Annotated in this window: 47 protein-coding genes and 1 pseudogene (1 of these 48 running past the window's edge); 19 read left to right on the plus strand and 29 right to left on the minus strand. The window is 69.8% G+C overall.

Annotated elements, in window-relative coordinates; genetic code table 11:
- Positions 1-246: 246 nt before the first annotated feature.
- Positions 247-1,194 (plus strand): RNA polymerase subunit sigma-70, encoded by a 948-nt coding sequence (locus NM1_RS12500; protein ID WP_068018605.1) that lies wholly within the window; start codon positions 247-249, stop codon positions 1,192-1,194.
- Positions 1,195-1,390: 196 nt separating this feature from the next.
- Positions 1,391-2,857, plus strand: a complete 1,467-nt coding sequence (locus NM1_RS12505) for an MFS transporter (RefSeq protein ID WP_068018608.1) — start codon at positions 1,391-1,393, stop codon at positions 2,855-2,857.
- A 168-nt stretch (positions 2,858-3,025) separates the two neighbouring features.
- Here NM1_RS12505 and NM1_RS12510 read toward each other — a convergent pair whose 3' ends face one another.
- Positions 3,026-3,883: a LysR substrate-binding domain-containing protein gene (locus NM1_RS12510; protein ID WP_068018612.1), complete on the minus strand. Its 858-nt coding sequence runs from the start codon at positions 3,881-3,883 to the stop codon at positions 3,026-3,028.
- A gap of 71 nt (positions 3,884-3,954) precedes the next feature.
- Between NM1_RS12510 and NM1_RS12515 the strand changes: the two genes are divergently transcribed.
- Positions 3,955-4,968, plus strand: a complete 1,014-nt coding sequence (locus NM1_RS12515) for a bile acid:sodium symporter family protein (protein ID WP_068018614.1) — start codon at positions 3,955-3,957, stop codon at positions 4,966-4,968.
- A gap of 8 nt (positions 4,969-4,976) precedes the next feature.
- On the opposite strand, the gene NM1_RS12520 is transcribed toward NM1_RS12515, so the two are convergent.
- The 3 genes from NM1_RS12520 to NM1_RS12530 all read right to left on the minus strand — a co-directional run bounded on the left by NM1_RS12520 (position 4,977) and on the right by NM1_RS12530 (position 8,719).
- The gene (locus tag NM1_RS12520) at positions 4,977-5,423 is read right to left on the minus strand and encodes a hypothetical protein (RefSeq protein WP_068018723.1); all 447 of its coding nucleotides are present in this window, start codon (positions 5,421-5,423) and stop codon (positions 4,977-4,979) included.
- Between the two features lie 61 nt (positions 5,424-5,484).
- Entirely contained in the window at positions 5,485-7,419 is a 1,935-nt protein-coding gene (locus NM1_RS12525) for a CocE/NonD family hydrolase (RefSeq protein WP_246011280.1), read from the minus strand.
- A 52-nt stretch (positions 7,420-7,471) separates the two neighbouring features.
- On the minus strand, positions 7,472-8,719 hold the full coding sequence (locus NM1_RS12530) for a winged helix-turn-helix domain-containing protein (RefSeq protein WP_068018615.1): 1,248 nt from the start codon (positions 8,717-8,719) through the stop codon (positions 7,472-7,474).
- A 366-nt stretch (positions 8,720-9,085) separates the two neighbouring features.
- Here NM1_RS12530 and NM1_RS12535 point away from each other — a divergent pair, with 366 nt between their 5' ends.
- Genes NM1_RS12535 through NM1_RS12550 form a run of 4 tightly spaced genes read left to right on the plus strand, consistent with a single transcriptional unit; the run spans position 9,086 to position 13,181 of the window.
- Positions 9,086-10,069, plus strand: coding sequence for a ketoacyl-ACP synthase III family protein (locus tag NM1_RS12535; RefSeq protein ID WP_068018619.1), 984 nt, complete (start codon positions 9,086-9,088; stop codon positions 10,067-10,069).
- Positions 10,066-11,700, plus strand: coding sequence for an AMP-binding protein (locus tag NM1_RS12540; RefSeq protein WP_068018621.1), 1,635 nt, complete (start codon positions 10,066-10,068; stop codon positions 11,698-11,700). Before NM1_RS12535 ends, NM1_RS12540 begins: the two co-directional genes overlap by 4 nt.
- On the plus strand, positions 11,697-11,945 hold the full coding sequence (locus NM1_RS43020; protein ID WP_068018623.1) for an acyl carrier protein: 249 nt from the start codon (positions 11,697-11,699) through the stop codon (positions 11,943-11,945). The genes NM1_RS12540 and NM1_RS43020 overlap by 4 nt, the downstream gene beginning before the upstream one ends.
- Positions 11,946-11,960: 15 nt before the next feature.
- Entirely contained in the window at positions 11,961-13,181 is a 1,221-nt protein-coding gene (locus NM1_RS12550; protein WP_068018624.1) for a cytochrome P450, read from the plus strand.
- 41 nt (positions 13,182-13,222) lie between these two features.
- On the opposite strand, the gene NM1_RS12555 is transcribed toward NM1_RS12550, so the two are convergent.
- The 3 genes from NM1_RS12555 to NM1_RS12565 all read right to left on the minus strand — a co-directional run bounded on the left by NM1_RS12555 (position 13,223) and on the right by NM1_RS12565 (position 17,387).
- A complete protein-coding gene (locus NM1_RS12555; RefSeq protein ID WP_068018626.1) occupies positions 13,223-14,296 on the minus strand; it encodes a selina-4(15),7(11)-diene synthase in 1,074 nt (357 codons plus the stop codon).
- A 1-nt stretch (position 14,297) separates the two neighbouring features.
- Complete coding sequence (locus NM1_RS12560) at positions 14,298-15,818, minus strand: alpha/beta fold hydrolase (protein WP_068018629.1); 1,521 nt, start codon at positions 15,816-15,818, stop codon at positions 14,298-14,300.
- 192 nt (positions 15,819-16,010) lie between these two features.
- Entirely contained in the window at positions 16,011-17,387 is a 1,377-nt protein-coding gene (locus tag NM1_RS12565; RefSeq protein ID WP_084519513.1) for a helix-turn-helix domain-containing protein, read from the minus strand.
- Positions 17,388-17,569: 182 nt separating this feature from the next.
- Here NM1_RS12565 and NM1_RS12570 point away from each other — a divergent pair, with 182 nt between their 5' ends.
- Both NM1_RS12570 and NM1_RS12575 read left to right on the plus strand, forming a co-directional pair.
- A complete protein-coding gene (locus NM1_RS12570) occupies positions 17,570-19,237 on the plus strand; it encodes an FAD-binding dehydrogenase (protein ID WP_068018635.1) in 1,668 nt (555 codons plus the stop codon).
- Positions 19,234-19,938, plus strand: coding sequence for a haloacid dehalogenase type II (locus tag NM1_RS12575; protein ID WP_068018638.1), 705 nt, complete (start codon positions 19,234-19,236; stop codon positions 19,936-19,938). Before NM1_RS12570 ends, NM1_RS12575 begins: the two co-directional genes overlap by 4 nt.
- Positions 19,939-20,296: 358 nt before the next feature.
- Here the strand turns inward: NM1_RS12575 and NM1_RS12580 are convergent, their stop codons facing one another.
- The gene (locus NM1_RS12580) at positions 20,297-20,749 is read right to left on the minus strand and encodes an Hsp20/alpha crystallin family protein (RefSeq protein WP_068018728.1); all 453 of its coding nucleotides are present in this window, start codon (positions 20,747-20,749) and stop codon (positions 20,297-20,299) included.
- Between the two features lie 145 nt (positions 20,750-20,894).
- On the opposite strand from NM1_RS12580, the gene NM1_RS12585 reads away from it, so the two are divergent.
- Positions 20,895-21,257, plus strand: coding sequence for a MerR family transcriptional regulator (locus NM1_RS12585; protein WP_084519515.1), 363 nt, complete (start codon positions 20,895-20,897; stop codon positions 21,255-21,257).
- Between the two features lie 22 nt (positions 21,258-21,279).
- Here the strand turns inward: NM1_RS12585 and NM1_RS12590 are convergent, their stop codons facing one another.
- Positions 21,280-21,966 carry an HAD family hydrolase gene (locus tag NM1_RS12590; RefSeq protein ID WP_068018641.1) on the minus strand — a complete coding sequence of 229 codons (687 nt, stop codon included), beginning with the start codon at positions 21,964-21,966 and terminating at the stop codon, positions 21,280-21,282.
- A 77-nt stretch (positions 21,967-22,043) separates the two neighbouring features.
- Here NM1_RS12590 and NM1_RS12595 point away from each other — a divergent pair, with 77 nt between their 5' ends.
- Positions 22,044-22,844 (plus strand): ABC transporter ATP-binding protein, encoded by an 801-nt coding sequence (locus tag NM1_RS12595; protein WP_068018643.1) that lies wholly within the window; start codon positions 22,044-22,046, stop codon positions 22,842-22,844.
- A gap of 34 nt (positions 22,845-22,878) precedes the next feature.
- On the opposite strand, the gene NM1_RS12600 is transcribed toward NM1_RS12595, so the two are convergent.
- A complete protein-coding gene (locus NM1_RS12600) occupies positions 22,879-24,345 on the minus strand; it encodes an amino acid permease (RefSeq protein WP_068018645.1) in 1,467 nt (488 codons plus the stop codon).
- 224 nt (positions 24,346-24,569) lie between these two features.
- On the opposite strand from NM1_RS12600, the gene ggt reads away from it, so the two are divergent.
- On the plus strand, positions 24,570-26,507 hold the full coding sequence (gene ggt, locus NM1_RS12605; RefSeq protein WP_068018646.1) for a gamma-glutamyltransferase: 1,938 nt from the start codon (positions 24,570-24,572) through the stop codon (positions 26,505-26,507).
- A gap of 44 nt (positions 26,508-26,551) precedes the next feature.
- Here ggt and NM1_RS12610 read toward each other — a convergent pair whose 3' ends face one another.
- The 4 genes from NM1_RS12610 to NM1_RS12625 all read right to left on the minus strand — a co-directional run bounded on the left by NM1_RS12610 (position 26,552) and on the right by NM1_RS12625 (position 29,555).
- Positions 26,552-27,079 carry a PH domain-containing protein gene (locus tag NM1_RS12610; RefSeq protein ID WP_084519517.1) on the minus strand — a complete coding sequence of 176 codons (528 nt, stop codon included), beginning with the start codon at positions 27,077-27,079 and terminating at the stop codon, positions 26,552-26,554.
- 4 nt (positions 27,080-27,083) lie between these two features.
- Positions 27,084-27,569 (minus strand): 6,7-dimethyl-8-ribityllumazine synthase, encoded by a 486-nt coding sequence (gene ribH, locus NM1_RS12615; RefSeq protein WP_068018649.1) that lies wholly within the window; start codon positions 27,567-27,569, stop codon positions 27,084-27,086.
- 46 nt (positions 27,570-27,615) lie between these two features.
- Positions 27,616-28,866, minus strand: a complete 1,251-nt coding sequence (locus tag NM1_RS12620; protein WP_068018657.1) for a bifunctional 3,4-dihydroxy-2-butanone-4-phosphate synthase/GTP cyclohydrolase II — start codon at positions 28,864-28,866, stop codon at positions 27,616-27,618.
- Between the two features lie 80 nt (positions 28,867-28,946).
- On the minus strand, positions 28,947-29,555 hold the full coding sequence (locus NM1_RS12625) for a riboflavin synthase (protein WP_068018659.1): 609 nt from the start codon (positions 29,553-29,555) through the stop codon (positions 28,947-28,949).
- 707 nt (positions 29,556-30,262) lie between these two features.
- Here NM1_RS12625 and NM1_RS12630 point away from each other — a divergent pair.
- Positions 30,263-30,598 (plus strand): hypothetical protein, encoded by a 336-nt coding sequence (locus NM1_RS12630; RefSeq protein WP_246011271.1) that lies wholly within the window; start codon positions 30,263-30,265, stop codon positions 30,596-30,598.
- Positions 30,599-30,610: 12 nt separating this feature from the next.
- Here the strand turns inward: NM1_RS12630 and rpe are convergent, their stop codons facing one another.
- Positions 30,611-31,270, minus strand: a complete 660-nt coding sequence (rpe, locus tag NM1_RS12635) for a ribulose-phosphate 3-epimerase (protein ID WP_068018665.1) — start codon at positions 31,268-31,270, stop codon at positions 30,611-30,613.
- Positions 31,271-31,399: 129 nt separating this feature from the next.
- Between rpe and NM1_RS12640 the strand changes: the two genes are divergently transcribed.
- The 3 genes from NM1_RS12640 (at position 31,400) to NM1_RS12650 (ending at position 34,988) form a co-directional block, all read left to right on the plus strand.
- Positions 31,400-31,822 carry an ATP-binding protein gene (locus tag NM1_RS12640; protein WP_068018668.1) on the plus strand — a complete coding sequence of 141 codons (423 nt, stop codon included), beginning with the start codon at positions 31,400-31,402 and terminating at the stop codon, positions 31,820-31,822.
- A 194-nt stretch (positions 31,823-32,016) separates the two neighbouring features.
- Positions 32,017-32,793 carry a SigB/SigF/SigG family RNA polymerase sigma factor gene (locus NM1_RS12645; RefSeq protein ID WP_068018735.1) on the plus strand — a complete coding sequence of 259 codons (777 nt, stop codon included), beginning with the start codon at positions 32,017-32,019 and terminating at the stop codon, positions 32,791-32,793.
- A gap of 122 nt (positions 32,794-32,915) precedes the next feature.
- Positions 32,916-34,988 (plus strand): NAD(+) synthase, encoded by a 2,073-nt coding sequence (locus NM1_RS12650; protein WP_068018671.1) that lies wholly within the window; start codon positions 32,916-32,918, stop codon positions 34,986-34,988.
- A gap of 176 nt (positions 34,989-35,164) precedes the next feature.
- Here NM1_RS12650 and NM1_RS12655 read toward each other — a convergent pair whose 3' ends face one another.
- The 8 genes from NM1_RS12655 to NM1_RS12690 all read right to left on the minus strand — a co-directional run bounded on the left by NM1_RS12655 (position 35,165) and on the right by NM1_RS12690 (position 47,345).
- Positions 35,165-36,511, minus strand: a complete 1,347-nt coding sequence (locus NM1_RS12655; protein WP_068018675.1) for a M1 family metallopeptidase — start codon at positions 36,509-36,511, stop codon at positions 35,165-35,167.
- The gene (locus NM1_RS12660; protein WP_084519523.1) at positions 36,511-40,323 is read right to left on the minus strand and encodes a Pls/PosA family non-ribosomal peptide synthetase; all 3,813 of its coding nucleotides are present in this window, start codon (positions 40,321-40,323) and stop codon (positions 36,511-36,513) included. The genes NM1_RS12655 and NM1_RS12660 overlap by 1 nt, the downstream gene beginning before the upstream one ends.
- A gap of 453 nt (positions 40,324-40,776) precedes the next feature.
- Positions 40,777-42,087: an RsmB/NOP family class I SAM-dependent RNA methyltransferase gene (locus NM1_RS12665; RefSeq protein WP_068018679.1), complete on the minus strand. Its 1,311-nt coding sequence runs from the start codon at positions 42,085-42,087 to the stop codon at positions 40,777-40,779.
- 326 nt (positions 42,088-42,413) lie between these two features.
- Positions 42,414-43,337 carry a methionyl-tRNA formyltransferase gene (gene fmt, locus NM1_RS12670; protein WP_068018683.1) on the minus strand — a complete coding sequence of 308 codons (924 nt, stop codon included), beginning with the start codon at positions 43,335-43,337 and terminating at the stop codon, positions 42,414-42,416.
- Positions 43,337-43,927 (minus strand): peptide deformylase, encoded by a 591-nt coding sequence (gene def / locus NM1_RS12675; protein ID WP_068018686.1) that lies wholly within the window; start codon positions 43,925-43,927, stop codon positions 43,337-43,339. The genes fmt and def overlap by 1 nt, the downstream gene beginning before the upstream one ends.
- 77 nt (positions 43,928-44,004) lie before the next feature.
- Positions 44,005-44,988: an esterase/lipase family protein gene (locus NM1_RS12680; protein ID WP_068018689.1), complete on the minus strand. Its 984-nt coding sequence runs from the start codon at positions 44,986-44,988 to the stop codon at positions 44,005-44,007.
- A gap of 138 nt (positions 44,989-45,126) precedes the next feature.
- A complete protein-coding gene (locus NM1_RS12685) occupies positions 45,127-45,792 on the minus strand; it encodes a PadR family transcriptional regulator (protein ID WP_068018691.1) in 666 nt (221 codons plus the stop codon).
- Between the two features lie 125 nt (positions 45,793-45,917).
- Positions 45,918-47,345 carry a carotenoid oxygenase family protein gene (locus NM1_RS12690; RefSeq protein WP_068018694.1) on the minus strand — a complete coding sequence of 476 codons (1,428 nt, stop codon included), beginning with the start codon at positions 47,343-47,345 and terminating at the stop codon, positions 45,918-45,920.
- Between the two features lie 70 nt (positions 47,346-47,415).
- Here NM1_RS12690 and NM1_RS12695 point away from each other — a divergent pair, with 70 nt between their 5' ends.
- Positions 47,416-48,111: a TetR/AcrR family transcriptional regulator gene (locus NM1_RS12695; RefSeq protein ID WP_068018697.1), complete on the plus strand. Its 696-nt coding sequence runs from the start codon at positions 47,416-47,418 to the stop codon at positions 48,109-48,111.
- A gap of 48 nt (positions 48,112-48,159) precedes the next feature.
- On the opposite strand, the gene NM1_RS12700 is transcribed toward NM1_RS12695, so the two are convergent.
- On the minus strand, positions 48,160-48,837 hold the full coding sequence (locus NM1_RS12700) for a response regulator (protein ID WP_068018699.1): 678 nt from the start codon (positions 48,835-48,837) through the stop codon (positions 48,160-48,162).
- Positions 48,834-49,988 carry a sensor histidine kinase gene (locus NM1_RS12705; protein ID WP_068018701.1) on the minus strand — a complete coding sequence of 385 codons (1,155 nt, stop codon included), beginning with the start codon at positions 49,986-49,988 and terminating at the stop codon, positions 48,834-48,836. Before NM1_RS12705 ends, NM1_RS12700 begins: the two co-directional genes overlap by 4 nt.
- A gap of 165 nt (positions 49,989-50,153) precedes the next feature.
- Here NM1_RS12705 and NM1_RS12710 point away from each other — a divergent pair, with 165 nt between their 5' ends.
- Positions 50,154-50,837: a VC0807 family protein gene (locus NM1_RS12710; protein ID WP_068018704.1), complete on the plus strand. Its 684-nt coding sequence runs from the start codon at positions 50,154-50,156 to the stop codon at positions 50,835-50,837.
- Between the two features lie 30 nt (positions 50,838-50,867).
- The gene (locus NM1_RS12715) at positions 50,868-52,040 is read left to right on the plus strand and encodes an HNH endonuclease signature motif containing protein (RefSeq protein WP_068018706.1); all 1,173 of its coding nucleotides are present in this window, start codon (positions 50,868-50,870) and stop codon (positions 52,038-52,040) included.
- Positions 52,041-52,326: 286 nt separating this feature from the next.
- Here NM1_RS12715 and NM1_RS12720 read toward each other — a convergent pair whose 3' ends face one another.
- From NM1_RS12720 to coaBC, 4 genes and pseudogenes are all read right to left on the minus strand, one after another.
- Positions 52,327-52,764, minus strand: a complete 438-nt coding sequence (locus NM1_RS12720) for a DoxX family protein (protein WP_068018709.1) — start codon at positions 52,762-52,764, stop codon at positions 52,327-52,329.
- A gap of 152 nt (positions 52,765-52,916) precedes the next feature.
- Positions 52,917-55,493 carry a primosomal protein N' gene (locus tag NM1_RS43550; RefSeq protein ID WP_211339389.1) on the minus strand — a complete coding sequence of 859 codons (2,577 nt, stop codon included), beginning with the start codon at positions 55,491-55,493 and terminating at the stop codon, positions 52,917-52,919.
- A 79-nt stretch (positions 55,494-55,572) separates the two neighbouring features.
- Complete coding sequence (metK, locus tag NM1_RS12735) at positions 55,573-56,787, minus strand: methionine adenosyltransferase (protein WP_084519521.1); 1,215 nt, start codon at positions 56,785-56,787, stop codon at positions 55,573-55,575.
- Between the two features lie 268 nt (positions 56,788-57,055).
- Positions 57,056-57,671, minus strand: a pseudogene (gene coaBC / locus NM1_RS12740) (bifunctional phosphopantothenoylcysteine decarboxylase/phosphopantothenate--cysteine ligase CoaBC); its annotated part runs 611 nt beyond the window's last position; the annotation flags it as partial.

Genomic DNA, 57,671 nt, shown 5'->3' on the forward strand with positions numbered 1-57,671 from the left:
TTTGTAGACACCCGGTTCGACGGGGATGGTGCCCGGCGCCGGCCGGTACGTCGCTGGATCTGCCACGCGACAAGCCTATCGACCGGCCCCGACATCCCCGGGAAAGCCGGGCCCCGCCGTCCGCCGCGGTGGACAATCGGGGACGAGGTCGCCGCGCGGCGACGACTTTCGTCGGCCGCGACGGTCGTACATGTCGAAGGCGTTCCCTGTGACCGCACCGGCACGCGACCCTCGAGGAGCCACCGCATGAACCCGACCCTCGCCCACCCGGCACTGGAGCGCCGACTCGCCGAGCTGCGGCAGCCGCTGCTGGCCTACTGCTATCGCATGCTCGGCTCGGCGCTGGAGGCCGAGGACGCGGTGCAGGAGACCATGATGCGGGCGTGGCGGTCCGCGGGCCGCCTCGCGGAACCGGACGGACTGCGGCCGTGGATGTATCGCATCGCGACGAATGTCTGCATCGACGCGGCGTCCGACCGGAAGCGCCGGGCGCTGCCGATGGATCTGGTGGCCGCCGCCGACCCGCGTGCCGACCTGGGCGCGCCGCTGCCGGAATCGACCTGGGTGCAACCGTTTCCGACCTCCGGCGCCGGGAGCGACCCCTCCGAACGCGCCGTCACGCGCGAGTCGGTGCAGCTGGCGTTCGTCGCGGCCCTGCAGCACCTGCTGCCCCGGCAGCGGGCCGTGCTGATCCTGCGCGATGTGCTGTGCTGGCGGGCCGCCGAGGTCGCCGAGCTGCTCGACACCAGCGTCGACGCGGTCAACAGCATGCTGCGGCGGGCGCGGGCGGTACTCGCCCAGGCCCCCGCCGCATCGGAGGCCGCCGAGCCGATCGACACCGGGCTGCTCGAGCGCTACGTCTCCGCCTTCGAGCGCTTCGACGTCGACGGCATCGTCTCGCTGCTGCGCCACGATGCCGTGGTGGACATGCCGCCGGTGTCGTTCTGGCTGTCGGGCCGGGACGCGTTCCGCCACTGGCTGATCAACTCCGAGGTGGGCTCCCGCCGCAAGCGCCTGATCATGCTCGAGGCCAACGGCTGCCCCGCCGCCGCGGTGTACAAGGAGAACGACGGACGGTTCGAGGCCGTCGGCATCCAGGTGCTCGTGTGCTCGGGCGGAGAGATCGCGGAGTTGCACGTCTTCCTGCAGCCCGAGCTTTTCCGCGTCTTCGGCCTGCCCGACACCCTCGGCTGACACACGCAACAGCGGGTTCACGACGGGCGGACCCGGCACACGCCCTCTTCGCACCCCGTGCATGTTCGCGCACCCGCCGCCGCCGATGGAAGGCGTGCGGGAACGTGCGCGGGGTGCGGCGACCGCGATGCCCGGAGACGGCGGGAACGTGCGGGCCCCGCGACGAGTTTCCGACGCGCGACCGGTTGTGGGATGCATGGTCAACGAAACACTCTCGCCGACCGGGCAATCGCCTCGGCGAGCATTGAAACCCGGGGCGATTCTCGCGCTGATGTGCGGCGCCCAGTTCATCATCACCCTCGATATCGCGATCGTGAACGTCGCGCTGCCGTCGATCCAGGCCGATCTGGGCCTGGCACCCAACGATCTGCAGTGGGTCGTGATCACCTATGTCCTGATGCTCGGCGGTCTGCTGCTGCTCGGCGGGCGCGCGGGTGATCTCCTCGGGCGGCGCAGGATGCTGCTGCTCGGCCTGGCACTGTTCGCCGGGTCCTCGCTCACGGCGGGGCTCGCGGGATCGTTCGCGCAGCTCGTCGCGTCACGAGCGGTCCAGGGCGTCGGCGCGGCACTCGCCGCTCCGGCGGCGCTGGCCGTGCTGGTCGCGACCTTCCCCGAGGGCCCCTCCCGCAACAAGGCCCTGGGGGTGCTCGGCGCGGCGAGCGGCAGCGCGGCCTCGTTCGGTGTCGTGGTCAGCGGCGCCCTGACCGCCGGACCGGGCTGGCAGTGGGTCTTCTTCATCAATGTTCCCACCGTCGCGGCCATGATCGCGCTGATCGCGAAATACGTTCCCGCCGACCGCATCTCCCACCGCGGGCCGTTCGACGTGACCGGGGCGGTGACGGTGACCGCCGGGCTCACCGCGGTCGTGTACGCCATCAACAAGAGCGTCGACCACGGCTGGACGTCGGCGACCACGCTCGGTTTCCTCGGGGCCGGTATCGCTTTGCTGGCCGTCTTCGTAGCCGTGGAGTACCGGACCGCGGAACCGCTGGTGCCGCTGTCGATGTTCCGGCGGCCGACGTTGAATGCGGCGAATCTCGTTGCCGCCCTCGTGTATGCGGCCTTCTTCGCGACCATCTTCCAGGCGTCGCTGCTCATGCAGCAGGTGCTCGGCTACTCGGCGCTGCGCACGGGCGTGGCGTACCTGGCCATCGCCGCGACCGCCGTGGTGGTGGCCGCCGGTCTCGCGCCGGCCGTGCTGTCCCGGCTCGGTGCCGGATGGGCGATCGTGCTGGCGCAGTGCAGCGCGGCGGCCGGACTGCTCTGGCTCGCCCGAGTTCCCGTGCACGCCGCGTATTGGCCGGATCTGTTTCCGGGCTTCCTCGCCGTCGGGGTGGGCGTGGGACTGTCTCTGGTCTCCATCCAGGTGGCAGCGTTCATCGGCATCCCCGAGCAGGTCAGCGGCCTGGCAGGCGGCATGGTGGAGACCGCGCGGGAGATCGGCGGCGCGCTGGGCACCGCCGTCGTCGCGGCGGTCGCGATCGCGGTGGCGCAGGGCGTATCCGGCGGGACGGCCACCGCATTGACCGAGGGGTTCCGGCGCGGCTCCCTGGTTGCGGCAGCATTCAGCGTGGTGGCGGCCGTCACGGCGCTCACGGTGGTGCGCCGCGCCGAACGCTCGGCGCGCGCGGCGGCACCGGTGCCCGCGAAGGTGGGGCGATGAGCAGCCTTGCGATAGGGCAAATATCCATCGGACCCATGGGGTTCCACCGCGCCACGACGTCATCCGGAGAGCTGGCGACGGGACCGCCGTGGTCCCAGCGAGGGAACAGGCCGGGAGCCGCCCAGCTGACACGCGGCGGGCGCGGGCCACTCGGCCGCTGGCCGTGGATCAGCCTCGTTGCAGGCGGCGGGCGTTGGCCGTGATCGCCTCGCAGAGGGCGCGTTCGGGTTCGGACAGGCGGGTGCGGCGGCGCAGGAGGACGAATTCGAGGTCGCCCAGCTCCGGGAGGCGGGCGTCCTCGACGGTGAAAAGGTCTGCGGGCAGCAGGTTTTCGGCATGGGCGATCACACCCAGGCCCGCCAGCACGGCGGCGCGCAGGCCGAGCTGGCTGTCGCTGGTGCAGGCGATGCGACAGGCCCGTCCCTCGCGTTCCAGTGCGCGCAGGGCGATGTGGCGGGTGAGGCTGGGCGGCGGGTAGGTGACGAGCGGGACCGGGTCGTCGAAAACCGTTGCGCCGGAACGGCCCGCCCACACCAGCCGGTCCCGCCACAGCAGCTCGCCGTGCCGTTCGCCCGGCAACCGCTTGCCGACCACCAGATCCAGCTCACCGGCGGCCATGCGCGTCTTCAGGTTCTCGCTGAGCCCCACCGTCAACTCCAGATCCACGCCGGGGTGGCTGCGCTGGAACTCGAGCAGCACATCGGGCAGTTCCCGGGCCATGACGTCGTCGGAGGCGCCGAGCCGGATCAGCCCCGACAGCCGCGAATCGGAGAAGTACCGCTCGGCCTGCGCCTGCGCGTCGAGGATGGTGCGGGCGAAGCCGACCATGGCGGCGCCGTCCGCGGTGAGGGCCAGGTTGCGGGTGTCGCGGCGGAACAGCTCGCGGCCCGCCGCCTGCTCCAACCGCGCGACGTGGCCGCTGACGGTCGACTGCCGCAGCCCGAGAATCCGGCCCGCGGCGGTGAACCCGCCCGCGCGTTCGACGGCGAGGAAGGTGCGCAACAGATCCGGATCGAACACATTCATCACGATACGCGTTCGGAATTATCGCCTCCAACGACTTCCGTGATCAGTTTGCGGGACCGTACCGTGCACTGGTGAGGTTCCTTGCCAAACTCCGCATCGACGGCTTCATGCTCGGCATTCTGGCCAGCGTGCTGCTCGCCGTGGTGTTGCCCGCGCGCGGCACCGCCGCCGACGTCCTGGACGGGGCCACCAAGATCGCCATCGGGGTCCTCTTCCTGCTCTACGGCGCCCGGCTGGAGCCGCGGGAGGCGCTGGCCGGGCTGCGGCACTGGCGCCTGCACGCGAGCGTGCTCGCCGTGACCTTCGTGGCATTCCCGCTGATCGGCCTGGCGCTGCGGCTGCTGGTGCCGTCGGTACTCACCGACGAGCTGTATACGGGCGTGCTGTTTCTGTGCCTGCTGCCGTCGACGGTGCAGTCGTCGATCGCGTTCACCTCGATCGCGCGGGGCAATGTGGCCGGTGCCGTGGTCAGCGCGTCGCTGTCGAACCTCGTCGGCGTGTTCGCGACACCCCTGCTGGTCATGCTGCTCATGCACACCGCGGGCGGTGCCACGGTCTCACCCGGCGCCATCGTGATGATCGTGGTGCAGTTGCTGCTGCCCTTCCTCGCCGGGCAACTGCTCCGGCCGTGGCTGCGCGGGCTGCTGCGGCACGCCGCGGTGACCCGGGTCGTGGACCGCGGGTCGGTGTATCTGGTGGTGTACGCGGCGTTCAGCGCCGGGATGGTGGAGCACATCTGGAAGGGCATGTCGCCCTGGGCATTGCTGGCCGTCGCGGTCGTATGTGCCGCCGTGCTGGGCGTAGTGCTCGGGCTGACCTCGGCCGGTAGCAGGCTGCTCGGCTTCGACCGCGCCGACCGGATCGTGATGATCTTCTGCGGATCCAAGAAGAGCCTGGCCACCGGCCTGCCGATGGCGACGGTGCTGTTCGCCGGGCACCCGGTGGGGCTGATCGTGCTGCCGCTGATGGTCTTCCACCAGATTCAGCTGTTCACCTGCGCCGCCCTCGCCGGGCGCTGGGGGCGGGCCGCCGAAGCAGCTGCGGCGCAACGGGTGTCACCGGAGGCACCGGCCCGTGCGGGCTGAGAGCGAACTCAGAGCCCCCGGGCGTACCGGATCGATTCCTCGACCGCAGACATATCGATATCGAGATTCGGGTCCCGGTCCATCATCTCGCGGAACTCCAGCATCTCCTCCTCGATCGTGCTGCGCCGGGCGAGGGTGATCAGCTCCTGGCGGACGTAGTCGCCGAGGGAGACGCCGGTGGCCCCGGCGCGGCGGCTCAGCACGCTCCAGGCGTCCGCCGGGAGGTTGTAGGTGTCGATCAGGGCCATGGCGCCCTCGTCGATCGACGGCGCGGGATAGTCCGGACGCTCGGACTCCAGGAACTCCACCACCGTGTCGATGGGGACCCGCTTGGTCGTCAACGTCGTCAGTTCCCGGCGCACGTAGTCCACCACCGGCATCCCGGCGTGGCGGGCGCGGCGCGAAAGGACCTCGGCGGTATCGGCGGGTAGATCCTCGATCTCGATGCGCGACATGATCGCCACGCTATGCGCGGCGCGATCGGTCGGCAAGCGGCCGGCCCCGTGGGCGTCCGGCCTACCGGGTCAGCGGGAAGGTCGTACGACCCTCGTCTCCCGCCGGGATGATCGGCAGCACCACCGACGACGGGTGTTCGGCGTCGTGGAAGATCGTCTGCGTGGCGCCCTGGACGGCGGCGCTCGCGCCGAACGGTTCTCCGGTGTTCGGATTCGGCGCGTACTGCGGGTAGTCGCTGCTGGAGATCTCCAGGCGCAGACGGGATCCCGCCTTCACCTGATAACTCGTCGGCCAGATCTTGATCGTGTACTGATACGGCCGCCCGGGCACGATCGGCGTCGGATGTTCCAGCGAGTCCCGGAACGCGGCGCGGATGATGCCGTTGTTGAGGTTCCTCGTGGATCCGTCGGGGGCGACGGCCACCAGTTTCGCCGTGAAGTCGGTATCGGGAGCCGTCGAGGCCGCCCACAGTTTCACCTCGGTCGGCCCCGTGATCTCGGTATCGGACGGCATCGGGGCGGTGGTGTAGGTCAGCACGTCCGATCGCTGTTCCACCGCGCCCTGATCGAACGGTCCCTGCGGGCCGCTCGACGCGCCGCAGCACGAATGCCCGCCCGCGCTGGGCACCGGATTCAGCGGGTCGTAGTAGTACCGGTCCGGCGGCTGCGGGTCCTTCGGCGCGTCGGCGACCAGTTCACCCTTGCGGCCGCCGAGCCCGACGCCGCCCGGACCGGACAGGTGATAGGTGGTCCAGCGCGTATCGGGCAGGGGCCAGGCGGAGGCCGTCTTCCAGCGGTCGGCGCCCATCACGAAATAGTCGACCGCGGGCTGCCCGGACACTTTGTTGTCGGCGCCCTTCAGGAAGCGGTCGAACCACGTGAGCATGAGGTTGTTGACCGGGCTGTTCCCGCCGGGACCACCGTCGAGCAGCGGCGCCGTGATACCGGTGCCGGGACGGCCCCATCCCACGTGGTCCCACGGCCCGATCACCAGCCGCTGATTGCGGCGCGCCTCCTCGGATCCGCCCCGGCCGACCATGCCGGTGAAGTTCTCGATGCCGCCGGCGAGGAAGGCGTCGTACCAGCCCTCGATATCGAGCACCGGCACCTTGACGTCCTGATATCGGTCGCGGATGCTCCACTGCTTCCAGTAGTCGTCGCGGGTCGAATGCCGCATCCAGTCGTAGAACCACGGTGCGACCACCGGATCGTCCGGCCGCAACGGCGGGAACTGCTGGTACGGCCGATAGGTCATCCAGCGGGTGTACTCCGCGCCGTCGGCCAGGAGCTGCTTGGCGGTGGCGGTGTCGCCGCGATTCTCCGCGGCCGTCCGGCCGATCGTCTCCATCGCCCACGGCTGCACGAAGGCCAGCCGGAAGGCGCCGCCCTCGTAGGTCCAGCCGTCGTAGTAGTCCGAGGAGGTGTTGGCCGGCACGATCGTGGTCAGGTGCGGCGGGGTCCGGACCGCCGCGAGCCACTGGGTCGCACCGACGTACGACGAGCCGTACATGCCGACCTTGCCGTTCGTGCCGGGCAGCGCCGCGGCCCATTCCACCGAGTCGTACCCGTCGTCCAGGTCGGGGCCGAATTCGCTGAAGGTGCCGCCCGATTTCCCCTGCCCCCGAATGTCTTGTACGACAACCAGATAACAGTGCGAGGCGAACCAGTCCGGTGACTGGTACCGGTAGGGCTGGACCTGCGCGGCCGCCTTGCCGTACTGGGTGCGCATCAGGATCACCGGCACCGGATCGGCGGTCTGCGGGCGGTACACGTCGGACTGCAGCACCACGCCGTCGCGCATGGTGGCGGGCACGTTCTCCTGCTTGCTCACCGCGCAGTCGCCGCGTCCGTCGGCGGGCGGCCACGACCCGGCCGCGGGCTGCACTCCCCCGGTCTCGCCGCCGGATCCGCCGCAGCCCGACGCGATCAGCACCGCGGTGGCGACCAGCGCACACATTCGGACAATTCGACTGCGCCGCAGGCGGTTCGACGACATCAGCCGAAGGTAGCACCGAACGGCAGCGGACGCGACGCGGTTTTGTCCGGTTCTACCGCAAGGAATTTCGTCGTCCGCGGGCGCCGCATTCGGTGCTCAGCGCGGCAGCGAGGTCACCGCGGCACCCGACCTCGATCGTGTCCAGCTCCAGCCAGTCGGCCATCTCCCGCAGCGCGCGGGCCAGCTCGGAGACGACATAGCCGCTGTCCCAACCGGTCTCGGCGAATGCGCCGGGCACCAGCAGGCGGCCGGTGGCCCGCTCCGCCCGCAGATCCACCCGTGCCACGAGCTCGCCGTCGAGCAGGAACGGGAACACGTAGTAGCCGTGCACCCGCTTGGGCTCGGGGGTGTAGATCTCGATGCGGTAGTGGAAGTCGAAGATCCGCTCGGTGCGCGCCCGGAAGAAGATCAGCGGGTCGAACGGGCACAGCAGGGCGGCGCCCTCGACCCGGCGCGGGGTGCGGGCGTCGGTGCGCAGATAGGCGGGCCGGTCCCAGCCGGTGACCTGCACCTGTTCCAGTTCGCCCGCATCGACCAGGTCGGCGATGGCGGGCTCGGTCTGGCGGCGGTGCAGGCGGTAGTAGTCGCGCAGGTCCGGTTCCGTGGCGATACCGAGCGCGGTCGAGGCCCGGCGCACCAGTTCCCGCACGGCATCCGGTTCCTCGATCTCGCGCTCGAGGACCTCCGGCGGGAGCACCCGCTCGGTCAGGTCGTAGTGACGCTGGAAGCCGACCCGCTTGCCCACCGAGAGCTCCCCGGTGGCGAACAGCACCTCGCACACGACCTTGGTGTCGCTGTAGTTCCAGCCCCAGTGGTCCTTGCGGCGGGGACGGTCGAGCTCGAGGTGCTTCTCCACCTCCCCCGCCGTACAGGCGCCGAACTCCCCGATCACGTCGAGCACGTCCTTGGGCAGGGTGGGGTTACGCTCCAGCACCGACCGCGAACCGCCCCAGCGCCCGTCGCGGTAGCGGGCCATCCGCCAGCGCATCAGCGGCCAGTCCGCCACCGGGAGCAGCGCCGCCTCGTGCGCCCAGTACTCCACCAGCCGCCGCGGGCGGCGGGCGTTGTGGCTCCACGCCATCTCGTCGAGCAGCGTGCGATCGTAGCCGCCGATCCGGCTGAACACCGGGGCGTAGTGCGCCCGGACCACGGCGGACACCGAGTCCAGCTGCAGCAACTGCGTTTTCTCCAGCACCCGCTGCAGGGACCGGCGAGTGGCGGGAGACGCCGAGCGCGGCGCGGCGAAACCCTGGGCGGCGAGCGCGGTCCGGCGGGCCGCGGCGGCGGTCATCGTACGCACACCCGAACCATGCCAGAACCCACCGACAAGTTTCGACGGCACCGGTCCCGGCCCAGCGCCGAAGCGCCAAATCCGGGCCGCCGCAGCGGAGCAAACACCCGCGCCGCCCCGCACCAATCCTTTTCGGCGCCAGGCTCCCACTGCGTTGGGTCGTTCACCGCGCCGTCACCGCTATCGTCGAGTAATCCCCGGCCACGGGACGGGCCCGGATTCGGCGCCCTCCGGGTCGTGCGAGACCACCGGGGTGCGCGGACTATCCGGTCCGCCCGCCATCGCATCGTGTCCGCAGCGGCGGACGACCACAGCCGATCGGCTCGTGCGGTGATGCGATCGCGCCGATGAACGGCGACCCTTCCGGAGGCGGCAATGCTGGTGGCAGGACGAATATCGGTGGCGTCGGCCGCGGTCCGCGTCCCCGCGCGGACGCAGACCGCGGCCGACGCGGTACGGATGGGCGTGCTCAGCGAGGATCAGGCACACCGCATGGAGCCGGATCGGATCTTCGTCGGCGGCCAGGTCCCACCGGACGACTTCGCCGTCGCCGCGGCGGAGGACGCGCTGAAACAGGCGGACGCGGAGGCGGGCGCACTCGCCCTGGTGGCGTGCTCCTGGGTATGGGAACGGACGACGAATTGGAAGCTCGCTCCGCGCGTCGCCCGCCTGCTCGGCGCCGACCGCGCCTTCGCGCTCGGCGTCCGGCAGAACTCCAACGGCGGCACGGCGAGCCTCCAGGTCGCGATCGGACATCTGCTCGCCGCACCCGACTCGGCGACGGCGCTGGTGGTGACGAGCGATGTGCTGCCCGACGGAGCGCATTGGCGGCTCGGCATGCAGGGCGCGGTGATGAGCGACGGGGCCGCGGCCGTCGTACTGACACCCGGCCCGGGACCCCTGCGTGTCCTCGCCGTCGACTCCTGCGGATGGACACCGCAGGAAAGCCTGCTGCCGGACCGCAATCCGTTCGACGGCGCATCCGACGTATACGACGCCTGGGTGGATCAGCGGACCGCCTTCTCCCTGCGTAAGCAGCTCCGTCTCGGCATCGGGCGCGCGCTGGACGAGGCCGGCGCCGATCGGTCCGTCGACGCGGTGCTGCTGCCGCGCCTGACCTCGAGCTTCCTCGAGGCCCTCACCACCGGACTGCTGCCGCCCGCGGCCGACCGGATCTGCCTCACCGACCGGACCGGCCATCTCGGCGCCGGTGATGTGCTCGCCAATCTGGCCTATCTGCTCGACCACGACATTCTCGCGCCCGGCGGCCGGGCGCTGCTGATCGGCTTCGGCGCCGGTTTCGCGATCAGCTGCCTGGTCGTGGAACGCCCGATCGACGAGGAAGGAGTCCTGCCGTGACCACTGCCGCGACGTACCGCACCGCGGTCGAACTCGTGGAAGCGCTCGCCGAAAGTTCCGGGGACATAACGTTTCCCGACGGCGCGCCGCGGCTCGCGCACACAGACCTCCCGCCGCTCGCCCAGGGCGCCGCGCGGCTGCTCCGCGACGAGGGTGTGCGGCCCGGGTCCGTCGTGGGCGTCCTCACCGCCACCGAGCCGTCGTTCTTCCCGGCGCTGTTCGGCGTCCTCGCGGCCGGTGCGGCGGTCAGCGTCCTTCCCACGCCGCTACTCGACCCCGCATCGGCCGCCGACCGGCTGGCGCCGATCATCGACGTGGCGGGTATGCGCGAACTCGTCGTCACCGCACCGTTCCGTCCCACCGCCGAGGCGCTGTGCGCGCTGCGACCGGGCCTGCGGGTGCTCGATCTCTCGGCACCGGAGCCCGCCGCGCATCCACCCGCCCGACTTGTCCGCCCCGACGATCCCGCCGTCGTCCAGTTCACCTCCGGCAGCACGGCGCGGCCCAAGGGTGTGGTGCTGACGCATTCGCAGCTGCTGAGCGGTATCACCGCCATCGTGTCGCAGCTGCGCGCCACCCCGGATGACGTATTCGCGCAATGGGTTCCGCTGTTTCACGATCTGGGTCTCATCGGCGCGCTCACCGCCCTCGCGACACCGGCGCCGTCGCACCTGTTCGGTCCGCTCGGGTTCATCCGGAACCCGGAGCGACTGCTCGAGTACCTCGCGGACAGGGGCGTAACCATTTGTACCGGCCCGAATTTCGGATACGAGCGAATGATCGGCGCCGAGCCGCGCATCCACCCGGGCGGGCTGGGCCGGTGGCGGCTGGCGATCAACGGCGGCGAGACCGTGACGCCGCGGACGGTCCGACGGTTTCGGGAGACGTTCGAGCCCTCGGGTGTTGCCGATGCGGCGATGTATCCGTGCTACGGGATGGCGGAGGCGACCCTCGCCATCACCATGCCCGAACCGGGCGAGGAACCGGCGACGGCAAGTGTTCACCGGCGGCACCTGAACCCGGGCCGTCCGGTCGTCCGAGTCGCCGACGACCATCCCGATGCAACGGAGTTCGTGGCCCTCGGGCGGCCGGTGCTCGGCATGCGGGTGCGAATCGTCCACGGCGACCGCGTACTTCCCGAAGGCACCCTCGGCGAGATCGAGATCCGCGGGGACGCGGTCACTTCCGGATACCTCAACGACGACACGGCGACCGCCGCCGCCTTCCACGACGGCTGGCTGCGCACCGGGGACCTCGGATTCCAGCTCGACGGGCAGCTGTACGTCGTCGGCCGGATCAAGGAGATGATCGTCGTGCACGGGCGCAACTTCTATCCCGCCGATGTCGAGAACGTGGCCCGATCGGTGGCCGGTGTTCATCACGGGCATGCGGTGGCCTTCGCCGATGCGCGGCACGAGCAGATCGTCGTCGTGGCCGAATGCGCCGAGCCGTCCGACGACCGGCTCGGCGCCGATATCGAGGCCGCGGTATCCGAGCGGCTGGGCCTGGCGGCGGTCCGCGCGCGGCTCGTCGGCCGAAACCGGTTGCCCCGCACCACCAGCGGCAAATGGAAGCGCCTCGAAATCCAGCGCCTGCACACTCCCGAATCCCTGGAAAGGAGTCGATCATGACCCGGCCCGCAGTCGACGTCCCCGACCTCGTTCGCACACATTTCAGCGAGGTCCTCGCGATCACCATTGCGCCGGAGGACATGTCACGCACTATCACCGGCCTCGCCCGCGTCGACTCGCTGCGCTTCGTGCAGGGCGTCAGCGGGCTCGAGAAACGGCTGGGCATACAACTCGACGAGGACGAACTCTTCGATGTCCGGACACTCGACGATCTGTGCACGCTGGTCCAGCGTGCGCTGCCCTGACCCGGCGGAGCACGGATGAATCACCCAACCCACACCGAGACCACCATCGATGCCGCGCCGAGCGAGGCCCTCGCCGAGGACGCGTATCGTCGCATCCGCGAATCCGGGCCCGTGGTACCCCTACGCCTGCCCGATGGACTGCGGATCTGGGCCGTCACGCGGTACGCGCTGGGCCGTTCGGTTCTGCAGGATCCCCGATTCGTCAAGTCGCGCACCGAGATACGGCGACCACACGAGATGTTCGGGGGGCGGCGGTACGCGGAGGACGTGATGGCCGCAGAGGGCGATCACCTGCTCAACGCCCCGCCCGACGGGCACGCCCGGCTACGCGGTCTGATAGCGCCCCACCTGTCCGCCCGGGCCGTGCGCCGACGCGAGCCGCGCATCGCGGAGGTCGCCGACGAGCTGATCGAACAGGTCGCCGATCGGTCCGAGTTCGATCTGGCCGCCGACGTCGCCCGGCCGCTCGTCACCCGGGTCATCAGCGAAATCATCGGTATTCCGGTCGAATTCGCGCCCCGGGTGTCGGCCTACATGCAGCGGATCAGCGACCGTATCGACCCGCTCGGTACCGACTACCGAGAAGCATCCGCCCTGCTGGTCGACCTCCTGCGCGAGTTGATTCGCGAGCCCCGAGACCCGGATTCGGGCCGCCTGCTCGATATCCTGCAGCAGGAGTACCGGCACGGCCGCATCAGCCGTCGCGAGATCACCTCCAACATCGTCATGCTCCTTGCCGCCGGGACGGCGTCCACCCAGATCACACTGTGCTACGGCACAGTCGTGCTCTGCACCCGCCCCGAGGAGCGCCGCCGACTGCTGGACGGTCCCGCCCCCGCCGCCGCGTTCGTCGAGGAGCTGCTGCGCTACCACGCGCCGTTCCCGTTCAGCCCCTGGCGATTTGCCGCCGACGACACCGAGATCGCCGGATGCACGATCCCGGCCGGCGAGCCGGTCCTGGTCCTGCTGTCGGCCACGAACCGCGACCCGGACGGCTACCCCGACCCCGATACCTTCGACTCCCACCGCACCGCGGGACCCCCACACCTGGCGTTCGGCTACGGCCCCCACTTCTGCGCGGGAGCCCACCTCGCCCGCGCCGAGGCCCGCATCGCCCTCACCACCCTGTTCACCCGAATACCCACCCTCCACCTCGCCGTCCCCCCGTCCCACCTGACCTGGCGCGGCCTCCTGTTCGACCGAACCATCACCGAACTCCCCGTCCTGACAACATAATTCGGCCGTCACCGGAATCTACCGGCGAAAACCCGATCGGCTCACACGGTCCACCACCAGGCGATCGAGGGGATATCCAGTGGTTGATCGCTGCTGTCGGTGGGGGTGTCGGTGAAGCGCAGGGATGGGCGCGCAATGTCGTCCGGGGTGGTGTAGCGGCTGGAGGTGGCCTGCCAGTCCTGGGCGCCGCGGATGAAGGAATCCGCTGTGGTCAGGTAGCGCCGCAGGGCGGGTCCGCCCGTTGTGGCCAACCGATTGCGCACGCGCAGGTAGCGGCAGGTGACGCGGTCGCGCTGCGCGACGCATATCGGGAGGGCCTCGGCCGGGCTCGCGCCGCGTTCCCGGGCGAGGACCCGGATCGCGTTGAGCCAGTAGCGATCCCCGCGGCTCTCCTTGTGCAGGGACAGAATGTCGTTGTCCCAGCAGATGACGAAACAGGCCATCTCGACGGCCGCGCGCGTCGCGGTCGCATCCCGTTCGTCGGCGTCCAGCTCGTAGCCGTGCGCCATCTCGAGCAGCGGGAAGATGACCGTCGTGGCGCCGGTGTAGAGCCGCATCAGCGTGTAGTCGTCGAGGCTCGGTACCGAGTCCCGCTCCCGGTGGTGCGCCTCCCAGACCACGGACAGGAAGTATTGCCGCAGCCCCTCGACCCAGCGCGTCGCCTGACTCGGTGTCGCGTATTCGTCCATCCGCTGCCGCAGCTCCCGCAACCCCGCGCCGAGGCGCTCGTCGACGACCATCGCGGCATCCGGATTCTCCGCGACGCGCAGCAGCCGGGACAGTTCACCGGCGAGTTCGCCCGGGAGCGTTCCCAATCGCCCCTCCTCGCAGTGCCCGTCGTCGACCAGGAACAACCAGACGATGAAGTCCCCGAGCAACTGCACCACCGCGGCGTCGCCCTCCGGCAGGATGCGCGCGGCGAAGGCGCCGATGTCGTGTGCCGCCAGCTGTCGCCGCAATCGCGGCGAACCGATGCCGAGATTCTCGGCCCACACGGCGGTGTTGTGGTTGATCTCCGCGTGCGCGGGATGAATGGCGGGCACGAACGGCGAGTAGAGCGGAGGTATCTCGGCCTGAGCCACCGGCCCAGCCTCGTCTCGGGTCAGCTCGGTCATGCTACTTCGAGTACCCGCCGGCACGCCCGACCATCGCGTTCGGATCGGGTGATCCCGCGGGATCGCCCAGCCATTCGTCGACCGGCATGCCGCACGAGTTCGCCAGACCGGCCACCAGTGTGTAGGCGCCCACCAGCGCGAGCAGTTCCAGCAGCTGCGGTTCGTCGTAGCGAATGCCGAGGCGGCGCCACGTCTCGTCGGTGACGGTAGCGCCGGGTCCGCGCAATTCGTCGACCGCGCGCACCAGTGCCGCGTCGTGTTCCGTCCATTCGCGGGCTTCGGGATCGGTTGTGGCAGCGTCGATCTCCTGCTCGCTCATCCCCAGTTCCGTCGCCACCCGCCGGTGAATGGCCCCGACGTACCGGCTCCCGGTGCTCCCCGCCACCCGCAGGACGACGATTTCCCGGTCGCGCGCGGGCAGTCGGCCGTTCGCGACCCGCAGCAGCAGCGGCGCCACCGCGATCAACAGATCGGGATCGTGCGCGACGGTGGCCACCAGGTTGAGGGGCGGTTTATCGCCCAGCACGGCCGCACCGGCCCCGCCGAACAACGGCGCCAGCGCCTCGCCCTGGAACCGGCCTCCGGTCAATCGACCGACCTCCTCCGCCGGTAAAGGTGTGATTCTCGGCGACTGCGCGGACGTTTCGGCGGAAGGCCGCTCTCCCGCAGGATCTTTCGGTGACGAGTTCGTTTCGCGCAGGAATTCCTCCACGGCACGGACGAATTCGTCGAACGCCGTGCGATGGATGTCGTGCGCCGCGTCCGCAATTTGCACGGCCCCGGCGCGTACGGGCAGCAGATCGCGGGCCCGTACCCAGTCGGTGTCGTTCAATATCGTCAGTTGCCGGGGATCGGCCCGCAGCAGCAGCGTCGGGACGGTGAGTTCCGCCAGCAGCGGTAGCAGCGGTCCCTGGCTCGCGCCCTCGGCACTCACCGCCCGCACCGTGGTCGAATCCACCTGCGTCAGACCGTAGATGAAGGTATCGAGATCCACCGGATGCCACGAGCGGTGCCGCTCGGACACGAACTCCCGAATCTCCTCGGGCGCCGCGCCGACGACGGCCTGCAGCCGCCGGACCCGTTCCGCCCCATAGAAATCCAGCGTCTGCTCCGGCGGCAATTCCTCGAGGACGAGGCCGCGCAGCGGGCGGGCGGGACTGTCGCCGCTGCCGACCGCGACCAGCAGCGCGATGGCGGCACCCCAGGAATGGCCGACGAGCAGCGGTGAGCGCAGCTCCAGCGCGTCGAGGAAGGCGCGCACATCGTCGGCGGCGGCGTCGAGTTCGTAGCGGCCCGCCGGAGGTGTAGCACTGGCGCCGTGACCGCGCAGATCCAGGGCGTACACCGTAAACCCTTCGGCGAGAACGGGTCCGACCCGCGCCCACGCCGCGGACGAATCGGCGTTGCCGTGCAGCAGCACCGCCACCGGCCTGCCCGGATCCGCACCGCCCCACCGCCGATAGGCAAATGTCCCCGCCGGAAGTTCGGCGAACGCTACATCGGTGAAAGCCGTGATCGTCATAGAACCTCATTTCGATCGCCAGAATTCGCGCCGTGCGGCAAACGATCTTGCGCGACCGACCCTATCCCGCACCAAAGCCGTTATGGACCAAGGTGATTGGAGCCGAAAAGCGATCGGATTTGCCCCCGGACCACAATTCGGCCGGGTCCGGACAGCCAAGAACATCGGCCCCAAACCCGGCTGGACCCCAGTTCAGTCCCCCGGCCTGCCGTCCTGTCCGACCAGTGCCGCCAAGCGGGTGAGGTCGCGGCGCAGCAGGCCGTTGTCGTGCTGTAGCAGCTGCCGCAGCGTGCGGTGTGCGTCGAGGTCGTAGCGCAGGTCCTCCTCGGCGGCATCGGCGGCCTTGGCCAGTTCGAATGCCGCGCCCATGTCGTCGTTGCGACCGGCGAACGCCGCCGCCGCCATCGTGTGATAGCGGGCGCGCCGGCCGACCGGACAGTCGTCGGCGGGCTCGGTCTCCGCGGCGGCACCGAGCACCGCGTCGACATCGTTGCGGGCCAACGCGATTTCCATCCGCGCCAGCCCGATCTCGGTCGGCCCGAAGCCGATTCCCCGGACGCAGTGCACGGCACCCAGTCGCACGGAGGTTCCGGTCGCCGCGTCCAGCAGCCGTTCGGCCTCCGCGGGATCGGGAATCGCGGCCGCCGCCGTCGCGGCCAGCAGTTGCAGCGCGCCGCGCAGCACGTCGACATCGGACCGACCCGGGGCCAGGCGGGCCACGGCGGCGAGGGCATAGTCACGCCCGGCACCGGGGCGGTCCAGGCGGAGCAGCGCATCCGACAGCTGCCATGCGCTCGCGGCCAGTACCGGCGGATCGTCGCTGTAGCTCGCCACGACCATCGCCCGATCCGCCGCGAGCCACGCCAGGTCGTGCGCGCCGATACCGGACAGCACCTCCCGCGTCAGGTGGTAGGCCCGCAGCAGCGGGTCCGCCCCCTCGGCGCCCGCCGACCGCCAGTACGTCTGCCTCGCCGCCGCGAGTAGCCGCGGAAGACGTTGTGCCAGTTCCGAATACCGGTGCCGGGATTGCCGCCAGATACGCTCGCAGCCGGCCAGGGCGTCCGCCGTGCCCGGCATCGACACGGGTCGCTCGCCGATGCCGTTCGCGGCGGCGCGGGTGACGCCGATCGCCGGATGGTCGAGCATTTCCGAGCGGAGGTCGTCGAACAGGTCTCCGGCGTTCCAGGCCGCCGACCGGCCGCCGCGCACCGGCCGATCGATCAGATCGCGGAAATCGTCGATCCGCAGCACATCGGCGAGGCGGGTGATCACCTCCACGCTGTCGAGCCGCAGCCGCCCGGACTCCACCAGTCGCAGCCATTCCTCGCTGCGGCCGACCAGATTGGCGACGACCCGGCGGGACAACCCGAATTGCAGCCGCCGCAACTCGATACGCTGCCCGACCTCCGGCCGGCCCGATTCGGATCGATTCCGCCGCGGTCTCGTCATGGGTGCGGTCGGCCGACCGGAAATTCTCTGCGAAATGGCGCCACCACGGGCCGATATCGGTTCATTCCGCCCCTCCCTGCGCACTGAAATGTGCCGACGGCCCGATAACTGCACGATCATTCGGTCGGCAAGTCACTCAAAACGATTCTGCCACAGCAAGTTCCCATATGGAAACATTTCACGGAACCGCCGGAGGAATATCCGCCGCGACATCTTCTGGTCGTCGCGCGCGGGCATCTGCTACGTTGACAACCATCCGATACACTCATGTATCCATTAGACCGAGCGCGAAGGAGTCCCCCATGGCGCCGTCTCAGCAGCCGGATGCCATCGTCGTCGGAGCCGGGCTGGCCGGACTGGTGGCCACCTACGAGCTCACCCGGGCCGGGCGGCGGGTACTGGTACTGGACCAGGAAAACCGTAACAACCTGGGCGGACAGGCGTTCTGGTCGCTGGGTGGGCTGTTCTTCGTGGACAGCCCGGAGCAGCGGCGCATGGGGGTGAAGGATTCCTTCGAACTGGCCTGGCAGGACTGGCAGGGCTCGGCCGGATTCGATCGCGACGACGAGGATCACTGGGCACGGCGGTGGGCGCGCGCCTACGTCGAGTTCGCCGCCACCGAGAAGCGGCAGTACCTGCACGATCTCGGCCTCCGGGTGACGCCGCTGGTGGGCTGGGCGGAACGCGGCGGCGCCACCGCCGACGGGCACGGCAATTCGGTGCCCCGCTTCCACCTGACCTGGGGCACCGGACCGGAGGTGGTGCGGGTGTTCCTGGAGCCGGTCCTGGAGGCCGAGCGGCGCGGCCTGGTCGAATTCGCCTTCCGGCACCGCGTGGACGACCTGATCGTCGAGGACGATGCGGTGGCGGGCGTTCGCGGCGGCGTGCTCGAGCCTTCCGACCTCGAACGCGGGCAGGCCTCGTCGCGGAATACGGTGGGCGAGTTCGAGTTCCGCGCCCCGGCCGTAATCGTGTCCTCCGGCGGCATCGGCCACGACCACGACCTCATCCGCCGCAACTGGCCCACCGAGCGGCTGGGCCCGTGCCCGCGGACGATGATCTCCGGGGTGCCCGCACACGTCGACGGGCGGATGCTCGGCATCACCGAGGCCGCCGGCGGCCGGATCGTGAACCGCGACCGCATGTGGCACTACACCGAGGGCATCCACAACTGGGACCCGATCTGGCCCGACCATGCCATCCGCATCATCCCTGGTCCGTCCTCGCTGTGGTTCGACGCGAACGGAAAGCGTCTGCCCGCACCGTGTTTCCCGGGTTTCGACACCAATGCCACGATGAAGGCGATCCTCGGCACCGGCTACGACTACTCGTGGTTCGTGCTCACGCAGTCGATCATCGAGAAGGAGTTCGCGCTCTCGGGGTCCGAGCAGAATCCGGATATCACGGGCAAGGATCTGAAGCTCACGCTCAAGAGCCGCATCGCCAAGGGCGCCCCGGGCCCGGTGGAGGCGTTCAAGCAGCACGGCGTCGATTTCGTCGTCGCGAACACCCTGGGCGAACTGGTGGCGGGCATGAACAAGATCTCGCGCGGCCCGCAGCTGGACCTCGCCGATCTCGAACGCCAGATCGTGGCCCGTGACCGCGAGCTGACCAACAACTACAGCAAGGACGCCCAGCTGATGGCCGTCGCCAACGCGCGCCGTTCGCGCGGCGACAAGCTCGGCCGGGTCGCCACCCCGCACCGCATCCTGGATCCGGCACACGGGCCGCTGATCGCCGTGCGGCTCAATGTGCTCACCCGAAAGACACTGGGCGGCCTGCAGACCAACCTGGATTCCCAGGTGATCCGTTCCGACGGAACGCCGTTCCCGGGGCTGTACGCCGCCGGTGAGGTGGCGGGCTTCGGCGGCGGCGGGGTGCACGGCTACAACGCCCTGGAGGGCACCTTCCTCGGCGGCTGCATCTTCTCCGGACGCGCCGCTGGTCGAGCGCTGACGTCTCGCGCATGAGCGATCGGCCGAAGGCGCTGCTGTTCGATGTGCAGGGCACCGCGACGGACTTCCACTCCACCGTCACCCGCGAGGCCCGGCGCATCCTCGGCGCGCGATACCCCGGCCGGGACTGGTCGACCTTCGTGAACGACTGGCGCGCAGCGTATTTCCGCGGCACATCGACGAACACGAACTCGGAGAAGTGGATCAGCGTCTCCTCGATCTACCGGAACGCCCTCGACGAACTGCTGGACGCCGAACGCCTGGATCTCGATCCGGCACAGCGCCACGAACTCAACGATGCGTGGAAGCGCCTGGACCCGTGGCCGGATACCGTGCCCGCGCTGACCCGGCTGCGCACCACCTACACGCTGGCCACCCTGTCCAATGCCGACGTCGACGCCGTCGTGAGCATCACCCGGCACGGCGATCTCCCCTGGCATGCGGTCTTCGCCGCCGAGATGGCGGGCGCATTCAAGCCCGACCCGCGTGCCTACCGCATGGCCGCGCGCTACCTCGGCCTCGATCCGAGCGAGATCATGATGGTGGCCAGCCACAAGTACGACATCCGCGCCGCGCGCGAACTCGGCTTCCGCACCGCCTTCGTCGCCCGCCCACTGGAATTCGGCGCCCCCGGCCTGGCGGACACCGAGTTCACGAACGAATTCGACCTCAACGCAACCGATTTCGAAGATCTCGCGGACCAACTCGGCTGCTGACGGCCGAAACGAGACGGGCCGGGCGAGCGGGTACAGGTGTGAGGGCACCGTCCATGACCTCGGTCCACCAGCTCTCGAGACCGCTGGGGACGGGCCAGTACACGACCGGCCCACCATGATGAGCCGGGTCGATGGCGGACGATGGGGTGGTATCGGCGCCGGGTTCGTAATCGTTGAGCGAAGCGGTCATGGTCGTCATCGAAATCAGTGTGCGATCCAGGTTTCGTCTGTTCGGTCGGTGAGCCGGGTCCATGATTGCGGCCGGGTGGGCCCGAAAGGCCTGCGCCGATCGAGCCCACCCGCCGCCGAAGGATTCGCACTCGTTCATCCTCCGGCACAGGGGTTCGCGTAGGACGCTTCAGGCGTTGATCGCCTCGCGGTCGCCGCCGGGCTGCTCGCTCAGGGAGCGGCGCTGCTCGTGGCGGGTGACCTCGATCTTGCGGGGCTTGGCCTTCTCCGCGATCGGGATGACCAGGCGCAGGACGCCGTCGCGGTAGTCGGCGCGGATGGCGTCGGTGTCGAGATTCTCTCCCAGCAGCAGCTGGCGGGAGAACACTCCGCGGGTGCGTTCCGCGGCGATCATCGTCCGGTCGGGGTCCAGCTGTGGCCGCGATGCCCGCACGGTCACGACGTTGCGCTCGACGTCCAGGTCGAGGGACTCCGGGTCGATGCCCGGCAGGTCGAGTTCGGCGAAGAACTCGTCACCCTCGCGCCAGGCGTCCATCGGCATCACGACCGGACGGGCCGGGGTGCCGAACACCTGCTGGGTCAAACGGTCCAGGTCCCGGAACGGATCGGTGCGCATAAGCATGGTCGCCACCTCCACTCACTCCATTCTCCTATCGAAGGAACACAGATAACCTAAGTCATCTGACTTAAATTTGTTTTAGCACTCCACCCAGGAGAGTGCAAGGTCTCAGCAGAGGTAATCTGATGGCGTCGAGCAGAGGAGAGAGATGCCGATCGATGGCAACGACCACCCGCCGGGATTCGGTGGCGGTCACCGGCCCGGCCCGGGACAGGCGGTGTACGGGATCTCGGTAGCCGCCGAACTGGCCGGAATGGGAACGCATTCGCTGCGCCTGTACGAGCAGCACGGGCTGCTCACCCCCGCCCGCAGCAGCGGCGGCACCCGCCGCTACAGCGACAACGACCTGGCGCGACTGGCCCGCATCGCCACCCTGGCCGGGCAGGGGATCAATCTCGCCGCGATCGCGCGCATCCTCGATCTCGAAGACGCCAACACCGAGCTACGCAACGCCAACGCCGCGCTCGCCGCCGAACGCGACCGGCTCCGCGATCATCCCGATAGGCCATGACGGCCCGGACACGGTGCGCCGGTCAGACTTTCAGACCGTGCTCCCGCAATGTCGACCCCAGTCCGTCCGGCCGCTGGGCCGTAGGCAGCGGGTCGACCCAGGCGAATTCGCAGCCGAGAGCCGTTGCGCCGCCGTCGGCCTCGCGGCTGTCCCCTACCATCAGCGCGGCCTCGGGGTCGACGCCGAGGCGGTCGAGCGCCCACTGGAAGATCCGCGCGTCCGGCTTCATCGCGCCGACCTCGTAGGACAACGCATAGGCCGCGACGTCACGCTCCCAGCCGTGCGCGGCGAACGCCGGGCGCACGTCGAATGCGATATTGCTGACAATGGCGACCGGAATCCCCTGTGCGTCCAGGGATTTCAGTACCGCGCCGGTATCCGGGTAGGGCGTCCACGCCAGCGCGTCCATCACGCGCGCATAGAACCGTTCCGCGTTCGGCAGTGGCAGACCCGACTGGCGCAGCACCTCCATGTACGCCTCGCGGTGCAACTCGGGACTCAGGTCACGGTGCTGCCAGGCGTAGAGCCCACGCTCGTCGAACTGCACGACCTGTTCGACCGGCGTGGTCATCCGCCGCTGAATCTCGGCCGTCTCGTCCGCATCGAGCGGCCGCCCGTCGGCGGTCACCAGATCCGCGGCCCAGCTCTCGTCGTCCTCGAGCCGGAACAGGGTCCCGGAGAAATCGAAAAGCACCGCCTCGATGGTCACCCGGCCAGGGTACACAGATCGTCCCATGACATAGATCACCCATCAGCTTGTCTGAGGAGTTTGCTACCGTGGGCCGCATGTCCGACACCCCCATCATCCAGGTCGCCGCCGTCGATTTCGTGCGCAACGGCAACCCGATCCTCGACGCGGTGTCGCTGACGGTGCGTCCCGGCGAGCACTGGGCGCTGCTGGGCCCCAACGGCGCGGGCAAGACCACGCTGCTGAAGATGCTGGGCGCCTTCGAACATCCCACCCGCGGCACCGTCGAGGTGCTGGGCCATCGCCTCGGCCGCGTGGACATGCGGGAATTGCGCACCGCTATCGGTCACGTCGATCCGCGCCACGCCCCGCCCTATCCGCTCACCGCGCACGAGGTCGTGCTCACCGGCCTGACCAACACCGCCGATCTGAAGCAGCGCTGGAATCCCACCGCCGCCGAGATCGCCGAGGCCGACCGGCTGATCGAGCTGCTGGGGCTGGCGCACCGCCGCGACGCCCGCTGGCCCACCATGTCGCAGGGCGAGCGCGGCCGCGCGCTGATCGCCCGCGCGCTGATGCCGAACCCGCAATTGCTCCTGCTCGACGAGCCCACCACCGGCCTGGACATGGCGGGGCGCGAACAGCTCATCGACCGCATCGACCGGCTGCAGTCCACCCATCCGGAGCTGTCGTCGGTGCTGGTGACCCACCACCTGGAGGAGCTGCCGCCCGGCACCACCCACGTCATGCTGCTGCGCGAGGGCCGCTGTGTCGCAGCGGGTTCCGTCGACGAGGTGCTCACCAGCGAGAACATCAGCACCTGCTTCGACCATCCGGTCCGGCTCACCCGCACCGACGGCCGCTGGCAGGTCCGCACCGATCACACCGTGAACGCCTGAGCGTCATCGGGAAATCGGTGCGGCGCAGGGCATCTCACTCGTCATCGAGCGGAATGTTGGCCACCACGGGGAATTCCCCGGTGTACCCCGCCCGCTCGCGGGCGATGGCCAGCACCCGCTTGCGCGCGGCGAACCAGCCGATGATCAGCGCGGGGACGAGAATCGCGAGACTCGCCACCGTCCAGGTCCCGACCGGATAGTCGAAGCCCATCAGCACCACCACCACGAACAGGAAGACGAGCGTGGCGATGCCGGTGTAGGGCGCGCCGAACATCCGGAACGCCGGGCGCTCGATCTCCCCGCGCCGCCACCAGCGCCACATCTGCAGCTGGCACAGCACGATCGTGGCCCACGACGCCAGGATGCCCAGCGACGCCACGTTCAGCACGATCTCGAACGCCTTCTCCGGCACGATGTAGTTGAGCCAGATGCCGAACAGCGCGATCACACTGGTCAGCAGGATGCCGCCGTAGGGCACCCCGCGCTTGTTCATCCGGCCGGTGAACTTGGGCGCGCTGCCGTTCATCGACATCGACCGCAGGATCCGCCCGGTGGAGTACAGCCCGGCGTTGAGACTCGAGAACGCGGCGGTCAGCACGACGAAGTTCATGATCGAACCCGCGTTGCCCACACCGAGTTTCGAGAAGAACGTGACGAACGGGCTCTCTCCGGCGGAGTAGGCGGTGTAGGGCAGCAGCAACGCCAGCAGCACCAGCGAACCGATGTAGAACACCGCGATGCGGAAGATCACGGAGTTGATCGCCCGCGGCATGATCTTCTGGGGATTCTCCGTCTCCCCCGCCGCGGTGCCGACCATCTCCACCGCCGCGTACGCGAACACCACGCCGGAGGTCACGGTGACCAGCGGCAGCACGCCGGTCGGGAACCAGCCGCCCGCGTCGGACACCATGCCGAATCCCGTCTGGTGCCCGTCGACGGTGAAGCGGCCCGCCAGGAAGAACGTGCCGATACCCAGGAACGAGACCAGCGCGACGACCTTGATCAGCGCCGCCCAGAACTCCAGCTCGCCGAACCACTTCACCGAGATCAGATTGACCCCGAGCACCAGCAGCAGCGCGATCAGCGCCAGCACCCACTGCGCGATCGATCGGAACCCACCCCAGTAGTGCAGATAGGTGGCGATGGCGGTGGTGTCGACGATGCCCGTCATCGACCAGTTCAGGAAGTACATCCATCCGGCGACGAAAGCGGCCTTCTCCCCGAAGAACTCGCGGGCGTAGGACACGAACGAACCCGACGACGGCCGGTGCAGCACCAACTCGCCGAGCGCCCGCAGGATGAAGAACACGAACACGCCGCACACGCCGTAGACCAGGAACAGTCCCGGCCCGGCACTGAACAGGCGGCCGCCGGCACCGAGAAACAATCCGGTACCGATAGCGCCGCCGATGGCGATCATCTGCAGCTGGCGCGGTTTCAGGCTCTTGTGGTAGCCGCTGTCCTCCGCGCCGAGGAATGTTTGTCCCCGCACCTGGGTCATCTGCCGGTTGATCCTTCACACTCGGTCGGTGAGCGTCCGACGTTACCTGGTGGATAGCCACGAACCGAACATCGGGCCATGGTCACCATGATCACGCGGAAGCTACTGGTATTTGCCGTCTCATATGTCCGAATAGAAGTAGCTGTGCGGATGCCTCTAAGTACTTCCCAGCGGCGGCGCCCGAAAGTCCCGCCCGTGTCCGACTCGGGCGATAAGGTCCGGTCATGAGGCGCACGCGACACATCTGGGCCGGGGCCACCGCCGCCCTGCTCGCCGCCGGGGTGATCACCGGCTGCTCATCGGGTTCGGACCAATCGGCGCAGGCGTGCGCGGATACTCCGAACGGCACGGCGATCAAGGCCACGGGCCCGGCCGCGACCGGCACCGATATCGCGACCAATCCCGAGATCGCGTCGGGTTATCGCGGCGATATGACCCCGGTCCGCACCGGCGGCTACGCGGTGTCGGCCGCCAATCCGATTGCGACACAGGCGGCCTGCCGCGTGCTGGCCGACGGCGGCACCGCGGCCGATGCGCTCGTCGCGGCGCAGACGGTGCTGGGCCTGGTGGAGCCGCAGGCGTCGGGCATCGGCGGCGGCGCGTTCCTGATGTACTACGACGCGACGACCAAGACGCTGGACTCCTACGACGGCCGCGAGACCGCGCCCGCCGCCGCCACGGAGAACTACCTGCGCTGGATCAGCGACACCGATCAGACCGCGCCGCAACCGAGTGCACGCGCCAGCGGCCGTGCCATCGGCGTTCCCGGCGCGCTGCGGCTGCTCGAGCTCGCCCACCGCGAGCACGGCAAGCAGTCCTGGCGTGACCTGTTCGACCCGGCCATCACGCTGGCCGACCAGGGCTTCGCGATCAGCCCGCGGCTGGCCGGGCAGATCGCCGAATCCGCCGCCGATCTCGCGCGCGACGAGAACGCCAAGGCGTACTTCCTGCAGCCCGACGGATCCCCGAAACCGGCGGGCACCAACCTCACCAACCCGGCCATGTCGAAGACGTTGAGCGCCATCGCCTCCGACGGTCCCGACGCGTTCTACAAGGGCGCCATCGCCCAGGACATCGTGGACGCCACCGCCAGCACCGCGGGCGGGCGCACGCCGGGCCGGCTCACCCTGGCGGATCTGGCCGGCTATCAGGCCAAGAAGCGCACCGCGCTGTGCAACGACTACCGCACCCACGAGATCTGCGGCATGCCGAACCCGTCGTCGGGCGGCATCGCGGTCGCGGCCACGCTGGGCATTCTGGAGAATTTCGACCTCGCCGCCCTGGCGCCCGAGGGCGTCGACAAGAATGGCGGCAAGCCCAAACCGGAAGCGGTGCACCTGATCTCGGAGGCCGAGCGGCTCGCCTACGCCGACCGCGACAAGTACGTCGGCGACTCCGATTTCATTCCGCTGCCGGGCAATTCACCGAACACCCTGCTGAACGACGACTACCTGAAGCAGCGTGCGGCGCAGATCAAGCCGGATCGCAGCATGGGCACCGCGCAGCCGGGCGACTTCGGCCCGGTCCCGCTCGGCACGGGCCCGCAGCAGCCCGAACACGGCACCAGCCACGTCTCGGTGGTCGACAAGTACGGCAACGCCGCGGCGCTCACCACCACGGTGGAGTCGGCGTTCGGATCGTTCCACGTCGTCGACGGATTCGTGCTCAACAACCAGCTCACCGACTTCAGCACCAACCCCACCTCCGCGGACGGCACCCCCCTGGCCAACCGGCTGCAGCCGGGCAAGCGGCCCCGCAGTTCGATGAGCCCGACGCTGGTGTTCGACAAGGGCGCCGACGGGTCGCGCGGGCAACTGGCCTACGTCACCAGCTCCCCCGGTGGTTCGGTGATCATCCAGTTCGTGGTGAAAACCCTGGTGAATATGCTGGATTGGAAGCTCGATCCGCAGCAGGCCGTCTCCGGAGTGGCCTTCGGCGCCGCCAATACCCCCGTGACCGGTGTCGGTGGCGAGCATCCCGCGATCAACGCCGCCGACAAGGGCAACAACGACCCACTCGTGCAGAAACTGCGGGAGATGGGCCACCAGGTCTCGGTGGATTCGCAGACCAGCGGCCTCAGCGCCCTGCAGCGCGACGGCAGCGGCTGGATCGGCGGCGCGGACCCGCGGCGCGAGGGCGCGGTGATGGGCGACGCCAAGTAGGACATGCCCGAGGCATTCCCGGCGCGCTCTTGGCCGGGAACCGCCTACTTATCCTGTCCCGCAGTGTATTTCGCACCGAGTTCGCGGAAGCGGTCCATGGACCGCGCCGCGTACTCCTTGTCGTTGACGCGGATGGCCAGCATGGGCACGTATTCGTCGTCGACGAGTTCGAGCCGGGCCCAGGCGCGCTTGTCCGGGATCGAGACGCCGCGGATGTCCTTCCACGGAAAGTTGTTGTCGCCCACGATATTGCGCACCGAGACGCCCTGCGGGCCCACCCGCACCCGCGGGCGGGTGAGCAGCAGTACCGCCCCGGCGAGCAGCCACCCGAAGCAGACGATCGCCACCTGGTCGGCGCCGCGGAAATTCACCCCGGTCGTGCTGTGCGACGACGCGATACCGGCGATGGTGAACAGCACCGCGAGCACCGCCGCGACGATCCGGGCGGTGCGCACCGAACGCCGCGGCCGCACCTCCAGATCCCAGTCGGCCCCTTCGCCTCCCCGTTCGGTCCCGTCACTTCCCCGCGCCGAAGGCCGCGGGGAGCGCTTCCAGATCCGGACGACCGGCATCGGCTCAGACCGTCTGGGTCTGCGCGAGGGCACGCAGCGTCAGCGCCGTATCCAGCGCCGCGGCGCAGGCCTGCTCGCCCTTGTCCTCCACCGAATCCGGCAGTCCCGCCCGATCCAGGGCCTGGTGCTCGGTGTTCACGGTGAGCACGCCGTTGGTCACCGGGGTGCTCTCGTCCAGCGAGACCCGGGTCAGCCCGGCGGTCACCGCATCGCAGACGTACTCGAAATGCGGTGTCTCGCCGCGGATCACGACGCCCAGGGCCACCACCGCATCGTGGTCGCGGGCCAGCGCCTGCGCCACCACCGGCAACTCCATCGCCCCGGCGCAGCGCACCACGGTGATCTCCTCGACGCCCGCCGCGCGGGCCACCCGCTCGGCATTGGCCACCAGCGTGTCGCAGATCCTGGTATGCCACCGCGACGCGACGATGCCGAGCCTGAGCTCCTTGGCTTCCGCGAGCTCGAAGTCCGGGACGCCGGTACCGCTCATCTGAAAAGGCCCGCCTCTCTTGGTGTCGTTTCAGTGCCCGCCGGAACTACCGTGCGGTCTCGCCCAGGTCCAGATCGTCCAGCCCGACCAGGTCGTGGCCCATGCGGTCACGCTTGGTGCGCAGATAGCGCAGGTTCTCGGCGGTGGCGCGCACCGGCATCGGCACCCGCTCGGTGATCGACAGCCCGTAGCCGTCCAGGCCCACCCGCTTGGCCGGATTGTTGGTCAGCAGCCGCATCGAGGAGATGCCGAGATCGACCAGGATCTGCGCGCCGGTGCCGTAGTCGCGGGCGTCGGCGGGCAGCCCGAGCTCGATATTGGCGTCGACGGTGTCGTGGCCGCTGTCCTGCAGCTGATAGGCCTGCAGCTTGTGCATCAGCCCGATGCCGCGGCCCTCGTGCCCGCGCATGTAGAGCACCACGCCGCGGCCCTCGGTCGCCACCATTTCCATGGCGGCCTCCAACTGCGGGCCGCAGTCGCAGCGCAGCGAGCCGAACACGTCCCCGGTCAGGCATTCGGAGTGCACCCGCACCAGCACATCCTCGCCGCCGTCGACCCCGATATCGCCGCGCACCAGCGCGACGTGCTCGACGTCGTCGTAGATGCTCTTGTAGCCGACCGCCCGGAACTCCCCGAACCGGGTGGGAATGCGGGCCTCGGCGACGCGCTCCACCTGCTTCTCGTTCTTGCGGCGCCAGGCGATCATGTCGGCGATGGAGATCAGAGCCAGCTCGTGCTCGTCGGCGAAGACCCGTAGCTCCTCCGTGCGGGCCATATCGCCCTCGTTCTTCTGGCTGACGATCTCGCAGATCACTCCGGCCGGGCCAAGACCGGCCAGCCGCGCCAGATCGACCGCGGCCTCGGTGTGGCCGGGCCGGCGCAGCACGCCACCGTCCTTGGCGCGCAACGGAACCACGTGACCGGGCCGGGTGAAATCCTCGGGCTTGGCGGCACGATCGGCGAGCATGCGCATGGTGGTGGCGCGGTCGGCGGCGGAGATGCCGGTGCTGACGCCCTCGCGCGCATCCACCGAGACGGTGTAGGCGGTGCCGTGCTTGTCCTGGTTCACCGCGTACATCGGCGGGAGGCCCAGCCGATCGCAGTCGGCACCGGTCAGCGGCACACAGATGTAGCCGGAGGTGTAGCGGATCATGAAGGCCACCAGTTCGGGCGTTGCCTTCTCCGCGGCGAAGATGAGATCACCCTCGTTCTCGCGGCCCTCGTCGTCGACGACGACGACCGCCTTACCGGCGGCGATGTCGGCGACTGCGCGCTCGATGGTGTCGAACCTGGTCACGTGTGCTGCGCTCCATCTCGATTAGGTGCCAATAACAGTACTGTGTCGGCGGCCGCCGCCGCGGTGCGGCAGCGGTCCGCCTATCCGCGCTGTTGCAGCCGCTCCACGTACTTGGCGATGACGTCGACCTCGAGGTTGACGGTGGTACCGACCGGCGCGGTACCGAGGGTGGTGAGTTCGCGGGTGGTGGGGATCAGCGACACCTCGAGCCAGTCGCCGGTGTCCGCATCGCGGCCGAGTCCGGAGACGGTCAGCGAGATGCCGTCGATGGTGATCGAGCCCTTCTGCACGACGTAGCGGGCCAGCTCGTCGGGCAGCGAGACGCGCACGACCTCCCAGTTCTCCTGCGGATCGCGGGAGACGACCGTGCCGGTCCCGTCGACATGGCCCTGCACGATGTGCCCGCCCAGCCGGCTGTTCACCGCGGCCGCGCGTTCCAGGTTGACCTGTGCGCCGACGGCGAGCCCGCGCAGGCTGGAGCGGTTCAGCGTCTCCCCCATGACATCGGTGGTGAAGCTGTCGCCGTCGACGATCTCGACGACCGTCAGGCAGACACCGTTCACCGCGATCGAATCGCCGTGCCCGGCATCGGAGGTCACCAGCTTGCCGCGGATGGTCAGCCGGGCCGCGTCGGCCAGCTGCTCGATCGCTGCGATCTCGCCGAGCTCCTCGACGATGCCTGTGAACATGTCCGTTTTCTCCTGTCACCCGGTACCCGCTCGAGCCAACAGTCCGGACCGCGGGCGGTATTCCCGCGCCGCACTGCTGCGGCCACCAGCCTAACGACGCGAGGTCGTAGGCGGCACCGGCGGTCCCATGGGCCGGATAGGAGACCTCGACTCGGCGAATCGGGGGACAAACCGACGGACCGACCTGTCCGCACGCCGAAATCGGAAATACATTCCTGTAATTCCCGAAAGTTTCTTGATATGAATATCGAAATTAAGGATCGCGATTTCTTCGCCGACCGTTCCCGTGTCTCTCGGCCGCGATTCCCCTGATCGTCATCAGCCGAATGTGGAGTTGTACCCGGTCGGCGACGCGCTTACACACAAAGCTTGCGTTCGGCGGAAATCGGAAGCAATATTGTTATGCAGTTGATTCCCAGTGTTCAACTTTCGACGCGAGCAGTTCAGCGCGGAACCGTTCCACCTCGCGCCCCGGGCGCGAGCACCGCAGGAACCAGTCAAACCGACGGAAGGTAGAGGCCCTCACGGGTCGGATCCAGGTTGGACAACAACACCACAGATGGGGGTGCGGCGTGACCACGCTTCTCGATTCGACACTCGAAGCTCGCTGCGTTCAATATCGTCGCGAATTTCACCTGCCGGCATCGATCGATCCCACGTCACGACACATCCTGCTGGAGATAGGCACCCGCTACGGCGCGATCACGATGCCCGCCGACTTGGGCGAGCGCGTCCAGCAGCAGCTGGCAGAAACCGATCTCGCCGGGCCCGTCGTTCATCACCCCCGCGCCCGGCGCTGGACCTTCATCACCGGCCCGGCCCATGCGGGGAGTATGACCAAATCCCTGTCGGCCGAACTGTTCCGGCTCTACGCCACCGTCGCGTGCACCGGCAGCCAGGTGGTACTGCCCTCGGCCGACGACGAGCGCACCGGATATCGCACCTGGGTGCAGGCGCCGGAAACCGCCGACGCGGTGCCCCCGCTCGCCGACGTCATCGAGGCGACGCGAACGGTGTGCACGCGAAAGGTACCGTCCCGCTGAGGGTTTCGGCGGCTACCGCGCCGCCTCCACCGCGATCACCTTGTCGCGCAACTTCTCCACGGTCGCGCCCGGGTCCTCGGTGCCGTATACCGCCGACCCCGCGACGAAGCAGTCGATACCGGCCTCGGCGGCCTGCTCGATCGTGTTCATGTTGATACCGCCGTCGATCTCGACGATCAACCGCAGCTCGCCGGAGTCCACCAGCCGGCGCACCGTGCGCGCCTTGTCGAGCACGTGCGCGATGAACGACTGGCCGCCGAATCCGGGCTCCACGCTCATCACCAGCAGCGTGTCGAAGTGGCGCAGCATCTCCAGGTACGGCTCGATCGGCGTGTTCGGCTTCACCGACAGGCCCGCCCTGGCCCCCGCGGCGCGGATATCGCGGGCCACCGCGACCGGGTCGTCGGTGGCCTCGGCGTGGAAGGTGACGTTGTAGGCGCCCGCCTCCGCGTACGGCGGCGCCCAGCGGCCCGGATCCTCGATCATCAGGTGGCAGTCCAGCGGGATGTCGGTGGTCTTCAGCAGGCTCTCCACCACCGGCAGGCCGAGGGTCAGATTGGGCACGAAGTGGTTGTCCATCACATCGACGTGCAGCCAGTCGGCGCCCTCGACGGCCTGCACCTCGTGCGCGAGGTTCGCGAAATCGGCGGAGAGGATGGACGGCGCGATCATCGGTGACGGGCGGTGAAAATGCGAGTTGGAGGTGGCCACAGCGCGAAGTGTAGCGGCCGACGACACCCCGGCATCTCGAAGCAGGCACAGATCCGATTAGTCCCGGTGGACTTGGGTAGCCTTCTGAGGGTGATCAATATTTCGGCGGAACAGGGACTGCGCAGTACCCCGGTGGAGATCGGCGTCGCCGCTACCGTGTCACAGTTGCCGATCGTGCGCGGACTTGCCGAAACGCTGGTCCTGCTCAGCGATTTCACGCTGGACGAGGTGGCCGACATCCGGTTGGCGGTGGACGAGGCCTGCTCGACACTCATCGCGATCGCCACCCCGGGCAGCACGCTGCGCTGCCGGTTCACCGTCGGCGACGACGATCTGCTGGTGCACGTCACCGGGATCGCCGCCACCGAGGGGCTACCCGATCAGCGCAGCTTCGGCTGGCACGTGCTGCGCACGCTCACCGACGAGGTGACCACCACCCAGGAGCCTTTCGACCAGGCGGCCTCCGGACATCCGACCATTGTGGAGTTCCGGCGGGTCCGGGGGAAGGCGTAGTGGCTGACGAGGACACCGTGTTCGGCTCCGGCGACGCCGCCGCTTCCGAACACACCGCATCCACGGATGCCGGAAAGCACGGCGGCGCGGCACCCGCCGAATCCGGCGGCACCGACGAACCCGCCGCCACGCCCGGCAGCGCCGAGGGCGAGACCGCCGACAGCGACGCGCCCGACGAGGACACCGCCGACGAGGTGGACGAGGTCGCCGAGTCGGTCTCCGGATACGACGACGTCACAACCCTTTTCGAGGAACTCGCCGCGGCCGCCGACGGATCCGACCGGCGGGCGGAGCTGCGCACCCAGCTGATCAGCCGCTGCATTCCGCTGGCCGATCACATCGCGCGCAAATTCAGCGGGCGCGGTGAGCCTTTCGACGATCTGACGCAGGTGGCCCGGGTGGGGCTGGTGCACGCGGTGGACCGGTTCGACATCACCCGCGGCTCGAACTTCCTCTCCTTCGCGGTGCCCACGATCATGGGCGAGGTGCGGCGCTACTTCCGCGACAACACCTGGGCGATGCGAGTTCCGCGGCGCGTCAAGGAGACTCACCTACGCATCGGCGCCGCCATCGACTCCCTCTCGCAGTCGCTGGGCCGCTCCCCCACCGTCAAGGAGATCGCCGGCGAGCTCGAGATCAATCCGGACGAGGTGACGCAGGCGGTCATCGCGGGCAACGCCTATCAGCCCAGTTCGATCGACGCGGTGTCGGTCGGCCGGGATACCGAGGCGTCGCTGCTGGACACCCTCGGCGAGGAGGAGTCGCAGTTCGACCGGGTCGAGGAGTACGTAGCGATCCGTCCGCTGTTGGCGGGGCTGCCCGAGCGCGAGCGCCGCATTCTCACCATGCGGTTCTTCGAATCCATGACGCAAACCCAGATCGCCCAGCGCATGGGCATCTCGCAGATGCACGTCTCGCGCATTCTCGCCAAAACCCTCGCCCGCCTCCGGGAGCAGTCCGCCCGGGAGTGACGCGGGAGGTGCGCAGCACGTCGACCCTGATCCGCCGCGTAGCCCTGGTCCCCGGCGAACGCCGGCGCATGTCGTAGATTCGAATCGACCATGATCACCTGACGGCGAGCGGAGGGGTCGGCATGGCGGAGCTACCGTTCGATTCGCTCTATCGGCACGGGTTCGCGCGTGTCGCCGTGGCCGTGCCGCCGGTACGGGTGGCCGATCCGGGCTACAACGCCGAGCAGACGCTGGTGCTGGCGCGGCGAGCCGCCGCCGACGGCGCGGTGCTGACGGTCTTTCCCGAGCTGGGCCTGTCGTCCTATACCGCCGACGACCTCTTCCATCAGGATGCGCTGCAGTATGCGGTCGAGTCGGCGCTCGCGCGGGTGGTCGCCGAGAGCGCCGATATCGGCTCGGTGCTGGTGGTCGGTGCACCGATCCGGGCGCAGGGCCGGTTGTTCAACTGCGGCATCGTGGTCGACCGCGGCCGGGTGCTGGGCGCGGTGCCCAAGAGCTATCTGCCGAACTACCGGGAGTTCTACGAGAAGCGGCAGTTCGCGGCGGCGCGGGAGAACCTCGACGACCACGTGTCCATCGCCGGGCAGCGGGTGCCGTTCGGTGCGGACCTGGTGTTCGCCGCCTCGAATCTGGACGGCTTCGTCGTTCATCTGGAGATCTGCGAGGACGGCTGGGTGCCGTTGCCGCCCAGCGGTTTCGCCGCGCTGGCCGGGGCGACCGTGCTGGTGAACCTGTCCGCCAGCAATATCGTCGTCGGCAAGGCCGACTTCCGGCGGCAGCTGTGCGCCTCGCATTCCGCCCGGTACATCGCCGCCTACCTGTATTCGGCTGCGGGACACGGCGAGTCGACGACCGATATGGCCTGGGACGGTCAGGCACTGGTATGCGAGAACGGTGAGCTGCTCGGCGAGGGTGAGCGCTTCGCCGACCACCCGCAACTCGTGACCGCCGATGTCGATCTGCTGCGGCTGGCGGCCGACCGGCTGCGGATGACCAGCTTCGCCGACAATGTGCACGATCACCGGGACCGGCTGTCCCGGCTGCGGCGCATCGAGATCGAGCTGCCCATCCCGTCGGACGCGGTCGGACTGCGGCGCGAGATCCCGCGCTTCCCTTACGTTCCGGCGAATCCGGCGGTGCGCAACGAGCGCTGTGCGGAGGTGCACCACATCCAGGTGGAGGGGCTGAGCACGCGGCTGGCGGCGACCGGATCGCAGCGGGTGGTGATCGGGGTGTCGGGCGGGCTGGATTCCACGGTCGCGCTGATCGTGGCCGCCAAGACCATGGACCGGCTCGGCCTGCCGCGCTCGAATGTGCTGGCCTACACCATGCCCGGGTTCGCCACCGGCTCGCGCACCCTGCGCGATGCGCATCGGCTGATGCGGGCGCTGGGGGTGTCGGCGCACGAGATCGATATCCGGCCGTCCGCCACGCAGATGCTGCGGGACCTGAATCATCCTGCCGCCGACGGGGTTCCGCAGTACGACGTCACCTACGAGAACGTCCAGGCCGGGGAGCGCACCTCGCATCTGTTCCGGCTGGCCAATCAGCAGCACGGGCTCGTGGTCGGCACCGGCGACCTGAGCGAGCTGGCGCTGGGCTGGTGCACCTTCGGCGTCGGCGACCACATGGCGCACTACAGCGTCAACGCCTCGGTGCCGAAGACGCTGATCAAGTACCTGATCGCCTGGGCGGTCGACACCGGCGAGCTGGGCCCCGACGCCGACGAGGTACTGACCTCGATCCTCGCGACCGAGATCTCTCCGGAGCTGATTCCGGCGGAAAGCGGTGCGGCGGAGGGCGATTCGTCCCAGCCCGGGCAGAGTTCGGAGGCCACCGTCGGGCCCTACGAGCTACAGGACTTCCACCTGTACTACCTGCTGCGCTTCGGCTATCTCCCGAGCCGCATCGCCTACCTCGCCCACCACGCCTGGTCCGACCGCACCCGCGGCCGCTGGCCCGACCTGATTCCCGAGCCCGACCGCCACGCCTACGACCTCCCCACCATCAAGCACTGGCTCGCCGAATTCCTCCGCCGCTTCATCCAGACCAGCCAATTCAAGCGCTCCACCCTCCCCAACGCCCCGAAGGTCGGCTCGGGCGGCTCCCTCTCCCCCCGCGGAGATTGGCGCGCCCCCAGCGACGCGGTGGCGACAGCCTGGCTCGACGAACTCGAGCGCAACGTCCCGGGCTGAAGCCCTGTCGCACAGTAGATCCCGGCCAAGAAAGCGTGCCGGGAATACGGGGAGGCCCCGGCATGCCATACACCCGCATTCCCGGCATGCCATACACCCGCATTCCCGGCATGCCATACACCCCGCATTCCCGGCATGCCATACACCCCGCATTCCCGGCATGCTTTTGGCCGGGATCAGCCGACCGCGCCGTGCTGGGGCGGGAGTTGCGGGAGGGCGCGGTCGTAGAGCCAGGTGTCCCACAGCGGACGCAGGGATGCGGTGCTGTAGTGCCCGGCCAGGTCGGCGAATTCCTCCGTGGTCACCGAGGCGTGGCGGTACCGGGCGGTCCATTCGTGCAGGAGGCCGAAGAATCTTCCGTCGCCGAGCTCGAGCCGCAGCGAATGCAGGGTGAGGGCGCCGCGTTTGTAGACGCGGTCGTCGAACATCACCGCCGGGCCCGGATCGCCCACCACGATGTCCTGTGGGCTGCGGGACAGCGTGTGGCGGGCGGCGCGGGCCATCTGATCGGCCGTGGGACCGCCGGACGCCTCCGACCAGATCCATTCGGCGTAGCACGCGAACCCCTCGTGCAACCAGATGTCGCGCCACTGCCGCACGGTGAGACTGTTCCCGAACCACTGGTGCGCGAGTTCGTGCGCGATGAGCCGCTCCGCGCCGCGGCGGCCGTCGCAATGGTTGGCGCCGAAGATCGACAGCCCCTGCGCCTCGATCGGGATCTCCAGGTCGTCGTCGGTCACCACCACCGTGTAGCTCTCGAACGGGTACGGCCCGAAGCGACCCTCGAATTCCGACATCATCTCCGGCTGCCGCGCGAAGTCGTGGTCGAACGCGGTCCGCAGCCGCGCCGGGAGCAGCGCGTGCATCGGCACCGGCGCATCGTGCGACGTGCCGATCCGATACTTGCGATAGGGCCCGATCTGCACGGTCGCCAGGTAGCTCGCCATCGGCTCGGACTGCTCGTACACCCAGGTCGTCTGGCTCGCCTTGGTCTGCTTGTGCGTCAGCACCCCGTTGGCGACGGCGTAGTAGGGCGAGTCGGTGGTGATCGAGATCCGGTAGCTGGCCTTGGAACTCGGGTGATCGTCGCACGGGAACCAGGAGGCGGCGCCGTTGGGCTGGCTGGCCACCAGCGCCCCCTCGCTCAGCTCCTCCCAGCCCACCTCGCCCCACGGCCCGCGCACCGGCCGCGGGGTTCCGGCGTACTGGATCACGATGGCGAGCGCGCCACCGGCCGGGATCTTGCGGGCCGGGGTGATCGTCAGCTTGCCGCGCTGGTGCGCATACTTCGCGGCCTTCGATCCGTTCACGAAAACCTTGGCGACACTGAGCGATTGCGACAGGTCCAGGGCGAAGCGGGGGCGTACCGCGGTCGTCACGGCGGTGATCGATGCCTTGCCCGCCAGCCGGTTGCTGGCCACCTTGTAGGTCAGCTCCAGCTCGTACCGCGACACCCGGTACCCGCGATTCCCGTTCTGCGGCAGGTACTCGTCGATCGGCTCCTCGTAGAACTTGTCCCCCATCACGCCCCGTCCTCCGGCCAGGGTGCGATGGGGTTGCCCTGCCACCGAGTCGACGGTGGGACGGTATCGCCGCGCATCACCAGCGAGGCCGGGCCGACGGTGGCGCCGGCGCCGATCCGTGCCGCCGGTAGCGCGACGCAATGCGGTCCGAGGGTCGCCCCGGCCTCCAGGGTCACCGTGTCCATGGCCATGATCCGATCATGGAACAGGTGGGTCTGTACAACACATCCGCGTTCGACCGTCGCGCCGTCGCCGAGGGTCACCAGGTCGGCCTCGGGCAGCCAGTACGACTCGCACCACACCCCGCGCCCGATCCGCGCGCCCAGTCCGCGCAGCCAGAGATTCATCACCGCGGTGCCGGTGGCCGCCCGCGCGAACCACGGCGCCGCAACGGTTTCCACGAAGGCGTCCGAGACCTCGTTGCGCCACACGAACGAACTCCACAGGGGATGTTCGACCTTCTCGATGCGCCCGACCACGAGCCACTTCGCCGCCACCGCGCACCCACCGGCCAACACCCCCGCGGCGAGCAGCACCACGCCGGAAAGCAGTGCGGCGAACCAGTATCCGGGCCCTTGCGCCAGCGCGGCCAGCGCGAACAGCACCCCGAGCCCGATGCCGAACGTCACCATCACCGGCAGCAGGCGGCAGGTCTCGACCAGGCCGCGGGCCACCTTCAGCCGCAGCGGCGGATCGAAGGTCCGCGCGGTGTCGGAGTCACCGGCCGTGCGGCGCAGCCGGACCGGCGGGCTGCCCAGCCACGACGAGCCCGCCTTCGCCTTCTCCGGTGCCGCCGACAACACCGCCACCAGACCATTCTTCGGCACGCGGCGGCCCGGCGCGGTCATACCGGAATTGCCGAGGAACGCTCGCTTGCCGACCTTCGCCCCGCCGATGCGCAGCCAGCCGCCGCCGAGTTCGTAACTGGCGACCATGGTGTCGTCGGCCAGGAACGCCCCGTCGGCGACGGTCGTGAACTTCGGCAGCAGCAGGACCGTCGATGCCTCGACGCCCTTGCCGATGGTGGCGCCGAGCACCCGCAGCCACAGCGGTGTCAGCAGGCTGGCGTAGAGCGGGAACAGGAAGGTGCGCGCCGAATCCATCAGGCGTTCGGTCGACCACGCCTGCCAGCCGACGCGACTGCGCACCGGGTGGTAGCCCTCGGTCAGCCCGATGCTGAGCAGCCGGACCGACAGCACGGTCGCGACGGCGAAGACCGCCAGGCTCAACAGCGTCGCGAACGGCAGGATCACGAAGGCGTCGCCGAGCGCGCCCGGCAGGGTCCGGTCGTCGCGGATCCACCACGCGATCAACGCGGAGCCCGCGGCGAGGCCGAGAATCGGCATGGCGGCCAGCACCATCGAGGTCAGGCCGAAGATCACGACCCAGTGCATGGCGCGCGGCGGGGTGGCCGAGGGCCAGGGATGGTCGGCCTTGCCCACCTTCACGGCGGGCGAACCGGCCCACTCCTGGCCCGCCTTCACCTTGCCGAACACCGCGGATCCCGGTGCGACCACGGCATTCTTGCCGATCACCGCGCCGGGCAGCAGCGTCGACCGCGAGCCGACGACCGCGCCCGCGCCGATCCGGATGGCACCGATGTGGATCCGGTCCCCATCGATCCAATATCCGGCCAGATCCACCTCGGGTTCGACGCTGCAGCCGTCGCCGAGTTCGAGCAGGCCCGTCACCGGTGGCAGGGTGTGCAGGTCCACTCCCCTGCCGACCTTGGCGCCCAGCGCCCGCGCGAAGGGCACCATCCACGGTGCGCCCGAAAGGTTTTCGGCGCCGCTGGCCTCCGACAGGCGCACCGCGGCCCACAGCCGCAGATGCACGGAGCCGCCGCGCGGGTAGACACCGGGGCCGACGCCGCGCAGCAGCAGCCGCGCCCCGGCCACGCAGATCGCCATCCGGCCCGGCGGCGAGATGAACAGCACGAAGCCGAGCAGCGCCCACCACCACGACAGCCCGGGCATCCACGGAATCGCCCCGGACCAGCTCGCGATATTGGTGACGATCCCCAGCCAGGTCAGCCACTGCAGGCCGGTCAGCGTGGTGAGCGGGACCAGGGCCAGCACCTGCGCCCACTGCGCGAGCCGGGGTGTCGGGGCGACCGTTCGTGTTTCGACGGCGGCGACCGGCGCGGCGGCGTCCAGGAGGTCGGCGAGCGCGCCCAGGCGCGGATGGTCGTACAGGTCGGCGACGGTGATCTGCGGGAAGCGTTCGCGCAGCGCGGTGACCAGCTGCGCCGCCGCCAGCGATCCGCCGCCGAGGTCGAAGAAGTCCGCGTCGGGGCCGGTGACGTCGGCGCCGAGGATCGAATTCCACAGTCCGGCAACCCAGTGCGCCGTTCCGGTCAGCCCGGCGCCGGGCTCGGGGTCGGCGACGGGGCCCGGCAGCGGCCACGGCAGCGCGTCGCGGTCCACCTTTCCCGATGTCCGCGTGGGCAATTCGCCGAGCACCGCGAGCCGCGGCACGAGCGCGGCGGGCAGTTGCCCGGCGAGCAGCTTGCGGGCGTGCACGACGTCGAAGCCGGGATCGGCGGTCGCGAGGTAGCCGACCAGGATTCGATTGCCCGCCTTGGTGGTTCGCACGGCGGCCGCGGCGGCGGTCACTCCGGGCAGATGCTGCAGCGCGTTGTCCAGCTCGCCCAGTTCGATGCGGCGGCCGCCGATCTTCACCTGATCGTCGGCGCGGCCGAGGAACACCAGGCCCGCGCTGTCGTTGCGGACCAGATCCCCGCTGCGGTAGGCGCGCTCCCAGCCCAGCGACTCCATGGGCGCGTACTTCTCGGCATCCTTGGCCGGGTCGAGGTAGCGGGCCAGGCCGACGCCGCCGATCACCAGCTCACCGGATTCGCCCTCCCCCACCGGATTTCCGTCGCCGTCGACGACGGCCAGGTCCCAGCCGTCCAGCGGCAGCCCGATCCGCACCGGCGGTTCCCCGGTCAGGCGGGCGGCGCAGGCGACGACGGTGGCCTCGGTGGGGCCGTAGGTGTTCCACACCTCGCGGTCGCCCGTTCCGGCCAGCCGTTCGGCGAGTTCGGGCGGGACGGCCTCGCCGCCGAAGATCAACAGCCGCACCGCGTCCAGCGCCTCGGCGGGCCACATCGCGGCCAGGGTGGGGACGGTCGAGACGACGGTGATCCGCCGCCGCACCAGCCACGGCCCCAGATCCATCCCGCTGCGCACCAGCGCCCGCGGCGCGGGCACCAGGCAGGCGCCGTGCCGCCACGCCAGCCACATCTCCTCGCACGAGGCGTCGAAGGCGACCGACAGTCCGGCCAGCACGCGGTCACCCGGGCCGATCGGCGCGTCCTGCAGAAATAATCGCGCCTCGGCGTCCACGAAGGCGGCGGCGTTGCGGTGCGTCACCGCCACGCCCTTCGGGGTGCCGGTGGATCCGGAGGTGAAGATGATCCACGCGTCGTCCCGCGGTTCGAGCCGGTCCGTGGATTCCGGCCGGTCCGGGCCCGTCCCTGTCCGCCGCGGCACGATCCCGGCCGCGGTGACGACGGCGCTGACCCCCGCCTCGTCGAAGACCAGCCGGGCCCGCTCGTCCGGATCGTCGGCATCGACCGGCACATACGCGGCCCCCACCTGCAGCACCGCGAGGATGGTGACATACAGCTCGCTGGTCCCGGACGGGATGCGGACCCCCACCCGGTCGCCCGCGCGCACGCCCGCCTCCCGCAGCCGGTCGGCGGTGTCGTCGACCTCGGCGAGGAGTTCGGCGTAGGTCAGGGCGTCGCCGCCGTCGTCGAGGGCCGTAGCGTCGGGGTGGTCGCGCGCGGTCTCGGCCAGGATGTCCATCAGCGTGCGGGGCGGGGCGGCCGATGCGGACCGCAATAGCGGCGACAGCTCTGCGATCGCCGCGGATCCAGAGTCCGCCGCAATCTCCGAGACCTCCGGATGGAGCGTCACGTTCTGTCCACCTTTCCGATCGGCCCGCGTGCGCTGTACGTTGTCTCACGCCAGGGTTACCGATTCGCAAACTTCATGCTTACGGCGTCCCACGCTTCGCCGGGCAGGACGCGCCCCGGCCCATATGCGGCCGGTTTGCCCGCCTATTCTTCCAGGCTCGGGTTCACCGGGAGTTCAGGGCACGGTCGCGCGCTTTCCCCTGCATTAGGACGCTCGGAACCGACCAGCTGTTACAGGTGAGGCTGCGTGCGTTCGGTCACCGCTCTGGCACACGCTCGATTCCCACACCTCCCACGCGAGAACGAGCAGGGGGTGCGGGAACGTCGGCTCCGTTCGCCGCCGTCACTCGGGTTTGCGGAGGGCGGCCATGAACATGGCGTCGGTGCCGTGGCGGTGTGGCCACAGCTGGGCGGACGGGCCGTCGCCGAGGGCGGTGACACCGGGCAGCAGGTCGCGGGTGTCGAGTTGTTCGGCTCCGGTGCGCCGGACCAGGTCGCCGACCACCGCGACGGTCTCCGGCAGGTGCGGGGAGCAGGTGGCGTAGACGATCACCCCGCCGGGACGCAGCAGATCCCATGCCGCGCCGAGCAATTCGCGCTGGAGCACCGTCAGCTCACGGACATCGGCCGGAGTGCGGCGCCAGCGTGCCTCCGGGCGGCGGCGCAGCGCCCCCAGGCCCGTGCACGGCGCGTCGACGAGGATGCGGTCGTAGCCGGGCGCCAAGCCGCTGTCGCGGCCGTCCGTGACGTACACGCTCACCGGCAGCCCCGCGGTCGCCTTGCGCACCAGGTCGGCGCGGTGTTCGGCGGGTTCGACGGCGTCGACGCGGCCGCCGTCGATATCGGCGAGGGCGCCGAGCAGCGCGGCCTTGCCGCCGGGACCGGCGCACAGGTCCAGCCAGCGGCCGGCGTCGGGGCCGAGCAGCGGGGCGCGGGTGAGCGTCAGCGCCACCAACTGGCTGCCCTCGTCCTGGACCGCGGCCATGCCCTCGCGCACCGGCTCCAGCTTGCCGGGATCGCCGCCGTCGAGATACACCGCGTACGGCGACCAGCGGCCCTCCTCGCCGCCGGTGACCAGGGCCAGTTCCTCGGCGGTGATATCGCCGGGCCGGGCCACCAGGTGCACCGCCGGGCGCTCGTCGTCGGCGGCCAGCAGCGCGCGCAGTTCGTCGGCGTGGGCGCCGAGCGCATCCGCGAACGCCTGCGCGATCCAGGTCGGATGCGCGTATTCGAAGGCCAGGTGCCCCACGGGATCTCGCGGCGCCAGCCGGTCGACCCACTCCCCCGCGGTGCGCTCCCCGGCGCGGCGCAGCACGGCATTGACGAATCCGGCCTTGCCGCTGCCGAATTCGGCGCGGACCAGATCCACCGAGGTGTCCACCGCCGCATGCGCCCCCACCCGGGTGCGCAGCAGCTGGTACACGCCGAGCCGCAGCACATCCAGCAGCGGCCCGTCGATATCGGCGACCGCCCGCCCCGCGCAGTCCGCGATCACCGCGTCCAGCAGCCCGAGCGACCGGCACGCACCGTACGCCAGCTCGGTCGCGAACGCCGCATCCCGCGCCGCCAACCGCCGCTCCCGAAGCAACGACGGCAGAACGAGATTCGCGTACGCGTCGCGCTCCCGCACGGCCCGCAGCACATCCCGCGCCACTTCGCGTGGAGCATCGACACCCGAGTGCCGCCCGCCCTGCCGGGCCGCCCGGTCGCCTCCACCACCGGGTCGCCGACGGGCGTCTCGTTTCGTACGCTCGGAACGCGCCTCGCCTGGTTCCCGCGCCGCCGCACCGCGCGACGTCGACCGCCCTTGTCCCGCACGGTCGTTCGCACCGGCTCGGCCGCTCTTTCCCCGCCGCGAATCGCCGCCATCGACTGCCCGGCCGGTCTTCGCCCCCGCACTCCCCGAGGGGGCGCCGCGGCGGCTGCCCGGATTCGATTGCCCCGCACCGCTGTCCGAGCCCTCTCCCCGCGTCCGGCCGCTCACTCGACCACCGCGCCGGGCTGCAGGCGGGCGCCGCGGGCCCAGTCGAGGGCGGACATCATGCGTTTGCCTTGGGGCTGTACCTGATTCAGGCGCACGGCGGTGGTGGCGGTGCCGACGTAGACGCCGGTCTTGCGGACCTCGACCGCCCGCGGCGGCAGCGATTCCTCGACCAGCTCGACCGGGCCCAGCTTGAGGCGTCTGCCGTCCACCTCGGTCCAGGCGCCGGGGGCGGGCGTGACCGCCCGGATGCGGCGGCCGATCGCCAGCGCCGGCTGGTCCCACCGCACGTGCCCCACCTCCGCATCGATCTTCGGCGCGTACGACACGCCCTCGGCGGCCTGCGGAACGGCCTGCACGGTGCCGTCCTCGATGCCGTCCAGCGTCGATTCCAGCAGGCGCGCACCGGATTCCGCGAGCCTGCCCAGCAGCACCCCGGCGGTATCGGAGACCGCGATCTTCTCGGTGACGACGCCGTACACCGGGCCGGTGTCGAGGCCCTCCTCGATGCGGAAGGTGGCGGCACCGGTGATCTCGTCGCCGGACAGGATCGCCGCCTGCACGGGCGCCGCACCGCGCCAGGCCGGAAGCAGCGAGAAGTGCAGATTCACCCAGCCGTGCCGCGGAATGTCGAGCACCCGCCGCGGCAGCAGCGCACCGTAGGCCACCACGGGGCAGCAGTCCGGCGCCAGGGCGGTGAGCCGTTCGACGAAATCGGGCTCCGACGGCTTGGCGGGCGTCAGCACCTCGATGCCGTGCTCCTCGGCCAGCAGGGCGATGGGCGAGCGGGTCACCTTGCGGCCGCGTCCCGCGACGGCGTCGGGCCGGGTCACCACCGCGACGACCTCGTGCTGCGGCGATTCGATGAGACGGCGCAGCGACGGCACCGCGGGGTCGGGCGTGCCCGCGAAGACCAGGCGCATCAGTGGCCTCGTCCCGCCGACGCGGTCCGGGCGCCGGCCACTTCCGCGGCCGACATCACCGTCTTCCCGGCGGCGAACCACTCCGATTCGCGCACCGCGCGCATCGCCACCTTGCGGGTGGCCGCGTCCAGCCGGTCCAGGTACAGCACGCCGTCGAGATGGTCGGTCTCGTGCTGGACGCAGCGCGCCAGCAGGCCCTCGGCCTCGAATTCGACCGGGGCGCCGTCGATGTCGACGCCGCGCGCCACCACCCGCAGCGCGCGGGTGACGTCGTAGCGCAGCCCCGGGATCGACAGGCAGCCCTCCGTCCCCGTCTGCTCCTCCTCGCCGAGGACCTCGTAGGTCGGATTCACCAGGTGCCCGGCGCGGCGGGTACCGGGCCGATCGTTCCCGGCGGCGTTCGTGTCGTAGACGAACACGCGCAGGCCGACCCCGATCTGCGGCCCCGCCATCCCGACGCCACCGCTGCCGCGCATGGTGTCGGTCAGGTCGGTCACCAGCTGGCGCAGTTCCCTGTCGAAGGTGGTGACCTCGTCGGCGCGGGCGCGCAGAACGGGATCGCCGAACAGGCGAACGGGCTGGATGGTCACGAGCAACTCCCGGGCGAGAAGGTACGGTCGCCTCATTTTACGGAGCGCCCGGCGCGGATCCGCCCGGGTCGGCCCGATCAGGAGTGCGCGCCCAGGATCACCTCGGGAATTCCGGTCCCGAGCGGCACGAACCGGCACTCCGGCGGCGCCGCGCGCGCGGGATCGAGGACGTTGAGCAGCAACTGCTGCACGAGCGGGTCGTACACCAGGTGGAAGTGGCCGGTGAAATCGACCGGGCACACGTCCTGCAGCACGATGTTCTCCGCACCGGGACCCCGCAGCGCGATATTGGTGAACGGCTGGATCATCTCGTCGACCCGGCTGCCGATCGTCGTGTAGCGCACGCCGGGCACGGTGTCGCCGCCCGCGTTCAGCTCGATCATGAACGGCGAGCCCGCCGCCTGCTGTACCGCCGCCCGCGAGGTGACCTGCTCGAACGCCCACCACAGCCCCGGAATCGAATTCGCCAGCGGCACCAGCCCGAACATCACCCCGCCGTAGCTGGGCGAGGCGAGCCCGACCCACTGCCCCACCCGGTCGGCGCCGCCGAGCTTGTTGACGAAGTACCGGGTCACGTTGGCGCCCTGCGAGAAACCGACGAGATCGACGCGGGCCGCGCCGGTCGCCGCCAGCACCCGGTCGACGAAATCGCCGATCTGCCGGGCCGACAGCCACATGTCCTCGGTGCCGAAGCTGCGCACCGCGTCGGGTTTACCGCCGTAGTTCAGGGCGAAGACGCAGAATCCCGCCTGCACCAGGGCGGGTCCGATGGCCGACCAGTCCGAGTAGGCCGACGCGTCGGTGCCGTGTGCCAGTATCACCGGGCGCGGGTGCCGGGCACTCGGTCGGCACCCGAAATCGTTCGTACCCTCCGGGGTCGCCCCCGGATGGGCCTTGAGATACCAGGACGCCGACAGATGCTCCTCCTGCGGCGGGGCCGATTCGGTGGGCACCGCCGGTGGCCGGTATCCGGGCGGCAGGACCGGTTCGGCGCCGGCGGATGCCGCGCCCACCACGGTCCCGCCGCCCAGCACCAGCGCACAGACCAGCGCACCGGTCACCGCGGCATGCCGCCGTTGTGAAACCTCCCGAGGTCGTCGACCCCTCCGTTGTCCCATGCCACGAATCATTCCCCGAATCGCCGGGAAATATCCGCCCTGACACGGCTTCTCGTTGCGCGATCGGGACCATCGCCGCCGCTACTTCTCGGGGGCCTCGTCGTCGGCGAGGATCCGGTAGAGCGAGCGACGCGCCTCGGTGAGCACCTCGGCGGCCTTGCCGGCCTGCTCCGGCGTCCCGGCACGCGCCACCTGCGCGACCGCGCCCATCAGCTGGCCGACCAGTTCGCGCAGATCCAGCGCCTGATCGCCGACGCCGTCGCGGACCTCCTGCCAGGGATCGCCGAGTTCGTCGCGATGCTCCGCCACGTACTCGGTCCCGGCGTCGGTCAGCTTGGCGGTCTTGCGACCGGCGACCTTCTCGATGAGCACCAGGCCCTCGTCCTCGAGCTGCGAGAGCGCCGGGTAGATCGACCCCGGGCTGGGGCGCCAGACGTCCTCGCTGCGCTCGCGGATCTGCTGGATCAGCTCGTAGCCGTGCATCGGCCGCTCCTGCAGCAACAGCAGGATCGCCGCGCGGACATCGCCGCGCCGCCCCCGGCCGCCGCGACCGCGACCGCGGCCGAAGGGGCCGCCACCGGGGCCGAACCCGGGACCGAAGTCCGGGCCGAACGGGCCGAATCCGGGGCCGAAGCCGTGCGGACCGTGCCCGCCCCGCGGGTGCCGACGGAACTGTTCGCGGCCTCCGGGCCGCGGGCCACGCCGGAATCCCCGGCCGCCCCTCTCCATGTTCTCCATGTTTTCCATGACTGTGCCTCCTTCAGGCTCGTCTTCGGTTGATGTCATCAACGATATATCGGCAATGCATCTTCGACAAGCGTGAGGCATGACACAAACCGACCGGACCCTCCGGCCAGGCCCTCCGCGCGGCACTAACTGGACGGAACCCAATTGCCGTGGAAGCCCGCGGGCACACGATGGGGCAATGGAATGCTCGCGGCCGTCTCCAGGGTCTGGGCATCGAGGATCGCCAACTCGCTGCGGTCGGTCGGGGCGTCGTAGACGAAGCCCATCAGCACCCCGTCGTCCTCGGCGGCGTCGGGTGACGACGGCTCGAAGACGAACTCCCCCAGACTCTTTCCGGCGCCGAACGAGCGGGTGGCGGTCGTCCCGGTGAACAGATCGTGCTTGTACAGCGTCGCGGCGCCGTCCCCGTTCTCCCCGACCGCGGGCGCGTACCCGTAGCGGTGCCGCTTGCCGGTGCGACGCTCGTCCATCCGCGGGAACTCCTGGCTCCGATCGTCGAATCGGTGCTGCCGGACCTTTCCCGCGTTCAGGTCCACCTCCCAGCGATCCAGCGTGGGCGGGCCCTCGTTGGGGCCGAGCCGGTCGGTGTCGAACATCTTCGGATGCCGCACCACGTCCAGCACGATGGTGTCGCCGTCGTCGTAGGCGTTCAGCGGATGGAAGACGTAGCAGGGCTCGATATCGAACCACCGCACATCGGCGCTGCCGCCCGCACGTGGCATGACGCCGACGCGGGCCTGGTACTTCGGGTTCCAGGCGTAGGGCAGACGCCGGTCCTTGGCGGGCGAGACCTGTTTGGCCGCAGGTGGATTCGGCAGCCGGAGGCGGCCGATCACGGCCGACAGCAGCAGCCGCGCCGGCAGCCGCAGCCCGCGCGGCACCGCCATCTCGGCGGTGACCCGGGGGTCGACGGTGACGGGCAGGTCGTAGAGGATCACGTGGTTCTCGGTCAGCGAGAAGTCGTGCATCATCGGCGCGCCGCCGACCTCGATATCGACCGTGCGCTTCGCCCGGCCGTCCACGCCGATCACCGAGTACTGCACCATATTGCCGCCCCGGAACGAGTACGACACCGCATGCAGCTCACCGGTGTCGGGGTCGCGTTTCGGGTGGGCGGTGTATCCACCGCTGATCGTGCCGTCGAAATCGCAGAGGCCGACCGTATCGAGTTCCTCGGTCAGCTCGTAGCTCGGCAGTCCGGCCTCGACCAGCGCCAGGGTGCGACCGGCGTGGCCGATGACGTTCGTATTGGCGCCGACGCCCGGCGCGCGCACCAGCGGCGGTTCGCTCAACGCGGCGGACGTGGCCGGGCCCCGGACCCAGCGGTTGCGGTACCACTCGGCGACGCCGTCGCGGATGCGCACGCCGTGCACCATGCCGTCGCCGGAAAACCAGTGGTAGAGAGCGGGATCCAGCTCGCCGACCGGATTGGGGCCGTTGCGCAGATAGCGGCCGTCGAGGTGGTCCGGGATGGTCCCGATGACGGGAAGATCGGTGAGCGTGTGCTCCTGCTGGATCGGAGCGAACACCCCCGCGAGATAGCGATTGTCCATAAGGACTCCCCATGTAGGCATAACCAAGTTATGTTTCATACAATAACCGGGTTATGCAGAGGAGACAACGGTGAGTTCCCGGCAGCAGGGCACGACGCGACGCCGCGGCGCGGCCACGCGCGACCAACTGGTGGAGACCGGCCTGCAGCTGCTGGAGGAGGGCGGCCCCGAGGCGCTGCAGGCCCGGCGGGTGGCCGCGGCCGCCGGGGCCTCGTCGATGACGGTCTACACACATTTCGGCGGGATGACCGGACTGCTGGAGGCCCTTGCGGCCGAGGCGTTCACGCGATTCGGCGCGGCGCTGGCGGGCACCGCGCACACCGACGATCCGATCGCCGACTTCTTCGCGATGGGCTACGCCTATCACAGCTACGCGCTCGCCGCCCCGCAGCGGTATCGGCTGATGTTCGGCCTCACCGCACAGCAGGCCCAGCATCCCCTCGATCGCGATTTCACCGCCGCGCCCGTCTCCGACGCGGTCGGCGCGGAAACCTTCGAACACCTGGTCGGCGCGGTGCAACGCATGATCGACGGCGGTCAGCTGCACCCGGATTCCGCGCGCCCGGTGGCCGCACGGCTGTGGGCGCTGATGCACGGCGCGGTGATGCTGGAGGTCAGCGGCTACCTGGGACCCGAAGGCAACGGCGTCGCAACGGTTCTCGTCCCGGCGACCGTGGATCTGCTGGTCGGAATGGGCGCCGACCGGGCCGAGGTCGAGCAATCGCTGCAGCGGGCGATCGAGATGATCACCGGCAGTCAGCCCTAGTCGGAGGGCGTAGAGAGCACGGCGTAGTGCCGAGATACGGAGCGCCCGTTAAGGTTCGGCGAGGCCGTGGCGGTAGGCGTAGCGGACGGCGTCGGCACGATTGCGGGCGCCGATCTTGGCGAACGCGTTGTTGATATGCGTCTTCACGGTGGTCTCCCCGACGTACAGCGCGGCGGCGATCTCGGCGTTGCTCAGGCCCTGCCCGATCAGGCCGATCACCTCGACCTCGCGGCCGGTCAGGCCGCCGGGCCGTCCCGGCGCCTTCCGATCGGAGGACTCGTCGGAGCGCGACAGCGCGGCCACCAGGCGTTGCGATACCGTGGCGTCGAAGGTGGACTGTCCGGCTGCGGCCGCCCGGATGGCCGCCGCTATCTCCACCCGGCCCGCGTCCTTGGTGAGATAACCGCGCGCACCCGCCCGGAGCGCGGCCACGATCGACTCGTCGTCGGAATAGGTTGTCAAAACCAGAACCGCAGTGGCAGGGCGTGTTTCGATGATGCGCCGGGTCGCCTCGACACCGTCCAGCACGGGCATCCGCAGGTCCATCAGCACCACATCGGGGTACAGCTCGGCCACGGCGTCGAGCGCCTGTTCGCCATCACCGACCGCGCCGACCACCTGCACCTCGTCGACGAGTCCGAGCAGCGCGACCAGGCCTTCGCGCATCACCTGCTGGTCGTCCACCACCAGCACCCGGACCGGATCGCCGGGCTGCTGTCCGTTCATTCGGGCACCTCCGCCGTCACCAGCCAGCCGCGTTCGTCCGGGCCCGCGCGCAACGTGCCACCGACCAGTGCGATCCGCTCCCGCATACCGGTCAGACCATACCCACCAGAGGCATCGTCGCCGGTTGCCGTGCCCTGCACCGGGTTCCGCACCGATAACCGCACCCGCTCCGGCAGGAACGCCAGCGTCATGCTCACCGGTTGGCCGGGGGCGTGTCTGCCCGCATTGGTCAGCGCCTCCCGCGCGGCGCGCAGCAGCGAGACCGTCGCCGCCGGGCCGACCACCCGCGGTGCACCGTCGATCCGGAATTCGGCATCCAGGCGATGATCGCGCCGGTAGGTCTCGGCGAGTCGGCGCACCGCGTCGGGCAGTGGCGGTACATCGTCGCGCAGCGCGGCCACCGCGCCGCGCGCCTCGGCGAGCCCGTCGACAGCCAGCCGCCGCGACTGCCGCACTCGGGTGAGCGCTCCGTCGAGATCGCCCTTCTCACTCAGCAGCGCCTCGGCCACCTCCAACTGCACGCTGAGCGCGCCGAGCGAATGCGCCAGGACGTCGTGCATCTCGCGGGCGATCCGGGCCCGCTCGTCCAGCGCGGCCGCGCGTGCGTGCTCGTGCTGGGCGTGGCGCGTCTGCTCCAGCAGCTGTTCGGTCTGCCGGACCCGGATCCGGTATTGGCGCCGAGACAACCCCAGCAGCAGCACGATCAGCAGGATTCCCGAGTACGCGGCAAGCGCCGTCGCCGTCCGCCCGGCCAGCAGAAGGCTCCCGGCGAGGACGGCGACGGTGGCGACGAAGACACCCGCGATCACCGCGACACGCAGGACCACATGCTCCGCGACAACGCTGATCGCCGCGCACAGCAGGACCAGCGCCGACGAGTCCGGCGCGGGTCCGCACGCGGCCGCCGCCACCACCGTGCAGACCGCCATCGCGGCCAGTGACAACCGCGGACGCCGACGGCTGTAGACGGCGTAGACCATCCAGCAGGCGTACGCCGCCCCGAGCATCACCCACAGCCACACCGCGATCGGGGAATGGTGGTTGAACACCACGTTCACCCCGAGCAGCGCCGCGCCCACGATCCGCATGAGCGGGCCGGATTCCACATCCCCGCCCAGCAGCGATCGACCGACCCGCCGCAGCCGCTCCATCGCACTCCTCCTCTCCGGGTATCTCAGCATTCTTGCCTCCCCCGCGGGAGGGCGATTCGGCCCCCGGGTGGAGATCGTCTTCTCCACCCGCGCGCCGAGGTGGACGGGCCGGGTGCGCGATTAGCGTTCCGAACGACCAGCTTCCGCGTCCGAGGAGAGTGCCCGATGACCGAAACCGCAGTACTGCCAAGCCCTTCCGAATCCCGGCCGAGCTCGAGCAGAGCACGGAACCTGCTGTTCACGGCGACCGCAATCGGGCTGTCGCCCGCGGTCTTCTACGTGCTCCTCGCACGCGGCTCCACCGAATTCGTCGCCCTGCTGTGGTCGACGATCGCGGCCGCGCTGTGGATGATCGGCGCCGCGGGGTTCCAGCGCCGGATCGATGGGCTCGCCACCTTCGCTTTCTGCCTCAACGCACTCGGGCTGGCGCTGGCGCTGCTGGGTGGTGACGACCGCATGATGCTCATCAAGGAGCCCGTGACGTCCGCGGTGATCAGCGTCCTGCTGCTGGCCAGTTGCGTGGTCGGCCGACCGGCCATGTTCGGCCTGGCGCAGCGCCTGCACGCCCCCGGACGGGAGCAGGAGCAGCAATGGAATACGCTGTGGCACAGCGATTCCGAGATCCGGCGGGCATTCTCGAGGTCGACGATGGTGTGGGCGGCCGGGCTCGCCGTCGACGCGATCGTGCGGCTGCTGCTGATCTTCACCCTGCCGGTCTCGGCCGCCGTCGGACTGATGAATCCGGTGCAGTGGGCCATCATCGGCCTGCTGGCGCTCTACACCTTGCGCGGCCGTCGCCGCATCGATGTCAAGGCCCGGCTGGCGCGGCTCACACCCGCGACGGCATGAGCGCATTGGCCTCGTGTAAGGGGTGCGGGAATGAACTTGTTGCTCGCTGCGTTGGAGCCGCGCATCGCCGCCTACGCCGAAACGGCCGACCCGGCCCGGTTGAAGCGCACCATCCGCCGCTGGATACTCGAGGCCGACCCGGCCAGAGAAGCGAAGCGGCGCAAGCAGGCCGAGCACGACCGCTATGTCCACGTCACAGCGCATGACAACGGAACGGCCCTGGTCGATGCGGTCCTGCCCGCCGCTGGCGGGCAAACCCTCTACGAGCGCCTGCGCGAAATGGCGAATACGCACTGCTGCACCAACGATCCCCGCACCAGCGGGCAACGCCGCGCCGATGCCCTGGTCGCCCTGGCCGACGGCTCCGGACGACTGCTTTGCCAGTGCGGCCGCCCTGCCTGCCCCCACGTCGATACCCCCGCGGACGAGCCCCGCACCCCGCTGATCCAGGTCGGGGTATCAGCAGAGACTTTGGCCGGACTGCAGGACAATCCGGCCCTGCTCGCCGGTTTCGGAGCCATCGACGCCGACCTGGCCCGCCAACTCGCCCGCCACGCCCGCTACCAAATCTTCCCCGAACCCGAAGCCACCAGCCTGAACCATGCTGGCACCGAACCGGTCCGCGCGAAAACCGGCCAACCGGCGAAAGCCGCCGATTCCCGAAACGGTAAGGCCGAGTTGCGGTATCGGCCCGGTGCGCGGCTGGCTGCACTGGTCCGGGCTGTCGATGGTGCCTGCCGGGCGCCCGGATGCCAGACTCCCGCCGCCGCTACCGATCTCGACCATCACATCCCGTTCAATCATGCCGACCCCGCCCGTGGTGGTCGCACTGCCGAGGCCAATCTCAGCTGCCGTTGCCGCCGACACCACCGGTCGAAGACTCTCGCCGACAACGACGCCAATGGATGGCGCGTCCGCCAGCATCCCGGTCGTCGCCACGAATGGCTCACGCCCACAGGCGAATCGGCCACTACCGAGCCCGAGGGTGCCGATTATCTGTTCCCACGCGAGTCTGTCGCGCCGACAGCCGTCGTCGATATCGCCGCCCCCGACAAGTACGCCCGCTCCCCGATAGACGGCAGCTCTATCGAATCCGAACTTCGGGACTGGGTCCATGCCCACGTTCCACCCGGCCAACGACGCCAACCGCTCGCGGCACCGGAGGCACTCATGGCGAATTCGGATCGGCCGCCACCGTTCTGACTGCGGTGCCACGCAAACGGCCTCGCCCGGAACTTGTTCGGGGAGAGGCCGTTTCGCTAATCGTTATCAGACCGTACTGCGTCTCGCAATGGGGCGATCGGTGGTCAGGCAAATGACGCGGAAGAAGGCGACACGCCGTGCGCCGCAATGGTGTTTCGAAATTCGAGCGGGCACCGCAGAAATGGCTCGGTGCGGATCGGTCGCCGCCAACCCGGCGATCGATCCGAGAACGCACGACAGGCGATCGGTGGATAACCACCGATCGCGGGTCGTGATTATGGAATTGTCACCGCGACAGGGAGTTGCGCAGATCGCCGACGGTGGCGCGGCGCTCGTAGGCGATCCACGCGAAGATCGCGGCGAGCACCAAGGGGAAGATCCCCATGGCGGGCTTGTCGGCGATGAAAGCCTGTGTCCCGGCGGCGAGCACGGTGAGCACGGACAGACCCGCGGCGGCCAGGGCGCTGAGCCGCGGCACCATCAGACCGATACCGCCCGCGACCTCCACCACTCCGATGAAGATGAGCAGACCGATGGGGATGGTCAGGTTCTCGGGGGCGTTGTCCATCAGGGTATTCGGCATCACGAGCTTCGGCCCGCCGGAGGCGATGATGAAGAAGAGGCCGAGCAGGATCTGCAGGGTCCACAGCACGCGGTTGCGGACCTTACCCGGACGGTAGGTGGCATCGTCGGAGAAGTTGGCGGCGGGGTTGGCGGTAGTCATTTCTGGTCCTCCTGGTTGGTCGCGCCGGGTTGGAAGCGCGTTCAAGGGATAGGACGGAGCATCCTCCGAGAACTCATCGCTGCCCGCGAAAATTGCCGGAACCGGCCGGGCCGCATGCTCGCCGCGCGGTCGGCGGGGCGCCTCGCCGCTCGTCAGCCGATGTCGACGGGATCGATCTGCACCCGCAGCGGCGCGTCGGAGCGGTGGGTGCTGCGGACGGCCTGCGCGGCGGCGAGGGCGCGGGACAGGGCCCCGCCCGAGCGGCGGTCCGCGCGGAGGATCATGCGCTCGACCTCCGCGGGGGAATCGCCGGAGGAGAACGGTTTCCGGGCTCCCGGGGGCAGTGGCACCGGGCCGAGGACCTCCACGTCGCCGGGAAGCTTTGCCTCGCCGAGCAATTCGGCGATGGAGTCGGTGGTGCCGTCGATCGCGGCGAACCGCACGGCGGGCGGGAAGCGGACCTCGGTGCGGGCGTCGAGTTCGAACACCGCGTGGGTCACCGGATCCCAGCGCACCAGGGCCTGCACCGTGGGCAGCGAGGGCTCTGCCATCACGATGACCTGGCCGCTGGAGCGGACCAGCGTGGCCGCGGACATCCAGCGGCGCAGCGCATCCTCGGCCGCGCGCAGGTCCGCGCGGCCCAGCAGCGCCCAGCCGTCGAGCAGCAGGGCCACGCCGTAGCCGCCCGGCGCCGCCGGTTCGGCCCCGATGGTCGCGACCACGACCTGCGGCTCGTCGGGCACCTCGTCCAGCACCGACGCACCGCCGGAGCCGCGGATCGGCACGCCCGGGAAGGCTCGGCCGAGTTCCTCCGCCGTCCGCGCCGCCCCGATCACCACCGCACGCAATGCCCTCGAACCACACGACCCACACCGGAACACCGGCTCGGTCTTGCCACACCACCGGCAGCTCGGACTGTGCGCGACCTCCCCGGAAGCACTGCGCGACAAGGCAACCCCGAGTTCACGAGCGGAGCCGGAACGCACAGGCCCGGCGTCGCCCCGCCCCGGCGTGCGCGATTCTCCGGCACCGTGCCCGCCGTAGGTACCGTTGTTCGCACCAGGCGCTCCCCCTTGCCCGGTGTCCGCCGCCCGCTGGGCGTCTCGGCCAGCCCGCCGCCGCGACACCGCATCGCCCGTGGCCTCCTGTCCGGAGCCCGCCCCTGCCCTCTGGCTGCCGCGATTACGGTGTGCCGCACCGGCTGTGGCGGCGTTGCCGTCCGGCAGCGCCAACGGGCCGTTGCAGTGGCGGCAGCGCGCCGGGGTCCGGCATTTCGCGCAGGACAGGGCGGGGACGTATCCGCGGCGCGGCACCTGGACCAGCACGGACTCGCCCGCGGCCAGCGCCTTGCGGGCCGCGGTGAACGCCACCGCGGGGATCCGCACGGCACGCGCCACCGGATCCCGTTCCAGCGCGACGTCGCTGTCGCCGGGCGCGCTGATACGGGGCGCGCACTGCCGCACGACGGCCCGGTCGGCGATCAGGTCGTGCGCCCACCCGGATTCGACCACCGCCTGGATCTCGGCCGTCCGCGAGAACCCTCCGGCGACGAAGGCCGCACCCGTCTCGTGCGCCCGCAACATCGCCACCTCCCGCGAATGCGGGTACGGCGACCGCGGCTCGCCGTACATATCGTCCCCGTCGTCCCAGATCGCGAGCAGCCCCAGATCCTGGGCGGGCACGAAAACCGCACTCCGCGTGCCGATCACGACCCGCGCAGTGCCCCGCAGCACCGCCAGCCACCGCCGATACCGCGCCGCGGGACCGAGACCAGCGGCGAGCCCGACGGCCGCCTCCCCCACCAGTTCGGCGCAGGCCGCCGCCACCCGATCCAGATCTCGCTGGTCGGGCACGATCAGCACCGCGCTGCGCCCACTCGACACGACCACGGCCGCCAACTCCGCCAGCCGCCGCGCCCAATCCTCCCCCGGCACCGCCTGCCACGCCGCCCGCGGCCCTTTCCCGTGCGCCAGCGCACTCAGGAACGAGGAGCCGTGCCGGTACCTTTCCCAGGCGGGGTACTGCGAGAGATCAACGGGCACAGTAGAACTCGCCCCCGCCACCGGCTCGGAGTCGCCGTCGGCGATCCCTGATTCACGGACGTCTGTCGAACCACCGGCGACCATCTCCTCCGGCGGAGCCGACAACGGAACGTCCCGCACGGACTGCGATGAATCTTCGTCGACCCCAGCCATATTCGCCGCCCCATCCGCAGGAATTTCCGGCGTGCTTGTGGCCGGAATCTTCCCGCTGTGGATTCCGGCCACACGCATGCCGGAAATAGAGTCGGCATCGGAGATCTGCGCGGCCTCATCCGGATTCGGCTCGGCGGTGGGCACCGAGTGCCCGATCCGGGCGGCCTCGGCATCGTCCGAACCGCCGCTGTCGCCCGAATCCTTCTGCGCGCGTGGCTTTTCCGCCTCCACCTTGGCGTGCCGGGGTGGGATGGCCAGGCGCAGGACGTCGGCTCGGGTTCCCGCGTAGCGGGCCGCGACGGCGGTGACCAGGCGCAGGATCTCCGGCGTCAGCACCCGCTCGCCGGAGACCACGCGCTCCAGGCGCATCAGTTTCCCGGTGTGGTCGGTCTTCTCCAGCCGGTCCAGGACGAAACCGTCGATCAGGCGGCCCGAGAAACGCACACGGACGCGCACACCCGGTTGGGCGAGCGCGTCCATGTCCGCGGGGACCAGGTAGTCGAAATCCCGGTCCAGATGTGCCGGTTCCAGCATCGGCAGCACCCGCGCGATGGGGCGCGCCACCGGTGCGTCGGCTGGCGCTTCGGGCCCGGCCTCGGTCAATGGCAGCCGATCACAACCCTGCCGCGGCGCGCAGCTTGTCGGCCCGATCGGTGTTCTCCCAGGGCAGGTCGACGTCGGTGCGGCCGAAGTGGCCGTAGGCGGCGGTGGGTGCGTAGATCGGGCGGAGCAGGTCGAGATCGCGAATGATCGCACCCGGGCGCAGATCGAACACCTCGGCGATGGCCGCCGAGATCTTGGTCGGATCGATCGTCTCGGTGCCGAAGGTCTCCACGAACAGTCCGACCGGGGCGGCCTTGCCGATGGCGTAGGCGACCTGCGCCTCGACCCGCTCGGCCAGCCCGGCGGCGACGACATTCTTGGCGACCCAGCGCATGGCGTAGGCGGCCGACCGGTCCACCTTCGACGGATCCTTACCGGAGAAGGCGCCGCCGCCGTGGCGGGCCATGCCGCCGTAGGTGTCGACGATGATCTTGCGCCCGGTCAGCCCGGCATCGCCCATCGGGCCGCCGAGCACGAACTTGCCGGTCGGGTTCACCAGCAGCCGGAAGTCGGAGGTGTCGAACGGTTCGGGCAGCTCCAGGTCGGCCAGCACCGAGTCCACGACCTTCTCGCGGATATCAGGCGACAGCAGATTGTCCAGATCGATATCGGCGGCGTGCTGGGTGGAGACGACCACCGTGTCCAGCCGGGCCGGCTTGTCGCCGTCGTATTCGATGGTGACCTGGGTCTTGCCGTCGGGCCGCAGATAGGGCAGCACGCCGGACTTGCGGACCTCGGTCAGCCGCCGCGACAGCCGGTGCGCCAGCGCGATCGGCAGCGGCATCAGCTCCGGGGTCTCCTTGGTGGCGAAGCCGAACATCAGGCCCTGATCGCCCGCGCCCTGGCGCTCGATCTCGTCGTCGGAGCCGCCGACCCGGGCCTCGTGCGAGGTGTCCACGCCCTGGGCGATATCGGGCGACTGGGCGCCGATCGCGATGTTCACGCCGCAGGAGTTTCCGTCGAAACCCTTTGCGGACGAGTCGTATCCGATCTCGAGCACCTTCTCGCGGACGATCTTCGGGATATCCGCGTAGGCCGAGGTGGTCACCTCACCGGCGACATGCACCTGGCCGGTCGTCACCAAGGTCTCGACCGCTACTCGGCTGCGGGGGTCCTGCGCGAGCAGCGCGTCGAGGACGGAATCGCTGATGGCATCACAGATCTTGTCCGGATGACCCTCGGTCACGGACTCGCTCGTGAATAGCCGGCTACCGGACGTGCGCACAGTTCTTCCCTCTCCCTCAACGGGTCTTCGTACCGGGTTGCGACAGTAACGAACTCGCGCCGCCGCGCAACCCTTTGTCTCAGACTATTCCAAACCACCGACGCGGTGCGGTCCCGGTGACCGCGCGGCGCCGCTACCAGCGGCTACCGCCCGTCACTACCCGCTACCGCCTCCACAGGGCTCCGTTTTGGCAGTCGGTGCAACTTCGCGCGTAATGCCATTGTGCACTGCGCGCGTCTTTGCATACTAGGCCGAAACCGTTTGCGTCTCAGCGCAACAGCGGTCCCAGCGCATCCAGTACGCGGCTGGCCAGCAACAACTTCGACCCGTGGTCGAGAGACTGTTCGGTACCGTCGGCGCCGAGCAGCCAGCCGTCGTTGTTGTCCACCTCGAACGCCTTGCCCTCGCCGACCGCATTGACCACGAGCAGGTCGCAGCCCTTGCGCTCGAGCTTGGCGCGCGCGTGGGTGAGCACATCGCCGTGCTCGTCCCCGGTCTCCGCAGCGAATCCGACGATCGCCAGCCCGGGCAGGCGGCCGTCGCGCCGGGCCTGCACGAGGCCCGCCAGGATGTCGCGGTTCTTGGTGAGATCGATCCGGTCGGGTTCCCCCGCGCCCTTCTTTATCTTGGCGGCGGCGACGTTGGTGGGCCGGAAGTCGGCCACCGCCGCCGCCATGATCACCGCGTCGGCCCCGACGGCGTGCTTATCGATCGCGACGCCCAGCTGCTCGGCGGTGGTCACATGCTCCATCTCCACCGAGGCCGGTGGCTCCAGGGCGATCGTATTGCCGACGACCAGCGTGACGTGCGCGCCGCGCTGGGCGGCCAGCCGGGCCAGGGCGAAGCCCTGCTTCCCCGAGCTGCGGTTGCCGAGGAATCGCACC

The sequence above is a fragment of the Nocardia mexicana NBRC 108244 genome, from assembly GCF_001613165.1.
Taxonomy (GTDB): domain Bacteria; phylum Actinomycetota; class Actinomycetes; order Mycobacteriales; family Mycobacteriaceae; genus Nocardia; species Nocardia mexicana.

Coding starts and splice junctions, on each gene's coding strand:
- NM1_RS12500 (WP_068018605.1), top strand. CDS start 247: ATGAACCCGACCCTCGCCCACCCGGCACTGGAGCGCCGACTCGCCGAG.
- NM1_RS12505 (WP_068018608.1), top strand. CDS start 1,391: ATGGTCAACGAAACACTCTCGCCGACCGGGCAATCGCCTCGGCGAGCA.
- NM1_RS12510 (WP_068018612.1), bottom strand. CDS start 3,883: ATGAATGTGTTCGATCCGGATCTGTTGCGCACCTTCCTCGCCGTCGAA.
- NM1_RS12520 (WP_068018723.1), bottom strand. CDS start 5,423: ATGTCGCGCATCGAGATCGAGGATCTACCCGCCGATACCGCCGAGGTC.
- NM1_RS12525 (WP_246011280.1), bottom strand. CDS start 7,419: ATGTCGTCGAACCGCCTGCGGCGCAGTCGAATTGTCCGAATGTGTGCG.
- NM1_RS12535 (WP_068018619.1), top strand. CDS start 9,086: ATGCTGGTGGCAGGACGAATATCGGTGGCGTCGGCCGCGGTCCGCGTC.
- NM1_RS43020 (WP_068018623.1), top strand. CDS start 11,697: ATGACCCGGCCCGCAGTCGACGTCCCCGACCTCGTTCGCACACATTTC.
- NM1_RS12550 (WP_068018624.1), top strand. CDS start 11,961: ATGAATCACCCAACCCACACCGAGACCACCATCGATGCCGCGCCGAGC.
- NM1_RS12555 (WP_068018626.1), bottom strand. CDS start 14,296: ATGACCGAGCTGACCCGAGACGAGGCTGGGCCGGTGGCTCAGGCCGAG.
- NM1_RS12560 (WP_068018629.1), bottom strand. CDS start 15,818: ATGACGATCACGGCTTTCACCGATGTAGCGTTCGCCGAACTTCCGGCG.
- NM1_RS12565 (WP_084519513.1), bottom strand. CDS start 17,387: ATGATCGTGCAGTTATCGGGCCGTCGGCACATTTCAGTGCGCAGGGAG.
- NM1_RS12570 (WP_068018635.1), top strand. CDS start 17,570: ATGGCGCCGTCTCAGCAGCCGGATGCCATCGTCGTCGGAGCCGGGCTG.
- NM1_RS12575 (WP_068018638.1), top strand. CDS start 19,234: ATGAGCGATCGGCCGAAGGCGCTGCTGTTCGATGTGCAGGGCACCGCG.
- NM1_RS12580 (WP_068018728.1), bottom strand. CDS start 20,749: ATGCTTATGCGCACCGATCCGTTCCGGGACCTGGACCGTTTGACCCAG.
- NM1_RS12585 (WP_084519515.1), top strand. CDS start 20,895: ATGCCGATCGATGGCAACGACCACCCGCCGGGATTCGGTGGCGGTCAC.
- NM1_RS12595 (WP_068018643.1), top strand. CDS start 22,044: ATGTCCGACACCCCCATCATCCAGGTCGCCGCCGTCGATTTCGTGCGC.
- NM1_RS12600 (WP_068018645.1), bottom strand. CDS start 24,345: ATGACCCAGGTGCGGGGACAAACATTCCTCGGCGCGGAGGACAGCGGC.
- ggt (WP_068018646.1), top strand. CDS start 24,570: ATGAGGCGCACGCGACACATCTGGGCCGGGGCCACCGCCGCCCTGCTC.
- NM1_RS12610 (WP_084519517.1), bottom strand. CDS start 27,079: ATGCCGGTCGTCCGGATCTGGAAGCGCTCCCCGCGGCCTTCGGCGCGG.
- ribH (WP_068018649.1), bottom strand. CDS start 27,569: ATGAGCGGTACCGGCGTCCCGGACTTCGAGCTCGCGGAAGCCAAGGAG.
- NM1_RS12625 (WP_068018659.1), bottom strand. CDS start 29,555: ATGTTCACAGGCATCGTCGAGGAGCTCGGCGAGATCGCAGCGATCGAG.
- NM1_RS12630 (WP_246011271.1), top strand. CDS start 30,263: ATGCCCGCCGACTTGGGCGAGCGCGTCCAGCAGCAGCTGGCAGAAACC.
- rpe (WP_068018665.1), bottom strand. CDS start 31,270: ATGATCGCGCCGTCCATCCTCTCCGCCGATTTCGCGAACCTCGCGCAC.
- NM1_RS12650 (WP_068018671.1), top strand. CDS start 32,916: ATGGCGGAGCTACCGTTCGATTCGCTCTATCGGCACGGGTTCGCGCGT.
- NM1_RS12655 (WP_068018675.1), bottom strand. CDS start 36,511: ATGGGGGACAAGTTCTACGAGGAGCCGATCGACGAGTACCTGCCGCAG.
- NM1_RS12660 (WP_084519523.1), bottom strand. CDS start 40,323: ATGGACATCCTGGCCGAGACCGCGCGCGACCACCCCGACGCTACGGCC.
- fmt (WP_068018683.1), bottom strand. CDS start 43,337: ATGCGCCTGGTCTTCGCGGGCACGCCCGACCCCGCGGTGCCGTCGCTG.
- NM1_RS12685 (WP_068018691.1), bottom strand. CDS start 45,792: ATGGAAAACATGGAGAACATGGAGAGGGGCGGCCGGGGATTCCGGCGT.
- NM1_RS12690 (WP_068018694.1), bottom strand. CDS start 47,345: ATGGACAATCGCTATCTCGCGGGGGTGTTCGCTCCGATCCAGCAGGAG.
- NM1_RS12700 (WP_068018699.1), bottom strand. CDS start 48,837: ATGAACGGACAGCAGCCCGGCGATCCGGTCCGGGTGCTGGTGGTGGAC.
- NM1_RS12705 (WP_068018701.1), bottom strand. CDS start 49,988: ATGGAGCGGCTGCGGCGGGTCGGTCGATCGCTGCTGGGCGGGGATGTG.
- NM1_RS12710 (WP_068018704.1), top strand. CDS start 50,154: ATGACCGAAACCGCAGTACTGCCAAGCCCTTCCGAATCCCGGCCGAGC.
- NM1_RS12715 (WP_068018706.1), top strand. CDS start 50,868: ATGAACTTGTTGCTCGCTGCGTTGGAGCCGCGCATCGCCGCCTACGCC.
- NM1_RS12720 (WP_068018709.1), bottom strand. CDS start 52,764: ATGACTACCGCCAACCCCGCCGCCAACTTCTCCGACGATGCCACCTAC.
- NM1_RS43550 (WP_211339389.1), bottom strand. CDS start 55,493: ATGCTGGAACCGGCACATCTGGACCGGGATTTCGACTACCTGGTCCCC.